At 60.0% G+C, this 57,671-nt stretch carries 43 protein-coding genes; 10 read left to right on the forward strand and 33 right to left on the reverse strand.

Going from position 1 to position 57,671, the window contains the following annotated elements; translation table 11 throughout:
- Positions 1 to 198: hypothetical protein (locus B3C1_RS20595; RefSeq protein ID WP_237750976.1), on the forward strand; the 198-nt coding region annotated here is incomplete at its 5' end.
- Between the two features lie 162 nt (positions 199 to 360).
- Here B3C1_RS20595 and B3C1_RS06060 read toward each other — a convergent pair.
- The 22 genes from B3C1_RS06060 to tagH all read right to left on the reverse strand — a co-directional run bounded on the left by B3C1_RS06060 (position 361) and on the right by tagH (position 29,537).
- A complete protein-coding gene (locus B3C1_RS06060; protein ID WP_008483597.1) occupies positions 361 to 693 on the reverse strand; it encodes an Imm3 family immunity protein in 333 nt (110 codons plus the stop codon).
- A 2-nt stretch (positions 694 to 695) separates the two neighbouring features.
- Positions 696 to 4,877 (reverse strand): deaminase domain-containing protein, encoded by a 4,182-nt coding sequence (locus B3C1_RS06065; RefSeq protein WP_008483598.1) that lies wholly within the window; start codon positions 4,875 to 4,877, stop codon positions 696 to 698.
- A gap of 1 nt (position 4,878) precedes the next feature.
- On the reverse strand, positions 4,879 to 5,562 hold the full coding sequence (locus tag B3C1_RS06070) for a hypothetical protein (protein WP_008483599.1): 684 nt from the start codon (positions 5,560 to 5,562) through the stop codon (positions 4,879 to 4,881).
- Complete coding sequence (locus B3C1_RS06075) at positions 5,547 to 6,416, reverse strand: hypothetical protein (RefSeq protein WP_008483600.1); 870 nt, start codon at positions 6,414 to 6,416, stop codon at positions 5,547 to 5,549. The genes B3C1_RS06070 and B3C1_RS06075 overlap by 16 nt, the downstream gene beginning before the upstream one ends.
- Positions 6,416 to 8,221 (reverse strand): type VI secretion system Vgr family protein, encoded by a 1,806-nt coding sequence (locus B3C1_RS06080; RefSeq protein WP_008483601.1) that lies wholly within the window; start codon positions 8,219 to 8,221, stop codon positions 6,416 to 6,418. The genes B3C1_RS06075 and B3C1_RS06080 overlap by 1 nt, the downstream gene beginning before the upstream one ends.
- 84 nt (positions 8,222 to 8,305) lie before the next feature.
- Complete coding sequence (locus B3C1_RS06085) at positions 8,306 to 8,785, reverse strand: Hcp family type VI secretion system effector (RefSeq protein WP_008483602.1); 480 nt, start codon at positions 8,783 to 8,785, stop codon at positions 8,306 to 8,308.
- A gap of 82 nt (positions 8,786 to 8,867) precedes the next feature.
- The gene (gene tssH, locus B3C1_RS06090; protein WP_035481306.1) at positions 8,868 to 11,462 is read right to left on the reverse strand and encodes a type VI secretion system ATPase TssH; all 2,595 of its coding nucleotides are present in this window, start codon (positions 11,460 to 11,462) and stop codon (positions 8,868 to 8,870) included.
- A 4-nt stretch (positions 11,463 to 11,466) separates the two neighbouring features.
- Positions 11,467 to 12,444, reverse strand: coding sequence for a type VI secretion system baseplate subunit TssG (gene tssG, locus B3C1_RS06095; RefSeq protein ID WP_008483604.1), 978 nt, complete (start codon positions 12,442 to 12,444; stop codon positions 11,467 to 11,469).
- Complete coding sequence (tssF, locus tag B3C1_RS06100; RefSeq protein WP_008483605.1) at positions 12,441 to 14,252, reverse strand: type VI secretion system baseplate subunit TssF; 1,812 nt, start codon at positions 14,250 to 14,252, stop codon at positions 12,441 to 12,443. The genes tssG and tssF overlap by 4 nt, the downstream gene beginning before the upstream one ends.
- Positions 14,249 to 14,710, reverse strand: a complete 462-nt coding sequence (tssE, locus tag B3C1_RS06105) for a type VI secretion system baseplate subunit TssE (protein WP_008483606.1) — start codon at positions 14,708 to 14,710, stop codon at positions 14,249 to 14,251. Before tssE ends, tssF begins: the two co-directional genes overlap by 4 nt.
- The gene (locus B3C1_RS06110) at positions 14,700 to 15,479 is read right to left on the reverse strand and encodes a type VI secretion system accessory protein TagJ (protein ID WP_008483608.1); all 780 of its coding nucleotides are present in this window, start codon (positions 15,477 to 15,479) and stop codon (positions 14,700 to 14,702) included. Before B3C1_RS06110 ends, tssE begins: the two co-directional genes overlap by 11 nt.
- An 11-nt stretch (positions 15,480 to 15,490) precedes the next feature.
- Positions 15,491 to 17,005, reverse strand: a complete 1,515-nt coding sequence (gene tssC, locus B3C1_RS06115; RefSeq protein ID WP_008483611.1) for a type VI secretion system contractile sheath large subunit — start codon at positions 17,003 to 17,005, stop codon at positions 15,491 to 15,493.
- Positions 17,006 to 17,044: 39 nt separating this feature from the next.
- Positions 17,045 to 18,538: a type VI secretion system contractile sheath large subunit gene (gene tssC / locus B3C1_RS06120; RefSeq protein ID WP_008483613.1), complete on the reverse strand. Its 1,494-nt coding sequence runs from the start codon at positions 18,536 to 18,538 to the stop codon at positions 17,045 to 17,047.
- A complete protein-coding gene (gene tssB / locus B3C1_RS06125; RefSeq protein ID WP_008483614.1) occupies positions 18,535 to 19,041 on the reverse strand; it encodes a type VI secretion system contractile sheath small subunit in 507 nt (168 codons plus the stop codon). The genes tssC (B3C1_RS06120) and tssB overlap by 4 nt, the downstream gene beginning before the upstream one ends.
- A gap of 40 nt (positions 19,042 to 19,081) precedes the next feature.
- Positions 19,082 to 20,215 carry a type VI secretion system protein TssA gene (gene tssA, locus B3C1_RS06130; RefSeq protein ID WP_008483615.1) on the reverse strand — a complete coding sequence of 378 codons (1,134 nt, stop codon included), beginning with the start codon at positions 20,213 to 20,215 and terminating at the stop codon, positions 19,082 to 19,084.
- A 29-nt stretch (positions 20,216 to 20,244) separates the two neighbouring features.
- Positions 20,245 to 21,027: a PP2C family protein-serine/threonine phosphatase gene (locus B3C1_RS06135; RefSeq protein ID WP_008483616.1), complete on the reverse strand. Its 783-nt coding sequence runs from the start codon at positions 21,025 to 21,027 to the stop codon at positions 20,245 to 20,247.
- A gap of 4 nt (positions 21,028 to 21,031) precedes the next feature.
- Positions 21,032 to 21,703, reverse strand: a complete 672-nt coding sequence (gene tagF, locus B3C1_RS06140) for a type VI secretion system-associated protein TagF (protein ID WP_008483617.1) — start codon at positions 21,701 to 21,703, stop codon at positions 21,032 to 21,034.
- A 9-nt stretch (positions 21,704 to 21,712) separates the two neighbouring features.
- Complete coding sequence (gene tssM, locus B3C1_RS06145; RefSeq protein ID WP_192813349.1) at positions 21,713 to 25,222, reverse strand: type VI secretion system membrane subunit TssM; 3,510 nt, start codon at positions 25,220 to 25,222, stop codon at positions 21,713 to 21,715.
- Between the two features lie 19 nt (positions 25,223 to 25,241).
- Positions 25,242 to 26,531, reverse strand: a complete 1,290-nt coding sequence (tssL, locus tag B3C1_RS06150) for a type VI secretion system protein TssL, long form (protein WP_008483619.1) — start codon at positions 26,529 to 26,531, stop codon at positions 25,242 to 25,244.
- Between the two features lie 24 nt (positions 26,532 to 26,555).
- Positions 26,556 to 27,878 (reverse strand): type VI secretion system baseplate subunit TssK, encoded by a 1,323-nt coding sequence (gene tssK / locus B3C1_RS06155; protein ID WP_008483620.1) that lies wholly within the window; start codon positions 27,876 to 27,878, stop codon positions 26,556 to 26,558.
- Positions 27,879 to 27,889: 11 nt separating this feature from the next.
- On the reverse strand, positions 27,890 to 28,354 hold the full coding sequence (gene tssJ / locus B3C1_RS06160) for a type VI secretion system lipoprotein TssJ (RefSeq protein WP_008483621.1): 465 nt from the start codon (positions 28,352 to 28,354) through the stop codon (positions 27,890 to 27,892).
- Between the two features lie 4 nt (positions 28,355 to 28,358).
- Positions 28,359 to 29,537: a type VI secretion system-associated FHA domain protein TagH gene (gene tagH, locus B3C1_RS06165; protein WP_008483622.1), complete on the reverse strand. Its 1,179-nt coding sequence runs from the start codon at positions 29,535 to 29,537 to the stop codon at positions 28,359 to 28,361.
- Positions 29,538 to 29,763: 226 nt separating this feature from the next.
- On the opposite strand from tagH, the gene B3C1_RS06170 reads away from it, so the two are divergent.
- Positions 29,764 to 31,707 (forward strand): serine/threonine-protein kinase, encoded by a 1,944-nt coding sequence (locus tag B3C1_RS06170; RefSeq protein ID WP_008483623.1) that lies wholly within the window; start codon positions 29,764 to 29,766, stop codon positions 31,705 to 31,707.
- 30 nt (positions 31,708 to 31,737) lie between these two features.
- Here the strand turns inward: B3C1_RS06170 and B3C1_RS06175 are convergent, their stop codons facing one another.
- Positions 31,738 to 33,057 carry an SO_0444 family Cu/Zn efflux transporter gene (locus tag B3C1_RS06175; RefSeq protein WP_008483626.1) on the reverse strand — a complete coding sequence of 440 codons (1,320 nt, stop codon included), beginning with the start codon at positions 33,055 to 33,057 and terminating at the stop codon, positions 31,738 to 31,740.
- A gap of 162 nt (positions 33,058 to 33,219) precedes the next feature.
- On the opposite strand from B3C1_RS06175, the gene purH reads away from it, so the two are divergent.
- On the forward strand, positions 33,220 to 34,782 hold the full coding sequence (gene purH / locus B3C1_RS06180; RefSeq protein ID WP_008483628.1) for a bifunctional phosphoribosylaminoimidazolecarboxamide formyltransferase/IMP cyclohydrolase: 1,563 nt from the start codon (positions 33,220 to 33,222) through the stop codon (positions 34,780 to 34,782).
- Positions 34,783 to 34,791: 9 nt separating this feature from the next.
- The gene (purD, locus tag B3C1_RS06185; protein WP_008483629.1) at positions 34,792 to 36,072 is read left to right on the forward strand and encodes a phosphoribosylamine--glycine ligase; all 1,281 of its coding nucleotides are present in this window, start codon (positions 34,792 to 34,794) and stop codon (positions 36,070 to 36,072) included.
- A gap of 40 nt (positions 36,073 to 36,112) precedes the next feature.
- On the opposite strand, the gene eutC is transcribed toward purD, so the two are convergent.
- From eutC to B3C1_RS06220, 7 genes are all read right to left on the reverse strand, one after another.
- Positions 36,113 to 36,856: an ethanolamine ammonia-lyase subunit EutC gene (eutC, locus tag B3C1_RS06190; protein WP_008483630.1), complete on the reverse strand. Its 744-nt coding sequence runs from the start codon at positions 36,854 to 36,856 to the stop codon at positions 36,113 to 36,115.
- Positions 36,849 to 38,243 carry an ethanolamine ammonia-lyase subunit EutB gene (locus B3C1_RS06195; RefSeq protein WP_008483631.1) on the reverse strand — a complete coding sequence of 465 codons (1,395 nt, stop codon included), beginning with the start codon at positions 38,241 to 38,243 and terminating at the stop codon, positions 36,849 to 36,851. The genes eutC and B3C1_RS06195 overlap by 8 nt, the downstream gene beginning before the upstream one ends.
- 111 nt (positions 38,244 to 38,354) lie before the next feature.
- Complete coding sequence (locus B3C1_RS06200; protein WP_008483632.1) at positions 38,355 to 39,332, reverse strand: quinone oxidoreductase family protein; 978 nt, start codon at positions 39,330 to 39,332, stop codon at positions 38,355 to 38,357.
- A 292-nt stretch (positions 39,333 to 39,624) separates the two neighbouring features.
- Positions 39,625 to 40,479 carry a lipase secretion chaperone gene (locus B3C1_RS06205; RefSeq protein WP_156804474.1) on the reverse strand — a complete coding sequence of 285 codons (855 nt, stop codon included), beginning with the start codon at positions 40,477 to 40,479 and terminating at the stop codon, positions 39,625 to 39,627.
- On the reverse strand, positions 40,480 to 41,418 hold the full coding sequence (locus B3C1_RS06210; RefSeq protein ID WP_008483634.1) for an esterase/lipase family protein: 939 nt from the start codon (positions 41,416 to 41,418) through the stop codon (positions 40,480 to 40,482).
- A gap of 169 nt (positions 41,419 to 41,587) precedes the next feature.
- Positions 41,588 to 42,004, reverse strand: a complete 417-nt coding sequence (locus B3C1_RS06215) for a hypothetical protein (protein ID WP_008483635.1) — start codon at positions 42,002 to 42,004, stop codon at positions 41,588 to 41,590.
- Between the two features lie 81 nt (positions 42,005 to 42,085).
- Complete coding sequence (locus B3C1_RS06220) at positions 42,086 to 42,493, reverse strand: lipoprotein (RefSeq protein WP_008483637.1); 408 nt, start codon at positions 42,491 to 42,493, stop codon at positions 42,086 to 42,088.
- Positions 42,494 to 42,657: 164 nt separating this feature from the next.
- Between B3C1_RS06220 and recC the strand changes: the two genes are divergently transcribed.
- The 5 genes from recC (at position 42,658) to B3C1_RS06240 (ending at position 54,566) form a co-directional block, all read left to right on the forward strand.
- Positions 42,658 to 45,921 (forward strand): exodeoxyribonuclease V subunit gamma, encoded by a 3,264-nt coding sequence (gene recC / locus B3C1_RS06225; RefSeq protein ID WP_008483638.1) that lies wholly within the window; start codon positions 42,658 to 42,660, stop codon positions 45,919 to 45,921.
- Positions 45,918 to 49,436, forward strand: coding sequence for an exodeoxyribonuclease V subunit beta (gene recB, locus B3C1_RS06230; protein ID WP_008483639.1), 3,519 nt, complete (start codon positions 45,918 to 45,920; stop codon positions 49,434 to 49,436). Before recC ends, recB begins: the two co-directional genes overlap by 4 nt.
- A complete protein-coding gene (recD, locus tag B3C1_RS06235; RefSeq protein WP_008483640.1) occupies positions 49,429 to 51,306 on the forward strand; it encodes an exodeoxyribonuclease V subunit alpha in 1,878 nt (625 codons plus the stop codon). The genes recB and recD overlap by 8 nt, the downstream gene beginning before the upstream one ends.
- A 719-nt stretch (positions 51,307 to 52,025) precedes the next feature.
- Positions 52,026 to 53,201, forward strand: a complete 1,176-nt coding sequence (locus B3C1_RS20120) for a HEPN/Toprim-associated domain-containing protein (protein ID WP_156804475.1) — start codon at positions 52,026 to 52,028, stop codon at positions 53,199 to 53,201.
- Between the two features lie 663 nt (positions 53,202 to 53,864).
- Positions 53,865 to 54,566: a hypothetical protein gene (locus tag B3C1_RS06240; protein WP_008483642.1), complete on the forward strand. Its 702-nt coding sequence runs from the start codon at positions 53,865 to 53,867 to the stop codon at positions 54,564 to 54,566.
- Positions 54,567 to 55,404: 838 nt separating this feature from the next.
- On the opposite strand, the gene B3C1_RS06250 is transcribed toward B3C1_RS06240, so the two are convergent.
- The gene (locus tag B3C1_RS06250) at positions 55,405 to 55,737 is read right to left on the reverse strand and encodes a hypothetical protein (RefSeq protein ID WP_008483646.1); all 333 of its coding nucleotides are present in this window, start codon (positions 55,735 to 55,737) and stop codon (positions 55,405 to 55,407) included.
- Positions 55,738 to 55,823: 86 nt separating this feature from the next.
- Between B3C1_RS06250 and B3C1_RS20125 the strand changes: the two genes are divergently transcribed.
- Complete coding sequence (locus B3C1_RS20125) at positions 55,824 to 56,222, forward strand: hypothetical protein (protein ID WP_156804476.1); 399 nt, start codon at positions 55,824 to 55,826, stop codon at positions 56,220 to 56,222.
- Positions 56,223 to 56,669: 447 nt separating this feature from the next.
- Here B3C1_RS20125 and B3C1_RS06255 read toward each other — a convergent pair whose 3' ends face one another.
- Positions 56,670 to 57,035: a hypothetical protein gene (locus B3C1_RS06255; protein WP_008483647.1), complete on the reverse strand. Its 366-nt coding sequence runs from the start codon at positions 57,033 to 57,035 to the stop codon at positions 56,670 to 56,672.
- A gap of 80 nt (positions 57,036 to 57,115) precedes the next feature.
- Entirely contained in the window at positions 57,116 to 57,571 is a 456-nt protein-coding gene (locus tag B3C1_RS06260; RefSeq protein ID WP_008483648.1) for a hypothetical protein, read from the reverse strand.
- Positions 57,572 to 57,671 lie beyond the last annotated feature (100 nt).

Genomic DNA, 57,671 nt, shown 5'->3' on the forward strand with positions numbered 1-57,671 from the left:
CATATACCCTCAGCAGTCGCTGATAATCACGCTCGCCTTGGATTTGCGTTTTTAACGACAAAACGCGACATCAGAGCGAAAGGAGCACCCTCAAGGCTGATTAATACCGCACTGTCGATGCAATGCGAAAACTGGACTTTGGTTACTCAGAAGATGGATGTCCTTTTTACTATTTCTCTTCTGGCTTACTATTTATGATTACTCAGAAGATGGATGTTTCAGAAGATGGATGTTCACTTTTTTACTCTTTTTTACTCTCCACTTTTTTACTCTTTTTGTAAAGGTGTCTGGGAATTGAGGGCCTGCATTTGGCTACATCTTATAGTTTGGAACAACAAACCCGCCATTGGCGGGGTAACTTTATGCCAGCAGAGATGATGTACGGTTCATATCATCTCTTAACTTAAGCCGTTCCTCATCACTAAGTTGTGGATCACAATACCCAAGATCGATCCGCCGCAACAATTCCTGGGTTTGCTCTTTGATATCGTCCCTGAGAAAACCATGCTTCACACCTTCTTCACATAAAACCATATAGATAATTAGCTTTTCTAGCTCACTATCCTCAATTGACTTCGCATACTCAACCTGCACACGTGAAGACGCCTGCCGAATATCGAGCCCATCCCCCATAAACTCTTCAATATCCTCATGGATAAATTCTTGAAGTTCTTCGTACGACCATTTATCCACGATTATTCTCCCGCAAATACGTTCAGCTGAATATTTGGGTATCGATCTTTAAAGTCGAAAATAACGTCTGTACAACTGGTGCAAGTCAACCTTTCTGTAAACAGGTTTATAGAGCCTGTTGCATTTCGATTACTTCCAAGTCTTAAAGCCACATCATTCAAAATCTTGAACTCAGTATCCCATTGCCTTGTATATGCATCTGGTGTACCCACCCTAACATTGTCGGGGTCGACCGCCTTCGGTTTAAAAATCCAATCAGATTCGTCAGCCAAATGCACGAACCCATCAGCACCTTTATCTGTAGGATAATTAATACGGCTATGAGCCTTCAACTCAGTTGGCAATCCTGGTATATCAAGCTGAGCAACTCCCACGTTGCCGCTACCTCGAAGTTTCTTAGGTAGCTCCACACGAATATCATCAACTCGGGTTTGTAGCGTTTGCTGAATCTCTAGCCTTTCAGCTTTGGTCAACACTTTCGTGTTTGGAACAACCTTCTTCTCAGCCTTGGCGAGCTTCCCTAGCTTACCAGCTTTGCCCCCGGGCACAACGTCGAGGACACTGGTTGGTGCCAGGGCCGCTACGGCGGCAGATGTTGCCCCTAGGAGTGGGATTTTCCAATCCTGGCCCTTAGCAACGGCTTCTGCACCCATGTCATCCAGTTTGGCCTGCGCGTCGCTTTGCAGCTGCGCCAAAGGTGCCAAGGTTGTCTTTTCATCGACCCAGGCTAGGGCTTCTAGAGCGCCGTCTTTCGCCTCGCCCATGGCATCGAGCAGCGGGGATTCGTCACAAAGCCCCAGGGGATCGATATAGTCCACGGGGTTTGGGGTATAGCGGTAGCTATTAAGGCCGCCTTTTAAACCCAGGGGATCGGGGGTGAGGTAGCGGCCGGTTTTGGGGTCGTAATCGCGAAAGCGGTTGAAATAAAGGCCGGTGAGTTCGTCTTCAAACTGGCCGGGCAGGCGCAGGGGTTGGTGGATATCCCCTTGGCACTGGTAGTTACCCCAGGCATCGCTTTGGGCTTTCCAGGCGCACTGGCCCTGGCTGTCCCAGAGGCGGATGGGGGCTTTGCGCCAGTCCAGCTCGTAAAAATACACCTCGCCGTTATGGATGGTCAGCAGCGGCTCTTGGGTTTGCGGGTCGCGGATAAACCACTGCCAGCGGCCATCGCGCTGTTCGCCAAGGAGGTTGTCACCCTGCCAGAGGTAACTCACGGTGCCGTCCGGCCCTTTGCGCCAGGCCCGGCGGTTAAGGGCGTCGTAGCCGTAGCGAAGCTGCAAGCCGTCACGGTTAAAGGCGATAAGGCCACCTTCGGCGTCAAAGTAGCGGGATTCGTCCCGCTCGCCGCGCAGCTCCACCTCGGCGCCCAGGGCGTCATAGCGGCGCCAGGCATTTTCGGTGCGCAATAACCTGTCTTTACCTAGCTGATCCTGTTCGCTGCGGCGGTTACCCCCTTCGTCGTAGCGAAAGCGGATATCGCCGTCGCTGATCAACTGGCCGACGCTGTCACGCTCGAAGCGGGTTTCCCCGGTGTCGGAGTCTTCCAGCTCTTCGAGGCGAGACTCTGCGTCCCAGCTGTAGCGGCGCAGATGGCTTTGCTGGCCCTGCCAGCGACGATTGATCAACCGGTCATGACGGTCAAATACCTGGCTTTGCTGGTTGCTACCGGCCTGGCGATTTTGCTCGCGACCACTGTCGTCAAAGCTGCGAGTCAGCACCGTCTCGCCGTTGACCTGCACCTGGCACCAACGCTCCCCTTCAAAGGCAAAGGCGATTTGGGTGCCGTCCGGCAGGCTAAGGCGTTGCAACTGGTTACCATGGCCATAACCGAAGCCGACGCTGTGGCCGTCTTGGTCATGGCGCACCATGCACCCCTGGCTGTCGTAGCGCCAGGCCAGGCGCCGCCCTTCACAGGCAGCGGTGACCATACGGCCCAGGTGGTCGTAGCGAAATTGCTTGGCTACCGGTTGGCGGCCTTTGCCCTGGGAATTTTGGCGGGTGACCCGGCCACCGGCATCCCGTTTTAAGTGCTGGACCCAGTCGCCACTTTGCTCCCGGTGCACTATCTGGCCATTGGCGTCGTAGCGGAAGCGAATGTCTCGGCCATCCGGTGCGGCAACCCGGTCAACCTGGCCAAGGGCGTCGTAGCCCAGCTGCCAGCGGCCGCCGTCGGGGCGCACCAGGTCCACCAGGCGGCGGGCCTTGTCGTAGCTGTAGTGGACGGTTTTTCCGTCGGGGCGGATATAGCGCAGCGGCCGTTCGCGGCCGTCGTACTCGAAGCGGTGCACTTCACCCAGGGCGTTTTCAAAGCGGCTTAAGCGCCCGGCGCTGTCGTAGCCGAAATGCCGGCTTTGTTGCTGGGTAGGGGCGTTCTCTGGGAACTGGTGGCTGGCCACCAGTTTGTCGCCGTCGTACTGATACTGGGTGACCAAGTCATGCACCAGTTGGCCAGCAGGGCGACCCAGAGCGTCGTAGGCGAAGCGGCGCAGGTGGCGGTCTTTCTCTACCGCCAGGGGCTGGCCTTTGGCATCCAAACCGTAGCGTTCAACCCGGCCATCGTCACACTGGGCCTGTTGCAGCCAGCCTGCGTCGTTGTAGTGATACTGCCATTGGCTACCGTCAGGGCGGCGCTCGCTTAAAAGGCGCCCTATGCCGTCGACTTTGCGCTCCACAAAACGGCCATCCGGCAGGGTTTCGGCGATGCAAATGCCAAGGCCGTTAAAGACCCGGCGGTGGCGGCGGCCGTCAGGCTGCCAATCACAAACCGGCAGGCCACGGCGGTCAAACTCATAACGCCAGGCCCGGCCGTCCGCCAAGCGGTAACGGCGCAGCCGCCCCTGGGTGTCGTAAGTCCATTGATGTTCACCACCGTCCGGGCCACGGCGGGCGGTGATGCGCCCGGCGTTGTCATAGCGGTACAGCCACTGGTGGCCAAAGGCGTCGGTGACGGTGGTCTGGCGGTTAAGGGTGTCGTACTCGAAAGAATAATCGTCGGAGCCATCTTCACCTCGGGTTCGCACGCAGCGGGCGCCGGCCCCTATGCCCTGCCAGTCCAACAGGAAACGGTAGCCGGATGCCAGGTGCCGCTCGCACAGCAGGTGGCCGAGATAACGATAGTCTTCATTGCCTTTCTGGCACTGTGCCGCCAGCAGGTTGCCGTTGTCGTCATGCTGATAACGGGCCAGGGGCAGCACTTTCTTGCCCTGCTTAAGGCCCATGCTACTGAGCCACTGGCCCTGCCAGCTCACCACCAAACGGCGTTCGGGGGCCAGGTCGACGGCGCTGAGGCGGCCTTTTTTGTCGTAGTAGAAGAGCCAGCGATGCCCAAGATTGTTGTGGAGGGCGTCGGGCCGCCATTGGTCCTTGCCGTGGGGCAGGAAAACCCAGACCAAGCCGCTGGGCTCACTGAGCACCATGCGCCCGTCCGCCTTATGTTCCAGACGGTGGCCCGTCGCGGCCTGCCAGCCCACTTCCTTGCGGCCCAGTAGTGGAAAACGCAACAAGCGGCCTTCATGGTCCAGGGTGTAGCTGTGCTCATCATCCTGCCACAGGGGGCGCAACAGGTCGCAATACCAGCCATGGCCAAGGCCCACGTCACGCTCGCAAAGGCCGGAGCGGTACCAACGTTTCAGTACCAGTGGCATGGGGCCTTGGATCTCAAAATCCACCAATTGCAGCAACTCTTCGCCGCTGGCTGGGGCTACTGGATCGCCCAGCAATTCGGAATTGGCGGCGTCGGGGGGTACGCTGTCAGCAGTGGCACCTTTGGATTGGGCGTCGCCACCGCCATTGCCGCTACCAGCGCTTTGGTTAGAACCGCTGTTAGCGCGGGAATTATCAGCAGCGCCATCGCCACTATCAGCCCCGGCGGGAAATATGGGGGCATTTGGGACCGGTAGACGCCAGGCTTCCATATCCCCTTGTGCCAGGGCTTCGGCGAATAGCGAATAGGCATGGGACGGTGACGGGGCATTTTTACCCAGTTTCAACATATCCATGACCTTCGAGAACCCATCCACGTGCAGATCGGCTGAGAGCATAAAAATGCCACTCAACCAATCTGTCCAGGCCAGGACATCATCGCCCGGCGAGGTCACCTGCTGGCCCACGCCCCCTGCGCCCGGCAGGGCCAGCAACAGGACACTGCCTTGTGTCTGGAATTCGACGGAACTGATCGTACTCATGCTATCCTTCGCTACCTTGCCACTGCACCAGGGCCAACCCCATCATGGGGCTGTCATCCAACTCCACGACAACGGCTTTCCCTTGCCATTGTCCCCACGCCAGACCCTGGGCCATCCAGGCCCAACCATAAAGGGCGCCGGCGGTGTCCAGCGTCATACCCGCCTCGGCGAACTGCCAGTTCACTTCCGGGCCAGTCCAGCCGGCCATTTCTCCAAAGAACGGCATCAACCGCTCAAGGCGGTCATCAGCCCCCGAGCCCGGCATCATTACGGCAGCCGGTTGCGGGCAGTTTTGCCTGGCTCGCCGCAACAGCGGCGCCAGATCGGGATTGGCGTCCCAGCGCCCATCCATCATCAAGTCGATAAAGGCCAGGCCCTGAGCAGCCGGTGTGAGATCCAGGGCCAACACCCCCTTGGCATGGGGGGCGATAACCCGGGCTGCCTGCTTGGATTTCTCCAACTGGCTCATCAGCAGCATCAATCCTGCCCTACCCCTGGCTTCACCGACGCCTGCCGGCACTGTCCGCTCGTCGCCATAAGCCAACAGACACCAGTTGGGCCTGTCCTCGGCCAGCCAAGGAGCCAGGGCGTCATCATCGGCCTGTTCTCCCGGCAGGGCACCGGCCAACAGGGCCTTGGCGTCCTGGCCGCCAAGTTGGCCATTCAAGGTCAATTGCCAAGGCATATACGGCCTCCAAACAAAGACCAGGGCGCACCCCGGCTTTCCTTATTGGCCAGGCCCCAAAGCCTGTCCCTGAACTTCAATGCCAACTGTACCGGCGCCAACTTAAGCCAGTCGCCGCTGAGCTGCTGGCCCCAACATTGGCGACCTTCCAGGCGCCGGGGATGGCCGCCGGTGAGGTAGAGCTGGTTTTCAGCCACCACTTCGGCCAACTCCGGTTGGCGCAAGGTGCCCAGCCAAGGCAAAAAACGCCCCAGGTGGCTGTGGCCCATCAAGCTGACCAGGGTCTGTTCGTCTACCCTGGGAGCCAGGCTGTTGATGCTGGCCACCACCTGGCCTTCTTCGGCCTGCTGCCAAAGAGGGGTCAGCCAATACTGCCAGTCGGCCCCCTGGCTTTGCTCCCAAAGGGCCAGGGTGGCAGCGGCCAGTTCCTGGCCCGACTTGGCCTTGTGCCATAGCTCCCAGGGGCCCTGAGGGCCTTTGCCTCTCAGCCAACAGGCCCTGGCTTGCTGCCAGCCCCCTTCGCCTTGGGGCAATGCCAGGGCCGGGTAACAAGCCGCCAACCACCAGGCAAGGGGCCTGCCAAGGGCGCTTTGGGCCAACTCCTGGTGCAAACGCACCAGTTCTCCAGGCCAGAGACATTCCCGAGCTTCTATCAGCACCATGGCGTCCTGGGGGTCGGGTACCCGGCTCAGCAGCACCTCGGCCGCCATGGTCCTGTTACTCAGCTCCCCCAGTTGCCCCTGGGCCAAGTCGCCAATCAGGCGCCTGTCATGTTGTTTAAGCACGCCCAGATCGGCTTCATGGCTGGCCAGCATAGCCTGGCGCTGGGCGAAATAGCGTGCAACGGCATCCATCAGTTGAGCTTGATCGGGGTGCCTTTGATGGTGACGACAGAGCCCTTGATGCTGATCTCACCAGAACTCTTCATCTCTATCTTGGCGCCGCCACACTTGAGGGTGATGGAGGTGCCGGCATCCAGGGTGATGGTCTTGCCGACTGTCACTTTCTGGTCTCCGTCAATTTTCACCGTCTGGTCTTTGGTGACGGTGAGCTTGTCGTTGTTCAGGACCTTGCCGGTACGGTCATGCTTGATCTCGAACTCCTGATCGTTCTTGATCAGCAGCTTCATGTCCTTTTCGGCCTGCAGGTTGACCAGCTCTTTGCCTTTGGTGTCGTCAAACTGCAACTCGTTGAAATTGGCCGCTCCACCCTTGACGCTGTGGGTTTTGATACCGGAACGGTTCTTACCGTCACCGTCGGTGCTGTAGGGCAGGTTGTGGGTGCCGTTGTAGACGGACCCGGTCACCAGGGGCTGGTCGGGGTCGCCATTAAGGAAGGCCACCACCACTTCGTCACCGACCCGGGGAATAAACTGCACCCCAAAACCGGTGCCGGCCCAGGGGTGGGCCACCCGCACATAGCAGGAGCTTTCATCGTTGTTCTTGCCTTCCCTGTCCCAGTGGAACAGCACCTTGATGCGCCCGTCCTTGTCCACGTGGATCTCTTCACCGCTCTTACCGGTGACGGTGGCGGTTTGAATGCCCGGGATCACCGGCTTGGGATAACGCTTGGGCAGGATATCCAAGTCGTCAGGCAGGCACTGGAAGGCATTGGCAAACTGGAAGGAACCGGCGTCACTGGCGCCGTCGGCATTGAGGGGCACCCTGGCCGACAATGTCATTTCGACGATATTGAACTGATTGGGAGAGGGGATCTTGTCCTCGTGCTCCTTGAAGCCAAAGCTCATGCCGACACTGAAAGAGCGCAGGTCCGAACGCCCTTCCACCAGGCCGGTGCTGTTGATCAACGCTTCCAGGTGTTGCTTGGAGCGGTTCTTGCTGGCCAGGGCACGGTTTTCTTCACCGTGGTAATAGAAGGCTTCTTGCAGGCCGAACTTGTCCCCGGCCGGTTTGCCAGCCGTTTTCTCGTCCACCCTGTCGTTGGGAGCCGAATAGTTGTAGGACCTGTCCACCCATTTGGCGGTGGCGGCCTGGCTGCTGACCAGCCAGCGGCTGATATGGGCCTCGCCCTTGGCTTTGGAGCGATAGATCACTTCCTTCTCGGCCGCCGGCTCGAAGGCCTTGGCGGAACTGGCGATCACCAGTTTGTGGCTGCCCTTTGCGTGCTTGAAGAAGAAAAACAGGCCGTCGTTAGCCAGAATGCGGCACACAAAGTCCCAGTCCGATTCCTGATACTGCACGCAGTACGGCAGGCTGTAGGGAGTGAAGGATTTCAATGACTCTTCGATGGCCTGGCTGTGTTCACCCAGGATCTTCTTGGCGATCTCCACCGACGTCATGTTTTGGAACACCCGGCTGTTGATACGGCGGGTGGCGGACCAGGCACGGGGTACCACTATGGCCTGGTAGCGCTGACCTTCTTTGCTGTGCTGGGCCTTGCCCAGTTCACTGATGCTGAGGATATGGCCGTTGAAGAAGCGCTCTTTGGCGCTGGCCTTATCGCCCAGGCCCAAGCTGATGGAGACGTTCTCCCCGACCAACTTGTCCAAATCTTTGATACGTTCGTTAGCGAAAAAGCACACCTGGATGTTGAATTGCCGTGAGACACCTTCACTGACGTCAAGACGTTCCAGCACGAGGGCATCCTGCCCAAGGGGGGTGTGGATTTTAAGAAAGTGATGTTGCAGTTCCTTGCCCATGTCTCTCTACACCATCCAAGCGAATAGAAAACCAAGATGGGGAGGGCGACCGCCCTCCCCAGGGGGACATCAAACCAGCAAGCCTTACAGCTTCTGACCTTTGACGCCGCTGTAGCCGTAGACCAGAGGGGCCTGGGCGTTGTTTTTGTCGTCGGTGGGGGTAACGGTCATCATCATCTCGGTGTAGGAGATGGTGACGGTTTCAACCGGACGGTCACCGGCAACAGACAGGGAGTAGTTGGAGATCATGGCGTCGGTCAGTTCGATCTTCATGATCTCTTCGATCTTCTCACCCTGCTTGGTGATGTGGAAAACCGCTTTTTTACCTTTACCGATGGTGGCTTCTTTGAAGAAGTCAGGGGAGGCCTTGTCCTGCAGCTTGGTGATAGTGATATCGCCCAGGCGGGTAGCAGAGGCTTCACGGTCCATGGCGGTACCGGTGTAAGCGGAGATCTCACGGTGTACGTTGAAGTCCATAGACAGCACAGTCACCAGCTCCTTGTACTGGTCTGCAGTGGCTTCACCTTTGATACCTTCGTAGTTCAGGTAAGTATTGGCTTGCATGGTATTGCTCCTTTCGATTGCGAGTTACGTCCTGTAACGAGGACAAGTTTTCCCAGCCCGGCCCTTGCCGGGCTGGGATGGGTCACACTGCGACGCCCTCGACGTCCACTGTCAGTTCGCCATCGGCAACAGACAGCCTGATGCCAGACACGGGGGTCTCGGCAGCCAGGCAGCGCAGTATTTGTTCCGACATCTGCGGCAGCACCTGCCGCTGAAGTATCTGTTGGATGTTGCGGGCACCAGAGCTGGCCTCGGTGCACCTATCCACTATGTTGTCCACCACCTCGTCGCTGTAGCTAAAGGGCACCTTGTGATGGCGGCCGATACGGTCGCTGACGCGGCTGAGCTGCAGGCGGGTGATCTCCGCCAGTTGAGGCGCGCCCAGCGGTTTGTATGGCAACACGCTGCAACGGCCCAGGAAGGCGGGTTTGAAGATTTTCAGGAGGTCGTCCCAGATGGCTTCCTTGACCTTGTCCATGTTGTCTGGAGCGGTCAGTTCGTCGGCGTACAGATCGGTGATGCTGTCGGTCGCCGCATTGGAGGTCATCAGGATGACGGTATTTTTGAAGTCAACGTCGCGGCCTTCGCCGTCACGCAGCATGCCTTTGTCAAAGACCTGATAGAAGATGTCCTGGACACCGGGATGGGCTTTTTCCATCTCGTCCAGAAGAATGACGCTGTAGGGTTTGCGGCGCACGGCTTCGGTCAAAACACCGCCTTCGCCATACCCCACGTAACCCGGGGGGGAACCCAAAAGCTGAGACACTTTATGTTCTTCCTTGAACTCTGACATGTTGATCACTGTCACGTTGGCTTCACTGCCATAGACCTGCTCCGCCAGGGTAAGGGCGGTTTCGGTCTTGCCCACCCCGCTGGGCCCAACCAGCAGGAAGACCCCCAGGGGTTTCTTCTCGTCGGCCAGGTTGGCCCGCGCGATGCGCACGGTCCGGGCAATGTCGTCCAGGGCGTGGTCCTGCCCCTTCACCCGCGCTTTGAGCCTGTCATCCAGTGCCAGGATGCCTTGAACCTCGTCGGCCTGCATCCGGCCCAGGGGGATACCGGTCCAGTCGGACAGCACTTCGGCCACCAACTGGTCATCCACCTGCCAGTGCACCAGGGGTTCGACCCGGGCGCCCAACTGGCTGCGAAGGGCATTGAGCTGCTCAAGCAGCGCGGCATCGTCACTGTCGCTTAATTGCTCACCCAGGGACAGAGCATTGGCCACCAGTTCCTGCTCGTTTTGCCAAGTGCTACTTAACTGTTCAACGGTTTCCTGAAGTATGGCGACCTCGGTGGCCAGTTCGTCCCGGCGCTTGCCGTGGTCAAAGCCTTTGCGTTGTTCCTTGTCGAGGATGGCCGCTTCGGTTTCCAGGGCGGTCAGCCGTGCCTGGGCCCGCTCCAGGGCCGCCGGCAGGCTGGCCTGGCTCATGGCCACTCGGGCACAGGCGGTGTCCAGCAGCGCCACGGATTTATCGGGCTGCTGGCGGCCAGCCAGGTAACGGCTGGACAACACCACGGCGCTGCGGGCGGCGGAGTCGGTGATATGCACCCCATGGTGCTTTTCCAGGATGGGAATAAGGCCACGGAGGATCTGGATAGCCACTTCCTCGCTGGGCTCTTCCACTTTGACGACCTGGAAGCGGCGGGCCAGGGCAGCGTCTTTTTCGAAGAACTTCTTGTATTCGGCCCAGGTGGTGGCGGCTATGGTACGCAGCTCGCCACGGGCCAGAGCCGGTTTCAGCAGGTTGGCGGCATCGCCCTGCCCGGCCTGGCCGCCGGCGCCAATCATGTTGTGGGCTTCGTCGATAAAGATCAGCACAGGCTCGGGCGAGGCTTTGACCTCGGCGATCACCTGCTTGAGGCGATTCTCAAATTCCCCTTTAACCCCGGCGCCGGCTTGCAGCAGGGCCAGGTCCAGGGTCAACAGCCGGCAACGCTTGAGGGCGTCCGGCACGGTGCCTTCGGCAATGCGTTGGGCCAGGCCTTCCACTACCGCCGTTTTACCCACCCCGGCTTCGCCGGTAAGGATGGGGTTGTTCTGACGGCGGCGGGTAAGGATGTCAATCATCTGACGAATTTCGTCGTCCCGACCCAGCACCGGGTCCACCTTGCCGGCCCTGGCCTGGGCGGTGAGATCGATACAGTACTGGCCCAGGGCCTCTTCCTTCATGGGCCCCTTGCGGGCAGGGTTGGGCTGGCTGCTGCCCAGCGTTTCACGCAGGCTGGGCCAGTCCGCCAGCAGCCGGGCCGGATCCAACTGGTCCAGTTCCTTGGCATGACGGGTGCCGATGGCGGCCATGGCGGCATCGTTAAGCAGGCTATAGAGCAAGGTGGCGCCACGGATCTGCGGTTCGCCGAACTCGATGGAACTGTCCATCCAGCACTGGCGCAGCAGTTCCACCAGGCGCGGCGACAGGGCCGGAGTGGCGCCGTTGCCGGTTTTGAAGCTTTCCATCGCCTGGTTGAGCTCGGCAGACAGCCTGTCCAGGCTCAGGCCATAGTGGCTGAAGATGGCCTGCAGATCGCCATCGCCCTCATCCAGCAACGCCTTGAACAGGTGCTCCACTTCCACGCTGTGGTGGGTTCGTTGATAACAGAGGCCCACGGCCTTCTCCAGGGCCTGGCGGCAACCGGGTTCCATGCGCTCGACCAGCGCTTTGAGGGTCATCGAAGACATCGCTTCATCCTTTCCTTGGCGTAAAGCCCACAGTCACTGTTCTGTCGGGCTGGGTAACGGCTTGTAAGAAACTGTCGGCGCCCAGGCAACCCTGGACCCCCAGGCGGGTACCGGGCAGGTAGCCGGCCTTGGTCTGCATCTGGCATTGCACCCGCACCCGGCTGCCTGCAAAGCTGCGGCTAAGCTGGGTGATGGTCTTGCTGTAGCGGCCATCGGGCAGCAGATCCATGGCCTGCTGCTTGGACTGGGGGGCAAAGGACAGCACCATGGCCTTGTCCGCAACCCAGGTCTTGCTACCCAGCACCGCTTCCCCCAAGCAGGCAAAACGCCCCATGGGATTGGCCTTGGTGGGCAGGCTACTTTGTTCGTCGGGAGCGATGGGCGCCCAGCCTCCTTGCAGAGGCCTATGTTGCACCTTGACCCCGGTCAGATCCGACAACACCTGGCACAGTACCGAGCCGCTCTTAGGGCCGCGCATCATGGCGGCGCCGTAATAGAGCTGGCTGTCGTCGCTGACCCCGGTCAGGGCCTGCATGATGGCGCTGAAGGGATCCTGGCCGCTCTGCTCCTGGGCTACCGCCGGCTGGGTACGGGCCCAACTGCGGTAGAAAAGGGACAGCAGCCTGTGGTTGAACAGATCCAAAAAGTCCTGCAAGGCCGGCGACTTGGCCTTGAGCTGCTGGAGCACCAACTCGCTGTAGTGGGCCGGCAGCACGCCACGGGCCCCGGTCAGGCTCATAAAGTCCACATCCAACACGGCGCGGGTCTTGCCGTCACTGGTGCGGTCATGGCGGGCCCGCACCACGTCCTGGCCGGCAAAGCCCTGGTGCTGGCGAGCACGGAACTTCACCAGTTCCTTATCGGGCCAGCCGTCTTCCCCAACCCTGTGCCAGGGGCCTTTGTCGTTTTTGATCTGCCGCTCGATGCGCCAGATCTCCCGATACAGGGCGCCGTTGTCCACAGGATCGCGATGGCCGGTCATAGCAGCTCCCGCTCCCCGACCCGGGTCGGCCAGACGTGGTAGTCCTGGTTATGCCCGCTGAGCTTGATGCGCAGCCGGGTAAAGGTGTTGAGCTGGGCAAACTGGGCAAAAAACCGGTCCAGTACCGCCGAGAACAGATAAACGCTGGCACCGGCGTAACGGGGCTTGGAAAAGCGGATGCTGATGTCGTTACCCTGGCACAAACCCTTGCGCACGCCGCTGCCCACCCGAGCCACCGCCGGCTTGATGCTCACCTCTTCGATACCTTCGATAAGGGCCCGTGACTCCGGGGTCTGCTTGAAGTCGTGCAGGTGCAGCACAGCCTTGAGCCTGTCCAGAGCGTCAGGCCCGGCGAAATGCTCCAGGGAGAGGTGGCGGATAAACTGCCAGCGGCTGGCGTCCCCCAGTTCCGGCCTTACCGTCGGGGTCGGCGCCAACAGCACCTTGGTCTCATGGATGTAGGCGTCTTCCGAACGCATCTTCGGCTGGCCACCGCCAAAGGGCAGTTGGGCCGGGGCGTTGCGGTTGCAGGCCAGCACCTTGACCCGCAAGAACCTGTCCCTGGGCAGCTCGTCTTCGTCCTGGTGCTCGAACTCCTGGTTGACCATGGACAGGTAGGTCTCGGTGCCGGGTTCATACTGGCCACCGGCCCAATCGTTGTAACGGCGCCGGGCATGCCAGTAGAGGCTGACGCTGTCCTGCCAGCGGGGATGGTGCAGGCCGTAATAGGGGGCCAGGGGCAACACTTCGTCGGACTTGACCAGCTCCACCCCCAATATCCGCACCACTTCGCCGGAGTCGGCATTGCGGTAGTTGGGCACCAGCCGGTATTCCAGGGCCTCTTCCTCGAAACGCAAGGTCTCGCTCAGGGTCTCGAAGGTATTGACCATGGGCACACAGCCCAAGCGCATATGGTCGGGAACCAGGCTTTTTTCCTGCTCTACCGAGCCTTCGGCCAGGTAGATGTACAGGTCCAGTTCCTTATCGTCCGGCCAATTAGGGTCCAGGCCGGTCAGGTCGGCAAAGAGAAATTTCTCGGCAAAGAGGAAGTGCTCCACCAGCAGTCGGTAACCGTCAAAGCTGCGCTGGCTGTAGGGCACCACGGCTTCCTCGGCGGCAAAGCCGGCCGCCTTGATGTGTTCCTTGCCGTAAAACCGCAGTTGGCGGCTGTCCCCGGCCGGGGCCAGGGCAAAGCCCAGAGCGCAGCGATGAATAAGTTCGTAAAGCTCATGGCTCTGGTGGGTCTGGCCATGGAGATAAAAGCGCAGGTAAGGCAGCTTGAGCTCGGAAAAATTGAGCGGCGCCGACAGCCGCAACTTGATCACCGCTTGGGCACCGTTGGAACCGGCCGGGCGCGGCGCATCAAAAGGCGCGTTCTCGAAGTTGGCGCTGTCCACAGCGACGTTGGCCAGCACATGGTCGCCCACCGAGCTGAAATAGCATTCCGGCATGTTCTCCACCAGGGTGGTGAAACTCAGGCCAGTCTTAACCTCCATATGGGAAGAAAGAGCCGGTGCCGGCTTGAGCTGGGCTACCGTCATCGACGGTATCGGTGCCTGGTAGTCCGGATAGAGGCTGCCCAGCAGTACATCGGCCAGTTCGGGGAAATGGCCGTCCAGGCGCTGGCGGATCTGTGCCGTCATAAAGGCCACCCCTTCGAGGAGGCGCGACACATGGGGATCTTCCACCGCCTCTTCGCTGATGCGAAGGCGCCCCGCCACCTTGGGATATTGCTTGGCAAACTCGGCCCCCTGACGGCGCAGGTAGGCCAGTTCCCTGTTGTAATACTTCAGCAGCGCTTCGCTCATCGCATACTTTCCTGCAAGGTCACAGACAGATTGATGGGCTCCATCTCCGAATCGAAGGCCACCGGCAGCGGCACCGGATCGGCCAACAGCACGGCGTCGATACGCAGCCTAAGCACCCTGTCTTCAGGGGTATCCTTGTCCCGCAGGCTGACCTCAACCTGGGTCAGCCGGGGCTCAAAACGGTTGATGGTCTTCTTCACTTCCTCACAGAGCCACAGCCGGCTCTCTTCGGTGGACAGCTCCATCACCGTAAAGTCGGGCAGGCCGAAGCCCAGCACCGAGGTGTCCAGCTCAGGGTGATGCTCATCCCAGGGCAGCCAACTGCGCCTGGCATTCATCAACCACTCCAGATCCCGGCGCACCGATTGGCGCAACTGGCTGACGGAAAAGCGCTGGGGCTCACCGTCATCCAACAGCCGGTCCAGGATGCTGAGCTGGGCCAGGATGTCAGCCGGCATGGCTGGCCTCGGTGACGTCACTGTTGGCCAGTTCCAGCAGGGTCAGGCCCTCGTCACCCACCAGGAACAGCTTCAGCCCAAGGCCGGTCACCACTTCACCCTGCTGCTGCCAGTCGGTTTCACGGCCCAGTTTTTGGCGGCTGTCGCTGCTGGCGGCATAGGTCAGGGGGATAAAGACTTCACCTTCACGTTCGTCGTTGAGGATCACCTGGGCACGGCGCCAGATAGTCTCGATGGGAGAGGTGGGGGCATGGAACTGGATCTGGGCGATCTCGTCGAAGCGCCACAGGTAGAACTTGCCGTCGGTACCCAGGCACTCCAGGTAAGGACCCAGGCTGTCGTCACAGTCGCGGACCTCCGCCAGAGGGCCTTGGCCGCCACGGCTGGCTTCCAGGCGGGTCGCCGCTTCGCCAGCGCCGTCAAGGTCGCCCGCAAAGAGCTTGGCCTTGAGATCAATTAGGGCCTCAAGGGCAGGACCCTGGGCCGCCACCACGTCGTCGGCCAATTGGCCTTGGTGGAAGGCCACTCGGGCTTGTTGGGCACGGAGCAGCTGGCGCAGGTTGGCGGCTCCCCCCAGCCATTCGGGCTGGCGTTTAACCAGGCTGGCCAGGGAATCGTCGGCCCGTTCCAGTTGACCGTCCAGGCACAGTAGTTCAATCAGCTTGGCCCGCAGGTCCAGGTTGGCCGGGTCGTCTTTGACCGCGTCCTGGGCTGCCTGGATGGCGTCTTCAAGTTGGCCGGTGGCCAGTGCGTCGATGATCCCTTTCATAAAAGCGTCCTTCAGGCCCCGGCAACCGGGGTCAGTTCTGTGATCAGCTTGACCCCGGTGACCAGCTGGTCGAGCTGGAAGTGGGGTTGCAGCCGGATAATGGAGTAATAACGCCCGGGTTCGCCGGGGCGCTCCCGAACCGTGACCTTGGCTTCACGCAACGGGAAGCGGGCCCGCATCTCGTCCGAGGCCCCTTCCGAGGCCATGGTGTAACCGTGCAGCCAGCGCTGCAGCTGGTTCTCGCACTCCTCAGGGGTACGGTAGCCACCGACCCGGTCACGGCCCATCACCTTGAGGAAGTGGGCAAAACGGGACACACAGAGGGTGTAATGGAGCATGCTCGACAAGCGGGCGCTCAGTTGGGCGGTGCTGTTGTCGTAGTGGCGCGGCGCCTGAACCGAAGCGGCCGAATGCAGCACCAGCATCTCGGTATTGATAAGGGGCAGCAGCGGCAAAAAGCCTTCTTCTGCCAGCAACCGTTCCAGGCGGTCCGACACCTGCCAGTCCACCGGAGTGCGGGTCTGGTAGACGGCGCCACTGGCAGTGAGCTTCTGGATAGCCGGCAGGTTGTCGATGGCGCCGAAGGTCACCCTGCCCCGCTGGTAACCGCGAATATTGGCGAACCAGCCGGACTCGCAAAAGGCACGGATGATGACGGTGCCCACCGCAAAGGAGGCCGGCCCCCATAAAAAATCCTGCTGCGGGTTGGCCCTGGACTCGATAAAACGAAAGGCCTCCGGCCCCTGGCCTTCGCCCCGGTAAGGAGGGCGCATCATCACCCTGGGCAGGGCCAGGGCCAGAAAGCGCGAGTCGTCCATGTCACGCAAAGCCCGCCACTTGGCCAGCTCCGGCGACTCGAAATGGCTGCCAAGCTCCCGCACCCCGGTCAGGTCGGCAAAGTCGTCGACCCCGAAGAAACTGGGCTCGGCGTTGAGGATCACCGGGGCAAAAGCGGCGGCGGCCACCCGGCTCAGTTCCTTGAGGATGTCGAGGTTGCTCTGGCCACCGATGCTGCGGTGGCTGAGGCTGTAGGCACCAATGAGTACGCCGAAAGGTTCGCCCCCCGGCATGCCGAACTCATTGGAATAAATTTTGTTGAACAACCGGGACTGGTCGAATTCGATAGCCCGGGTCAAATCTTTGGCCAGCTCGGCCCAGTTAAGATCCAAGGCACGGATCTTGACCAGGCCTTCGCTGTCGTCGTGGGCGGCCTGCTCGGTGAGCAGCCAGATCCCACGCCAATTGGCCTCGAGCTGTTGCAGCTCGGGGTGGTGCAAGATGGCATTGAGCTGGGCATTGATCAGCTCGTCCAGCATCACCAGCGTCTTGGCCAGCAGGGCTTTGACGCTGTTGTCTGTCCAGTTTTTGGCGGGATTGACCCGCCCAAGCCACATCAGCAGCGCCTTAAGCTCGTCCGGCTCGGCCGCCACCCTGGCCATGAAACCCATGGGCAGGATGGGGCTGGCCGTCTTGGCCTTAGGCTGCTCCAGATAGTCCTTGGCGACGAACTGCAATGCCATGTTCATATGCATCCTTGCGGGGCGGCCAGGCCGCCCCCGGCATTATCAGCCGCCGATCTCGGGGATCTTGGCCACCAGGCGCAGGGAGGAGGTCAGTTCCTCCATCTGCAACCAGGGGCGCAGCCAGGCCACGGCGTTATAGGAACCTGGACGGCCTGGGATCTCCTTGACCTGCACCTTGGCGTCGGCCAGGGGGTACTTGGCACGGATCTCCTGGCCACCACCCTCGGAGGCGTTGACGAAGGTGAGGATCCAGCGGTTCAGCCAGGACTCCACGTCTTCCGCTTCCATGAAGGAGCCAATCTTGTCCCGGGCCATGACCTTGAGGTAATGGGCAAAACGGGAGGTGGCCATCATGTAGGGCAGGCGCGCCGAAATGGCGGCGTTGGCGGTGGCGTCGTGGTTGTCGTAGACCTTGGGCTTCTGACAGGTCTGGGCACCGAAGAACACGGCATAGTCGGTGTTCTTGTAGTGGCACAGGGGCAGGAAGCCCAGCTTGGACAGCTCCGCCTCACGGCGATCGGTAATGCCGATCTCGGTGGGGCACTTCAGATCCGGGTCACCGTCGTCACTGGTGAAGACGTGGGTGGGCAGGCCTTCGACCTTACCGCCGCCTTCGGCACCACGGATAGCGGTACAGAAACCGTACTGGGCAAAGGCATTGGTCATGCGCGACGCCAGCACGTAAGAGGCGTTCATCCAGCAATACTTGTCGTGATCTGTGGTGTTGGAGCGGCCGGTCTTGGCATCCACGTCGAACTCTTCGTAACCGAATTCTTCGATGGGCTTGGTGGAAGCGCCGTAGGGCAGACGCGCCAGTACACGAGGCATGGAAAGGGATACGAAGCGGGAGTCTTCCGAGTCACGGAAAGAGCGCCACTTGGTGTATTCCAGGGACTCGAACACCTTCTCCAGGTCACGGGGCTTGGACAGTTCGGTCCACTCGTCGAAGCCGAACAGAGCCGGAGACGCCGCCGACAGGAAGGGGCAGAAGCCCGCCGCCGACACGTTGGACATCAGGCTCAGGGTTTCGATGTCGTTGGGATGGTTAGTGAACTCGTAGTCGCCGACGATGGCACCATAAGGCTCACCACCCGGGGTGCCGAATTCGGACTCGTAGATCTTCTTGAAGACCTGAGACTGATCGAATTCCACCGCCTTGGACAGATCCTTATGCAGCTCCTTCTTCGGCAGGTTCAGCACCCGCAGTTTCATGGTGGCGCTGGTTTCGGAGTTCATCACCAAGTGGTGTAGGCCACGCCAGGTGCCTTCCAGCTGCTGGAACTCATCGGCGTGCATCACGGCCGCCAGTTGGGTGGAGATCAGCTGATCCAGGGCGGTGATGGCCTGATTGAAGGTGACCGTCAAGTTCTTGTTCCAGGTGACGGTGCCCTTCATGGCCTCTTCGGTCAGGGTTCGGATCAGCTCTTCGGCGCGGCTGGTTTCAGTCTGCTTGGTGGCGCCAATGGCCTGTTCAAGCAGGGAAAGGGATACTTCTTCCTCGGCCGCGACGGCAGCGCTCTGTTGTTCGGCACTCATTCCTTGTCCTCCCCGTTACCCAGTTCCGTGGCCAGCTTTTGCAGGTCGTCGGAATTGTTCAGGACCCGCTCCAGCAGCACTTCCAGCTCTTCGGAACGGTCCACCTTGGTCATCAGATCCCGCAGCTTGTTACGGGTATCCATCAGTTGGCGCAGCGGCTCCACCTGGTTCACCACGGCGGCAGGTTCGAAGTCGGCCATGGAGTTGAAGGCCAGCTCCACACTCATCTGCGAGCCGTCGTCGCTGAGTTTGTTGTCCACCTTCATCTTGATTTTCGGGCTCATGCGACGCATCACGTCGTCGAAGTTGTCCCGGTCAATCTGGATGAAACGACGGTCCTTGAGGGGCTTGATTTCGGTATTGTTGTTACCGGAAAAATCGCCCATAACGCCGACCACGAAGGGCAGTTCCTTCTTGACCATGGCGCCTTCGGTTTCGACGTCGTAGGTGATGTGAACCCGGGGTTTGCGGACCCGGTCGATTTTCTTGTGAACGCTATCCATGTCATGGTCTCCTGTGGCAATTCACTGATATTGGCCAGCCCTATTCCTGGTCGCCCGCCCCGGGAACCCCAGTCAACCGGCAGAAGCCGGTGCGGGCACCCTCATCGCTGATGAGTTCCTGCATCAGCTCGGGCAGGGTCAGCTTGCTCCAGCGGATGGCTTGCTCAATGGCATAGGACACGGGGGAATGGGGTTCGGTCTGGCGGAAAAAGTCGGCCAGGCGGCCCAATTGCTTGACCGCCTGCTCGCGGCCCTTGATGGCCACCTCTATGGGATCGGCACCGGCCGGCAAGCCGCTGCCAGGCTCGGCGCCCGCTTCGGCGGCGACCTGGCTGTCTTCGGGCTCCACAGCCTGGGCTTGTTCCCGGGCCTTTTCGATGATCTCCCCGGCATGGAACCAGAGCACGTCACGGCAGCGCCTGAGGGCCTTGGTGATCTGACTGGTGGGCTGGGGTTCCTGGCTGGCGCTGTCCATGGCGTCGGACAGGCCCTGGAAGCTTTGCTGGGCAAACTCTATCTGGTCGGCAAGGGCCACCAGCTCGCTGGCGGGCATCTCCCTGACGGTTTGGGCTATTTGCTCGAAAGACGCGGCGCCCCCTCTGATCTTCTGCTCGGCCTTGTCTTTATCCAGGCGGTTGATTTCCGCTGCCTGCTCGCAATGCCAGGTGGCAAAGGGACCATAGGTTTGGCCCATAAACAGGGGAATAGACAACATGGGTTGCAGCAGGGTGCCTTCGGCATCCAGGCCGTTAAGGCCCACCAGAGGCGCCAGCCGGGTAGCCGCACCGTCTTCGTCGGGCAGGGGATAGAGCTGGTCCCAATGGGATTCGATAAGGCGTGTGGCAAGGACAAAGCCTTCCCCCAGGCCCAAGAAGCCGTATTCGCGGCACCAGGCTTCGATAAGCCAGGCCACCAGCTCAAGATCCTTGGAGCTGGTCTGCAGGATCTCCGGCAAGGCGCGGGACAGCTCCCGCCACTGGCTGGGGGGCTGGTAATCATCGTCCAGCACCGCCTGGCGTTCCAAGGCTCGGGCCTGGCTGCGCACGTCTTTAAAGGTGAAATAAGGGGAAGCCGGAGACACATCCTCACGGGTATCGAGACCGCAAGGATTGTCATCGGAAATGGGCGCCAGAACGGCGTCAAGATCAAAGAGAGAAACGACTATTTCGCTCACAAGCTATCCCTAGCATTTAAATCCAACGGCTAGCGAGAATAAATGGGGATGGTTACATCATCACCGTTCTCACCAGAAAATCCAGCATAGCAATCCAGCTCTGCCTTCACAAGAATACAGGTTATATTATCTTTTGATTTTTTAACCAAAGCTGAATGCATTATGGCGCGACCAGCGTCTTCCAATTCACCGACAGACAAAAAGGCATTTAGCTCTTCCTGATTAAATTCCTTGCTAATTCCGTCACTGCAAATCAGAAATATATCCCCTTCCTTCACCTCGCCACTCAGGTAGTCCGGGCGCAGTTCGTCGTCAACACCAACAGCCCTGGTGATCACGTGAGACAAGGGATGGGACTCGGCCTCGGCCTCATCAAGCAGACCTTGCTCAACCATTTCAGCCACTTGCGAATGGTCTTTGGACAATTGCCGAATACGGCCCTCCCTCGCTAAATAGCAGCGGCTGTCCCCCACCCAAAAAAGGTGAAATTGCCGGCCCTGCATCATTAACGCAACCACCGTCGAACCAACTGTTTGATCATCAAGGAAACGGATGCCGTAATCGCGGATTTTTTGATTTGAAAGCAACAAGGCACTTTCTAAATCATTTACAGAAAATTTGCCTGAATCCTTTTTTCTTATTTCACTGTCAACAGTGTCACAAATTAACTGACTGGCCACGTCACCGGCTTGGTATCCCCCCATGCCGTCTGCCACCACCCAAATTCCCCTGTCCCCTACATCCAGGTAGGCATCTTCGTTATGGTTCCGGGTGCCGCCCCTGTGGGTAAAGCCGGAAGAAAGGTATCGCATCGGGTTATTGCTCCATCAAAGTTGCGGTTTGCCATCCTTGTTCCTGCCACTGCCCGGCCAGCAGGGCTGCGAACTGCCCAACCTGGGGCAGGCCCCGGGTGGATAACCAGCAGGGCTCCACAAAAGCCGAGCCCTGGGTCCACCACAGGGTGCGCTCCTCTTCCCGGTTCAACAGGGCCGCCAGCAGGTGTTTTTCCTGGGCACCAGCCGGTATGACCAGGTTGCCTTCTTCGGCGGGCAGGCGCAGCCGCCCCGGGGCCGGGGCTGGCGGCTTGATCTCGGCCAGGCCCTGTTGCCAGGCCGCCTCGTCCCAATGGTCGTCCAATACCGCCAGTACTTTCTCTTCCATCAGGCTGGCCCACTGGGGGTCACGCCAGGCGTCCAGGGCGCGGCCCTGGTACTGGCCTATCACCATAAAGGGGAAGTGGCGCCCTACCCTGTCCACCGACGGGATCAGGGTGCCCACCAACCCCGTCTCGGACAGGGTGTCGGGGCTGGCGGCAAAGTGCCAGATGGGCGCCGTCAGGTAGGCGTCCAGCCAGTTGTCACCCAACTGCTCGCGGCTGACCGCCAGGCCCGCCTGGCACCATTCGAAGAACAGATCCCGAATGGCCGGCGCCAATTGGTGGCAGATGAAATCCCCTCTATTGGGCACCTTGCCGAAATATCCCCACATCAGTACGTCCTACAAGGTTCTGGGCAGCTGGAAACCTTCCAGCATGCTGGTGTTGAAGGGGTGCTTGACCGAGTTGGTCACCAGTTCCAACTTGGCCTGGTACTCCCCGAGGCTGATCTCCACCAATTCGTGTCTGTCCTGGGTGGACAGGCGCGCCGACTCCTGCAACAGCCGGAAGATGGCCCAGGGCCCCTGGTAGCTCACCGCCAGGGGTGAGGACTTACCGGTGGGGGTGAACACCACCCGGGTCATCTGGGCACCGGTGCGCTCCGGCCAATTGAAGCTGATAAAGCGCGGCGGATCGTGGCGGTAGATCAGATCCTGGCCGTCGATCTCCAGCATGAACTGGCTGACCCTTGAGTCCAGGAACACCGGCTTGAGGCTAAAGCCAAGGCGCGGCTGGGCAGAACCCCGTTCGAAGAACACTTCGCGGATCTGCTGGGCGTTCTCGAACAGCTTGAGGCTGCTCTGGCTGATACCGATGTCCTTGGTCAGGGTCCAGGGGCTGCGCTGGGTATCCACATAGGGCTTGAGCTGCTCGTTAAAGAAGCTGTCCAGGGTGCCGCCGTAGCCGAAGAAGGAGGCAAAGTCCTGCAGGGCCACTTCCGAGTCGGCCTGGCGTCTGAAGGGATACTTGCCGGCGATGGCACTGCGGTAATCCCGGTAAACGCTGGAGCGCCAAATTTCGTTCAAGGACCGGCTGACCGACTGGCGCACCACCTTGCGGGCGTCGACGATAAAGTCGCCCATCAGGCTGTCGAGCTGCTCGGTCTCGGAGTCGGCCAGGGCCGAATAGAAGTCCTTGAGGGCGTCGTCGAACTGGCCACGGTTGACGGTGGCAATGGCGTGGGGCCGGGACAGGCCGCCCTGCTCCTCGAAGTAGCGGGCCGCCACTTTGATGTCCCCCTGCATCCGCGCCACCATCTCGTCGTTGACGGCGTTCAGGCGCTTGAAGGCCAGCTCTACAGGGGTTTCCTGGGGCGCTTCTTCGGCGAGGGTAGAGGCCACCAGGCCGGACAGTTGGCGCTTACGCTCGGACAGGCGGGCATTGGCCAGGGTTTTGGCCTGGTCCGCTACCTCGTCGAGCTTGCCGGGCTCCTTGGGTTCGGTCAGGGCAGTGTTCTTCTTCACTGCGTCCAGCAACCTGGCTACCGGGGCTTCGGGGCCGGAGATCAGGTTGGCGATACGGGCACCGTCCCTGGCGTTGTCGAAGGGTTTGATACGCAGATCGTTGAGGAACTCTTCCCAAACGTAGACGTAGTCGCGGAAGTAACGGTCTGCTACCCCGGCCTTGATGGCGCCCTCGTCCAGGTTCCTAAAGTCGTTGTCCTCTTCGCCGTAGACCCAGGAGTCTTCCACCAGGCGTTTGACGATCTTGTCCTTCTCGGGCAGGAACACGCCGGTGTAGCCGTTGCGGGTATAGAGGCCGGGAATACCCAGGCCAAGTTCGGTGCCGGAGCGGCGTTCAAAGACGCCGTCGGCCACCGAGCCCAATATCAGCGGCAGGCGGAAGTCCGGCAGGCGCGACGCCTGGGCGTCGAGCTTCATGCGGTGATAGGCCCGCTCGGCAAGGGGCATGGCGGTCAGTTCCGCCTGGGCGTTGGCAATCAGCTCCATGTCCACCGGCAGCGCCTGGCCCAGGGCCAGCAGGCGGCCCAGGTGGCGGTTCAGGGATTGGCGGCTGGGGCCGTTGACCTCGCCGGGCAGCTGGCGCTCGAGCATCAGTTCAAACCAGGCCTGTACCTGGTCTACGTCCAGGTGCTTGCGGTCGTGGAGCATCAGGTAGGTCTTGAGGGTCTCGTAGAGGTACTCGAGGTTATCCAGGTTGGACCCTATCTCACTCTCGAGACTGCTGGTCAGGGCCTTACCCAGGCGTGCCTGCAGCAGGCGGCCATAGGCCCCTTCGGCAGCCTGGCCCAGCATGTCCCCTTGGAACAGGCCCAGTTGCTGGGGGCCACCGTCTGGCATGGGGCGCCCTTCCACCCCCGGCATGGAGGACACGGCGGTCAGCAGTTCATTCAGGCGCACCCAGTCCAGTTCCTGCTCTTCCAAGGTCGGTTGCAGGTCGGTGAGGGTGCCTTGATAGCGGGTCACCAGGTCGCTGTTCCATTGGTAGGACAGGTACCAGCTGACCCCCAGGGCCAGGGTACAGACCGCAGCCGCCGCCAGGGCAGCCCGGCGCAGCCAGACGAAGCGTTTCTCGTGGGCCAGATCGGTGCTAGCCAGATTGTGCTCGGAGAAGATGATGTCTTCAAAGAGTCGGTGCAGGAAGAAGCCGTCCCGGGTCTTGGCCGAGGCCGGCGCCGCCTGGGCCTTGACCTTGAACTGGCTGTCCACCAGTTGCGACACCTTGTCCTTGGCCTGGCCGCCCTGCTCGGAGGACACCAGGTAAATGCCCCGCAGCAGCGGCACCTCTTCATAGGCAGAGGGGAAGAACACTTCCTTGAGCATGTCCCACAGGGGCGCCTGCAACAACGCCAGCTGCTTGGAGAACTGGTAGATGCGGCGCTGGGCGTTGGGGTTGCGCTCCTGCTGGAGCCGGTGCAGGGCAAATTGGTCGACCCGGGTCAACAGGGCACTGAACTCTTCCTCAAAAACCCCGGGCAGGCTTTTGGGGTCCCGCACCGAAGGCAGGGAGAAGGTCATGCCGAACACCTCTTCCCGCTCCTTTTCCGACAGCTGTGCGAAGATGTCGTTAAAGCCTTCCAGCAGGTCGAACTTGGTCAGCAACAGGTAGACCGGGAACACCAGGCCCAGGCGGTTTTTCAGCTCCTGCACCCGTTGCTTGAGGGCACGGGCATGGAGCAGCCGCTCGGTGGGGGTCTGTTCCAGCAGGTCGGCCACGCTCACCGACAACAGCACGCCGTTAATGGGGCGGCGCGGCCGGTTTTTCTTTAAAAGACCCAAGAAGGAGTTCCAGCCCCGGGCATCGCGCTTGTCGGCGCTGTCCTGGGTGGTGTAGCGGCCAGCGGTGTCGATAAGCACCGCCTTGTTGGTGAACCACCAGTCGCAGTGGCGGGTGCCCCCCACCCCTTTGACGGCGTCTATGCCCATCTGCTCCTTGAGGGGGAACTCCAGGCCGGACGACAACAAGGCGGTGGACTTACCGCAACCCGGGGCACCGATGATCATGTACCAGGGCAGCTCGTAGACGGAACGGAAACGCCCCGGCTTCCACTTTTTCACCAGGGCCAGGGCCTCGCGCATCCGCTCGCGCAGGGTTTCCACCTCTTCCTTGAGCAGATCGTCGTCGGTATTGGCGCTGGTCAGCATTTCGTTGACCACCTGCTCGTTGGCTCGCTTCTCGCGCTTGATACGCAGCAGGTAGATGCCGGCCCAAAGCAGGGCCAGCACCAGCAGGAAGATGACCCTGGCCGCTACCGAGGCCAGGGGTTCCCAGCCGGCAATGGCCAGCAGGGGGCCGCCAAACCAGATCAACAGGGCAAGGGCCAAGGCCCCCAGCACCATAACGGTGTAGCGGGAACTGAGTATCGCTCCAAGGCGACGCATCCATGTCATGCCTTTCATCCTCTTAGCCTCAGGGGATCAAATCGATTTCTACCCGGCGGTTGCGGGCGCGGTTGTCGGCGCTGTCGTTGGGGAACAGGGGTTCGGCCTCGCCCCGGCCTTCAGGCCAGAGCCGCCCACCCAGCTTGCCGCCCGCCGCCAGCACATTGGCCACGGCATTGGCTCGGGCCAAAGACAGGTGCCAGTTAGACGGGTACTTGGTGGTGAAAATAGGTTGGTCGTCGGTATGGCCGGTAATGAGAATGCGGCCGTTGGTGGACTCCAGGGCCCGGGCAATCTTGCTCAGCACCGGTGACATGTCTTCGCGCACTGTGGCCGAGCCGGACGCAAACAGCGCCTCGTTGCCGATACGCAGGCGGATACGGTCACTGAGGTAGACCATCTCCAGCAGACCCTTGTCGATTTCGGTCTGCAGGATCTGGCGCAAGTAACGGGCGTCGGCCGAATCGCTGAGATCCCCCTCCCCTTCCACCGGCGGCGGTGCCACCGCCACCCGGGCCAGATCCAAAAACACCGGCTGGGCCCTTTGGTTGAGGTTGTAGGCCAGGGTCATGTAGCCCAGCAGCAACACCACACCACAAAGGGCAAAGACCACCCACAGGGGAAAGCGCTGGGTCAGTTCGTCGCCAGGCACCAGCTTTTGCTGCCAGTCTCGCTCGAAGGGCGTGGCATAGCGGCCCTTGTCGGCGCAGACCTGCTGATAGATACGGTCTTTGAGGCCATCCAAGGCTTCCTGCCCCAGGTTCTCGACCCGGTATTTGCCTTTGAAGCCCAGGCTCAGGCAAAGGAACTGCAGGGTCAGCAGCGCCACGTCGTTGGTACGCTGAGCCTTTTCCACCAGTTCAAAAAAGTGCACCCCGGCCAGGGTCTCGGAGTGGAACTCCGACAACAAGGAGCTGGCCGCCCATTGGCCGGAGCCGCCCCAGGGACTATTGAGTACCAGTTCGTCCAGCAGGGCGCACAGGCAGTAAGACGCCATATTGATGCTGTCCTGGGGGATCTGGTGGCCTTGCAGGGCGCGCTGGTAATCCCGTACCAGGTCCATGCACTGGCGCTTGAGGGTACTGATGTCGTCGACGGCACTGGCCTGGCCCAGACGATCGGCCAGGGACAGCAACTTGGAGGCCTCGTCACTCAACACATCCAGATGGGTGCCGGGCAGCCGGAAGCGGCCACGCTGGAAGTCGTCGTTGACTACCGCAAATGCTGTCTTGTCGTCATTGCCCGCCGGCGGCGTGGCCGGGCGGGGCTGTGCCTGCCTGGCCCCGGGGCGGGGTTTGATGATAGTGCTGTCTTTCATACTCACGTCCCTGTGGGTGTTGGTTTACTGCCTGATGGCCCAAAGCTCCAAGGCCAGGCTGGGGAAGTTACCCGACACATGCAGCGCCAGGCCCCCGCTCTGCTTGAGCTGTGCCCAGCGTTCGGACTGGCTGTCGAGCAGGAAGTAATGGTAACCGGCGTGATAGGGGATCTGCCGTGGTGCCACCGGCAGGGCGCTGACGCCGATACCGGGCAGGTGGTTGTTGACCAGATCCCGGATGTGCTCCACCGGCCCCAGCTTGATCTGGGTGGGCAGGCGGCGGCGGATATCTTCGGTGGTGAGATCGGCCTTGACCGCCAGTACCAGCTGAGCGCTGCTGAGCATGGACTTGTCGGTAAGCGGCGCCACCTTGATGCCGAACTGGGCTTCTTCCAGTTTCAGCGCCACGGCAGTCTGCTCCAGCACGGTGGACAGAGACTGGCTCAGCACCGCCATCAGGTCGCCGAAGGTCTCGGTGAGGCGGTCATGCTGGTAGCCAGGCAGGGCAGGCGGGCGCTTCTCGGCACGGGTAAAGGTGGCCATTTCCCCAGCCAGGGTCACCAGCAGGCTGTAGAGGCGCTCAGGATGGACCTGGGGGCTGTCCTTGAGGTGCTCAAGGTTGGGTTGCCAGCGGTTTAGGGCTTGCAACATCAGCACGTCCAACATGGTGGTGGCCTGCTCGGCCCCACGCTGCATCCGCACCGCCAGGGCCTGGGCCCGCTGCTTGACCATGGCCAGCACTTCCCTGAGCAGGGAGGCAAGCGGGGTGATGGTGTTGATATCCAGGCAAGGAGCCATGTAGCTGCGGTCCAGCTTCACTTCCTTTTCGTTGATCACTTCGACGATGCGCGCCACCGGCAAGGTGGCAAAGCCGGCCATATCTTCCCGCTCCAGCTTGAGACTGGGATTGAGGTAGGCAAGACTCAGGGCTTCTTCGTCGCCGTCGTCCAAGGACTCGTCCAGCACGTTGGTATCGCGCATCACGAAGCGGCCGATATGGTGGGAGTCGGAAGCGACGATATTGGCACCGGCCAGTTTTTCCAGGGGAATGGCCAGGTAGACCAGCTCGTCACGGGCATCGGCCGGCACCTCCAGCAGCAGATCGTCCTGCTGGTCGAACTCGAAAGGCAGGCCGTCCGGGAACAGGCCAGCCCCCTTGACCACGCTGACCTGCCCCAAGGGCAGGGCTTGTTCGTCCAGGCTCAGCAGGTTAAAGCCGTAGCCAAAGGGGTGCAGCCTGCTATGACGCAGCCTGGCGGCGTGGTAGTGAAATCTGTCCTGCTGCTGAAAATGCTGAGGCCGGAGCAGCATACCCTCCGACCAGGCGACTTTTGCCAAACGTTCCATGTTGCCTCTCGTTAGCCTTTTGAACTGACGGCCAAAGCGTCCAGCTTCAGGTCGATGTCTTTATAGCCGGTGGGGTCGGCGTCCAGCACCAGCCGCCACTGGGCGTTTTCGATGTCCCGGTAGGCCACCACCACGCCGATATAGCGGGTCTGGCCGTGCAGGCGCAGCTTGATCTCACGCTTTTCACCGGGCTGGAGTTCATAGTCCTCCACCTTGACCAGTTCCTGGCCCAGGGTGCCGGCGGCGTCGCCGTAGAGGTTGAAGAAGTCGCTGGCATCAAAGGCGCTGCGGCCGTTGAGCTCGAATACCTTCACCACCACCGGTGAAGGCCGGCCTGTGTAGTCGGGATTAAGGTTGCTGACCGCCGTGATGTCGAGGTCGGTGCTGGGCTCGTAAACGGCATTGGCCACCACGCACCCGGACAAGGCCAGGATCAGGGCAGAGACAAAAATGGGACGCAGCCACTTGGCGTACATCGGATTACTCCTGTTTCAACGTGCGAATCGCGTTTTCGTAGGCATCCACGAACAGGTCTGAACGCATCATGCGCTCGGCATCACCGAATTCGTGCTTGAGGTGGTCTTGCTGGCGCTGCCAACGCTCGAAGGCGCGGGCCTTGCCGATGACCGGCATCCGGTCCAGGGCACTGTCTTCCACCACCGCTTCGGTTTCCAAGAGCGACACCACCACTTTCTCCACGGCCACCAGTAGGGCCTGCTCGTGGTGGCGGATATCGGCAAAGGCTTCTTCAACCGCTTCCTGGGGACCCAGGAAGGAGTTGTGGCGGCGGATAATCAGGGATTCCAGGGCATCCTGAGCGGTGGCCGAGAATTTCAGCGGGTTGTTTTCCTGGCGGCGGAAGGTGGTCTGCTGAACCCGCAGTTTCTGCTTCTGCTCGGCCCGCATGTGCAGCAGATCCAACAGCCTTTCCAGCATGATCCGGGTCAGGTTGCCCAGTTCCTTCATCAGCGCCGCATCCGGCGCCTTGTCGGCAAACTGCTTGGTCATGCCGAGGCCTTCGAGCAGGGCGCTGACCAGTTCAGGCTTGGCGGCCGGTTGAGGCGCTTCTTCCTTGGCCTCGGCGCTCCCCCAGTTCCACTCGGTGGGGATACCACTGCTGGAACGGGGCATATCTACGTGGCTGTCGGTGCCGCCGGGCTCTCCCAGGGACGAAGCCAGGCTACCGAAACCCAAAGCCGGCTCGGGGGCAGAGGCAGGCTCAGCCACGGCTTCAGGCACCGGTGCCACCGCTTTGGTCGCAGGAGGAATGATCTCGGGGGTAGAAATTGAATTAGCAGAAGATGAAGAAGCGATTTCTTTATTACCAACTTCTTCTTTTTCTATCACCTTCACGGCAATCTCATAGTCGCCAATACGAAGGGTGTCGCCATGATTTAACTTGGATTCATTTTCACGCCCCAAGGGTTGGGCCGCATTATTAAGAAAAACCCCATTGGTAGAGATATCCCTGAGCCAATAGGCATTTTCTTTTTTAATTATTTCCGCGTGCTTAGACGAGATGACCCTATCGGGATCAGGCAGTTGCCATTGGCACTCATTGGAGCGGCCAAGGTACTGATTCCCATTGGAAAAACGGATTACAGACTGAATGGAGGGAGACAGCCTGTGGTAGCTTGTAATTTCAAGCTCCAGTTCCATGGCACTTTACCTTTCCTTGAGATTAAACTTGCCTAATTGCCTTTATCCGAGAAAGACAACGGCCAAAGATTACGGAGTCACTAATGGACTGTCAACGCGATCCATTTCATGTTTCTCTTATCTTTATCGAAAATACAAATGCCGTTATAGTAAAGTTCAGATTGAAAGTTCAGGACGCGAACTCGCTGTCTAAACCGCTAACGATTGAAACAAAGGATGTTTCTGCATGGAAGCCAGTGCCCAGACCCATACCACTGTGTCCGGCCAGTTGGAGAGCCTGGATCAGGCCCCTACCACCAGTTGGACAGACAGAACCCTCAAGCAACGCTATCGCATCGAATCCCTGATCGGCTCGGGGGGTATGAGCGACGTCTACAAGGCCACAGATCTGCATCTGGAAGAGGCCGGTGCCCGTGACGCCCAGGTAGCGGTAAAGATACTGCGCGCCGAGCTGACCAAAGACAGCTCAGCCCTGAGCCTGCTGGCCAGGGAAGCGGCCAAATCCAAGCGCCTGTCCCACCCCAATATCATCCGGGTTTACGATCTGGACCATGACGGCGACACCTGGTTTATGGTGATGGAGCTGCTGGAAGGGGAACCGCTGTCCAAGGTTATCCAGCGGGCCAAGCCTCAAGGGCTCAAATGGAAAGGCGCCGCCGCCGTGCTGGACCAGATCTTCTCGGCCCTGGCCTATTCCCACACCCAGGGCATAGTCCATGCCGATCTCAAACCGTCCAACATCTTTGTGACCAGTCAGGGCAGCATCAAACTGCTCGATTACGGGGTGGCCCAGGCCCTCAAACCCCATCAGCACGAAGACTTCCTGAGCGAGCAGCAGAGCGACGAAACCACCGTCTACGGTTACACCCCGGCCTATGCGTCCACGTCCCTTATCGCCGGCAAAGAACCCACCGTCTGCGACGACCTCTACGCCCTGGCCTGTGTCGCCTTCGAGCTGCTCAGCTCCCGCCATCCTTTCGATCGCAAGAAGCTGACCGAGCAGGAACGGCGCCAGTACAAGCTGGTCAAGCCAGCCCATATGCCGGGCCGCCTCTGGCAGCCGGTACGTAAGCTGCTCAAGGAAGAAAGACCCCAGCCCACCCTGCGCCGCCTGCAACAGGTGATCAAGCCGGTGCGCCCGGGCAGTATCCTCTACCCTGTGGCCCTGGCCGCCTCCGTGATCGTTGCCTTTACGCTCTGGAGCCAAGGCAAGGACCAGGTGGCCCAGCTGCAGGCCCAGCTTGACGGCCTGACCGGCCACCAACGCAATGTGGAAGCCATCAGCGCCATGCCGGTGGAAGAGCTGCTGGCCCAGAGCGCCACCCTGGCACCCCAGGAAAGGGCCGGGATCCTCAGGGTCAACCGGGATCGCATCCTCGATCATTACGAGGAGCGCATCGATAGCGCCCTCAAGGAAGCCGACCGGCCGGATCTACCCAACTTCCCCGCTGCCGCCAAGGTATTGCAGGAACTGCTGAACATCTTCCCCAACGACGATGCGGTGCGTGGTCTGGATCTGCGCCTGGATCAACGCCGCCAGTCTTTGCTGAGCGCCTTAGGCGAGGAATATAAGGCACGACTGGATCAGGCTGCCTACAACGACGATGCCGCCATCCGCGAGCTCGATGCCCTCAAGGCCGATCTGCTGTTCCTTGACCCGCATCCTGTCACCCCCTCCGAACAGGCCCAACAGAAACTGGCCGAGAACCTGGAAGCGGCCATGGCCGCCGAAGACGCTCCGGCCATCAGCCGCCTGACCGACGTGGCTGGCCGTTTCTTCCCGTCCTCGGACATTCTGGCCGGCCCCTTGGCCAAGGCTGGCAGGCTCGAGGACGCCATCGCCTCTTTAGCCACCTACCAGGCCCAGGTGGACCAAGGCGCCACGCCCCAGTATCCGGTGGACGCGGCCGAAGCCTTCTATCAGGATAAGCTCAGGGACTGGCAGGACCGCATCACCCAAGCCGACAGCCCCCAGGCCCTGGACAAGATCTACGACGAGCTCAACGGCTTTGGTCAGTCCCTGCCGGTACCCCTGCCCTCGGTCAAGGCCCTGCGCAAGCAGATCGCCAACGCCTACCTGGTGCAGGCCAACAAACTGCTGGCCCAGCGCCGGGTGGTCGCCGCCCAACCGCTGATGGAAAGGGCCAACCAGTTGATGTCGGAAAACTAAGACGTAAAAGGCGGCCACTGGCCGCCTTTTTTAATGGACGTGAGCCCGGGTGCCGGGCCACCAGCGCCGATAGAAGCTGGCCAGCATCAAGGCCGCCAACACCAGGGCCGACCCTAGGCTCAGCCAGGTAGGCAGCAGGTCATGATCCCCACCTTGGCCGCTGACCCCGGCCGGCCAGAGTCCGGCCAGGTAGTTGGTAAGGTAACCAAAGGCGATGGCGGGCAGGGTGACCCCCGCCAGGTAGGCCAGCAGCGCCCTGTTGCCCAGCTCCTGGCGTACCAATCCTATGGCGGCGGCGTTGGTAGCAGGGCCCGCCAGCAAAAACACCAGCACGGCGCCGGGAGACACGCCCCCCAACAGCAGCCCCGCCGCTATGGGGGTGCTGGCGGTGGCGCAGATATACATGGGAATGCCCACCAGGATCATCACCACCATGGCGCTCAAGCCGCCCCCCCATTGGCTGAGAAAGGACGTCGGCACATAGGTCACCACCAGGGCCGCAAACACCAGGCCTATCAGCAGCCATTTGGCCGAGTCATCCACCAGGTCGCGGGTGGCAAAGCGCCAACCCTGGCGCCACTTGCTGCTGTTGCTGGCAACAGGTGCGCAGCAGCTGTCTACCTTGGCTTGGTCCGCCTCCCCGGCGCAGCAACCGCTTTGGCTGGAGGCTTTGGCTAGCGGCGCGCAGCAACTGGCAGGTTCTGCCTGCTTGGCCTCGCTTTCGCAGCAGCCGCTTTGGGTAGACGCCGCAACGGCTGAACTATCACCGCTGACGGCGGTAAAGGTCACTGCCGTTTCGCCGCAGCAGCCACTCTTGGCTGGGGCTTGCGTTTCACCGCCGCTGGCGTTCGTATCTTCGCCGCAGCAAGCGCTTTTGATAGGGGCGTCAACCTTGGGGCCACAGCAACTTGCCGGCCCAGACGCCGCTGGCGCTGTTACCGGGCGGGCAAGGTCTTGCTGGCGCCCGGCCAAGAGCCCGGCGGTAAGGGCCGAGGCCACGGCAGCGATGGGCCGCACTATGGCAAGCAGCGGCCCCAGCAGGCCATAGGACACCGCCACCGAGTCCACCCCGGTTTCCGGGGTGGACACCAAGAAAGAGACGGTGGCGCCCTTGGAAGCCCCAGCCCGGCGCAACCCCATGGCCGCCGGCAGCACCCCGCAGGAACAAAGGGGCAAGGGCGCGCCGAAGAGGGCGGCCTTGGTCACCGGCTTGATGCCTTCGCCACCCAGGTGCTTGCCCAGCCAGTCGGCCGGCAACCAGACCTTGATCAAGGCCGCCGTCAGGTACCCCAACAGCAGCCAGGGGGCCGCGTCCATAAAGAGATCGAAGAAATGACTGATAAGGCTCATGCCCATACTCCGCCGTGGATCTGATCACAGGCTAACCCTAGAGCCCGCTCCAGGGTCAAGTACCGGAGGAAATTCCGGTGCCGGCTCCCCCATCGGAAACGTTTTCGTGTAGAATACCGCCCGCTTTTTCCTATTACTTCCGCCAGCCATAGAGATCAACTGATGCAAGACGCCCGCCCCATCCGTCGCGCCCTTATCAGCGTATCTGACAAAACCGGTATCACCGACTTCGCCAAGGCCCTCACCGATCGCGGTGTGGAGCTGCTGTCCACCGGCGGCACCTACCGTCTGCTCAAAGACAACGGCATTCCGGTGACCGAAGTGTCCGACTACACCGGCTTCCCGGAAATGATGGACGGCCGGGTGAAAACCCTGCATCCCAAGGTTCATGGCGGCATCCTCGGCCGGCGTGGCACCGACGACGGCATCATGGGCGAGCATGGCATCAACCCCATCGATCTGGTGGTCGTCAACCTCTACCCCTTCGCCGCCACCGTCGCCAAACCCGACTGCAAATTTGAAGACGCCGTCGAGAACATCGACATCGGCGGCCCCACCATGGTGCGCTCCGCCGCCAAAAACCACAAAGACGTGGCCATAGTGGTTAACACCGGCGACTACGGCCGCGTTATCGCCGAGATGGACCAAAACGGCGCCAGCCTCTGTTTTGAGACCCGCTTCGATCTGGCTATCCGTGCCTTTGAGCACACTGCCGCCTACGACGGCATGATCGCCAATCATTTCGGCGCCATGTTTAGCGAAAGCAAGTTCCCCCGCACCTTCAATAGCCAGTTTGTGAAGAAGCAGGATCTGCGTTACGGCGAAAACAGCCACCAGCAGTCCGCCTTCTACGTGGAAGCCGAGCCCAAGGAAGCCTCCATTGCCACGGCCGTGCAGCTGCAAGGCAAGGAACTGTCTTACAACAACATCGCCGACACCGATGCGGCGCTGGAGTGCGTCAAGGAATTCGTGGAGCCGGCCTGCGTTATCGTCAAGCACGCCAACCCCTGTGGTGTGGCAGTGGGCGCCAGCATCCTCGAAGCTTACGACCGTGCCTTCAAGACCGACCCCACCAGCGCCTTTGGCGGCATCATCGCCTTTAACCAGGAGCTGGACGGCGACACCGCCAAGGCCATCATCGAGCGCCAGTTCGTGGAAGTGATCATCGCCCCCAGCGTGTCCCAAGGGGCCCGCGAAGTGTGCGCGGCCAAGGCCAATGTGCGCCTGCTGGAATGCGGTGAGTGGGCCGAGCGCCCGGCGGCCCTCGATTACAAGCGCGTTAACGGCGGCCTGCTGGTCCAAGACAAGGACCAGGGCATGGTGGCCCAGGGTGACCTGAAAGTGGTGACCCAGCGCGCCCCCAGCGCGGAAGAAATGAAAGATCTGCTGTTCGCCTGGAAGGTGGCCAAGTTCGTTAAATCCAACGCCATCGTCTACGTCAAAAACGAGATGACCATAGGCGTGGGCGCCGGCCAGATGAGCCGCGTCTATTCCGCCAAAATTGCCGGTATCAAGGCCGAAGATGAAGGCCTGGAAGTGCCCGGTTCGGTGATGGCCTCCGACGCCTTCTTCCCGTTCCGCGACGGCATCGACGCTGCCGCCAAGGCCGGCATCACCGCCGTTATCCAGCCGGGCGGCTCCATCCGTGACGATGAAGTCATCAAGGCGGCCGACGAAGCCGGTATCGCCATGGTGTTCACCAATATGCGCCACTTCCGCCACTAAGGAGTCAGCATGAAGGTTCTGGTTATCGGCGGCGGCGGCCGCGAACATGCCCTGGCCTGGAAAGCGGCCCAAAGCCCCCAGGTTGAGCTGGTTTACGTTGCCCCAGGCAACGCCGGCACCGCCCTTGAGCCCAAGCTTAAAAACGTCGCTGTGGCCGGCAACGCCGCCCTGGTGCAGTTTGCCAAGGACAACGACGTGGCCCTGACCATAGTGGGCCCGGAAGCGCCCCTGGTGGAAGGGGTCGTCGATGCCTTCCGTGCCGAGGGCCTGGCCATTTTCGGCCCCACCGCCAAAGCGGCCCAGCTGGAAGGCTCCAAGGCCTTCTCTAAGGACTTCCTGGCCCGCCACGCCATTCCTACCGCCCAGTACCGCACCTTTACCGAGGTGGCCCCGGCCCTGGCTTACCTTGAAGAGCGCGGCGCCCCCATAGTGGTCAAGGCCGACGGCCTGGCTGCCGGCAAGGGCGTGATCGTCGCCATGACCCTGGCCGAGGCCAAGGATGCGGTGAACGACATGCTGTCTGGCAACGCCTTTGGCGACGCCGGCGCCCGGGTGGTGATTGAAGACTTCCTGGACGGCGAAGAGGCCAGCTTTATCGTCATGGTGGACGGCAACAACGTCACCCCCATGGCCACCAGCCAGGATCACAAGCGGGTCGGCGACGGTGACACTGGCCCCAACACCGGCGGCATGGGCGCCTACAGCCCGGCCCCCGTGGTCACCCCGGCGGTGTACCAGCGGGTTATGGACGAGGTGATCTACCCCACGGTCGAAGGCATGAAGGCGGACGGCGTCCCCTACACCGGCTTCCTCTACGCCGGGCTGATGATCGACCAGAGCGGCGCCCCCAAGGTCATCGAGTTCAACTGCCGTTTCGGTGACCCCGAAACCCAGCCGATCATGATGCGCCTGAAATCCGACCTGGTAGCCCTGTGCCTGGCCGCCACCAGAGGCGAGCTGGACCAGTATCCCCAAGCCCAGTGGGAAGAGCGCCCCGCCGTTGGCGTGGTGATGGCTGCTGCCAACTACCCCGGCACCCCGCAAAAAGGCGACGCCATCAGCGGCTTTGACGCCGTGCCCCAAGGAGTCAAGGTGTTCCATGCCGGTACCAAGGAAGACAACGGCCAGGTGCTCACCAGCGGCGGCCGCGTGCTCTGTGTCACCGCCCTTGGCGACACCGTCTCCCAGGCCCAGGCCGCCGCCTACCAGGGGGTTAAGGCCATCCACTGGGACGGCGCCTTCTACCGCAGCGATATCGCCTACCGCGCCATCGCCCGCGAAGAACAATAAGGCCCTCTCGCAACAAAAAGCCGCCCCCAGGGCGGCTTTTTTATGGCAGCAAGAAGTTGCCGGGCCCGGCCAGGGCCATGGGGCTTTCGTCCTTTAACTCGACACCGCTTAGCCCCCGCCGCCAGGCCTCTTGGAGCAGGTACAGCTGGCGCCGGGCCGCCTCCGGGTAGCTGAGCCCGGCCGGGCGCACATTGGAGATGCAGTTGCGCCGCTCGTCGGTGCAGCCAACCCTGGGGCCATAGGTAAAGTAGAGACCCAGGCTGTCGGTGGCGCTTAGGCCGGGGCGCTCGCCAATCAATACCAGCACCATGCGCGCCCCCAGCAGCGTTGCCACTTCGTCCCCTATGGCCACCCGCCCCTGCTTGACCAGGCACAGGGGCGCCAATGACCAATCCCGCAGCTGCGGCAGCAGGGCTTGCAGAAAGGGGCCGGCGTTTTCCTCGACGGCCAGGGCCGACAGGCCGTCGGCGATCACCAGGGCCAAATCAAAATCCCCCTGCTGCTGGCGCAAGGCCTCGGCCGAGGCCTCATCCAGGCGCCGCCCCCAGTCGGGCCTTTGCAGGTACTGGGCCCTGTCCTTGGCCTGGCTGGCCAGTAGCAGTGGCGCCGTGGGCAGCTGGGCCTTGAGCTTTTCAAGATCCAGGGCCCGGTGCACGGCGTCCCTGGCCCGGGCGTGGTCCAGTTGAAAGCGCAAGTGCTCCTGGGTGGGCAGGCTGACCCCGGCCTTGCCCTGGGCGATGCGGGCAGCGGTAAAGTGGCGCAGCTGGCGCCAAGGGTCACTCATGGTGGGCCTCCAGGCGCTTTAGGGCAGGGGCAAAGGACGGCGGCAAGCTGCTGGCCAGGCGCATGTCCTTGTCGAGGATCGCCATGGCCTGTAGCCAGGCTTCAAACTCCGGGGCCGGGCGCAGCCCCAGCAGGCGGCGCAGGTAAAGGGCGTCATGAAAAGAGGTGCTCTGGTAACCGAGCATGATGTCGTCCGAGCCCGGCACCCCCATGATGTAGTTGCAACCGGCGGCCCCCAGCAGGGTCAGCAGGTTGTCCATGTCGTTCTGGTCCGCTTCGCAGTGGTTGGTGTAGCAGACATCTACCCCCATGGGCAGCCCCAATAACTTGCCGCAAAAATGATCCTCGAGCCCGGCGCGGGTGATCTGCTTGCCGTCAAAGAGGTACTCGGGGCCGATAAAGCCCACCACGCTGTTCACCAGCAGCGGGTCAAAGGCCCGGGCCACGGCATAGGCGCGGGCCTCCAGGGTCTGCTGGTCCACCCCATGGTGGCCATTGGCGGACAGGGCGCTGCCCTGCCCTGTCTCGAAATACATGACGTTCTGGCCCAGGGTGCCGCGCTTAAGGCTAAGGGCTGCGCTCTGGGCCTCGGCCAGCAGGTCCAGGGTTACCCCAAAGCTCTGGTTGGCTTCCTGGGTGCCGGCAATGGACTGGAACACCAGGTCCAGGGGCGCGCCCAGGTCCATGGCTCTGAGGCTGGTGGTGACATGGGTCAGCACGCAGCCTTGGGTGGGGATCTGGTATTGCTGGATAACCCCGTCCAGCAGTTCCAGCAGCCCACATACCTGTTGCAGATTGTCGGTGGCGGGGTTGATGCCGATCACCGCGTCGCCGCTGGCATAGAGCAGGCCGTCGAGGATACTGGCGGCAATGCCGGTGGCGTCATCTGTGGGGTGGTTGGGCTGTAGGCGGGTGGCCAGGCGCCCCGGCAGGCCCAGGCGATTGCGAAAGGCGGTTTCAACCCGGCATTTTTTGGCCACCAGGATCAGGTCCTGGTTACGCATCACCTTGCTGACCGCCGCAGCCATCTCCGGGGTGATGCCGGGGGCGACGGCCGCCAAACGCTGGCTATCTGCTTCGTCGCTTAGCAGCCAGTTGCGAAAATCCCCTACCGTCAGGTGGCTGATGGCGGCAAAGGCGCCGGCGTCATGGCTGTCGATGATCAGGCGGCTGACATCGTCCTCGTCATAGGGCACCACCAAATCTTGCAAAAACGCCTTTAAAGGCACCTCGCTCAGCGCCAGTTGCGCCAGGGCCCGCTCTTCATCAGAGGCGCCGGCTACCCCCGCCAGCTGGTCCCCTGAGCGCAGTGGCGTGGCCTTGGCCAGCAGGGTTTTCAAGTCGGGGAACTGCAGCTGCCTGTGCCCCAGCCGGTAACGGTATGCCATAGTCCTGCCCTGTCACTGACCAAGCTTTAACCATCCAGCCCCCAGGGGCCGCCGTCAAGGCCGGCAATAAAAAAGGCCGCCCATTGGCGGCCTCTTTGCCAGGTGGCGCGCTTAGGGCACCAGCACGGTGGAACCGGTGGTTTGGCGGCCGGCCAGGGCGATATGGGCCTTGGCGGCGTCTTCCAGGGGGAAGCGCTGGCCAATATGGATTTGTACCTGGCCGCTTTGCACCACGTCGAACAGGTCCTTGGCCATGGCCTGCAGGCGCTCGGGGGTGTCGGCGTAGCCGTTGAGGCTGGGGCGGGTCACAAACAAGGAGCCTTTCTGGTTCAGAATGGCCAGGTTGACCCCTTCCACCGGGCCGGAGGAGTTACCGAAACTCACCATCAGGCCACGGGGCTTGAGGCAGTCCAGGGAGGTCAGCCAGGTGTCCTTACCCACCGAGTCGTAGACCACGTCACACATGGCGCCGCCGGTCAGTTCCTTGACCCGCTCCACCACGTTTTCAGTGCTGTAGTTGATGACTTCCCAGGCGCCGTTGGCCTTGGCCAGGGCCGCCTTTTCGGCGGTGCTGACGGTACCGATAAGTTTAACCCCCAGGGCCTTGGCCCATTGGCAGGCAAAGGTGCCCACGCCACCGGCGGCGGCATGGAACAGCACCACGTCACCGGCCTTGAGGGGAGCGGTTTGGCGCAGCAGGTATTGGCAGGTCAGGCCCTTGAGCATCATGGCGGCGGCGCTGTCAAAATCGATCTGCTCGGGCAGCGACACCAGCTTGTTGGCAGGCAGCACATGGTATTGGCTGTAGGCACCCAGGGGGCCCTGGGCGTAGGCGACCCGGTCACCCACCTTAAAGCCCGTTACCCCTTCACCTATGGCGTCCACCACGCCGGCCCCTTCGGTGCCCAGGCTGGTGGGCATGGCCGGGGCCTTGTAGAGGCCGTCACGAAAATAGATGTCGATAAAATTCACGCCCACGGCGTGGTTTTTCACCCGAACTTCACCGGCTTTGGGTTCGGCCAGGGCCACCTCTGCCCATTGCAGGACCTCCGGGCCGCCGTTTTGTTCTATTTGAATACGCTTTGCCATTGCTGACTCCTTCTGTGGCGTTGCCCCTGTGATACCACTAGGCCCCTTGGCGATCTACTCCACTTTAGCCGGGTGGTCGCCTGTTCGCCTTGAGCTGCCGCCCCTGCAGGGTCAAGCCGCCACGCCCGCAGACGACGGCCCAAACGAAACAGCGGATGGGCATACAATGACAAGCCAACCTGGACCACAGCGCCCTGGCAAAGGTAGCGGCCTGGCTGGAAAGCCACATGAAGGTAACGCCCGCTAGGGCCATGGCGCCCTGGTTAGCAAAAAGCCGCCCAAGGGCGGCTTCTTATTGCAGTTGGTGCCTTAGCCAAACGTCCAAGCGCCGCTGCTCTGCCTGGGTAAAATGCTGGTCGCCATAATGGGCCAGGGCCTCCTGGCGCTCGGCCTGTGGCAGGCCTTGCAGGCGTTCGGCTTCGGCCCGGTAGGCCGCCACCCTTTGCTGCCAGTCCTGGCGCGCCGCTTTCACCTGTTCCAGGCGGTCTGCCACCTGGTCGCCAAATTCGGCGGCCAGTTGGTCACGGCTGGCGCCCTCCATGGTGCCAAGGCGGCTCAGCCGCTGGCTGGGGCCAAGGGCGCGCTGCACCTCAGGAGGCGCCTTGGCCAGTTCGTCATCCAGCCAGTCTTGGCGGGCCTGGGGGTCCAGATCCAAAGCCTGGATCTCAAGGCGCCTTAAGGTCAGTTCTTCCAGGCCTTTATCCGCCCCCCACAGCGCCGCGATTTCCTCAGCGCTGAAAAACTGCCCCCGCAGGGCGTCCCGCTCGGCCCAAGCGGCTTGCAACTCGCCGGCGCTGGCCCGGCTTGGCATCGCAAGACTCCCCATGGCCTTAAGGTACTGCTGGTAACGGGCGAAGGCCGCCAAGGCCTGGCCGATATCCGCCTCGCTCCAGCCGGCTTCCCGAAGGGACTGGGCCAAGCGCTCCGGCAAGGCCGCCAAGCCCAGCTCCCCAAGGGTGCTGAGCCAATAATCAAATCGGTCTTTTAGGGCCCCATCCAACACAAAGCCCGGGCCAAGGGCACCGTCGGTTTGGGTACCGGCCAGGCTGGCCACTGGGGCGCTGGGCCCTTTGGGGCTTTGGATAAGGGACCAAAAAAGGGTGCCGGCCCCCGTCAGGGCCAGCACCAATAGATGCCACGTCTTCACCTAGAGTCCCAGGTTTTTCAGACGGTTGGCTTGGGTTCTAAAGAGTGTTTTGGGGTTGGTTTCAAAGAGATTGACCAGGCCGAAGGTCTGGTTCACCTCGTCCAGGTGGTTCATGCCGTAGTTGTCCCGGATCACCTTGCCAAGGTGGCTGGAACAGCTGGACACCAAGCCGTCGCCGGGCTCGGAGAACACCAGGGAGGTGGCCAGCAGGCCGGCGTCGCTGATATCCAGCACATTGGTGACAGTACTGGCACCGCTCCAGGAGTAGTAATACACGCCGTTGCCGGCCTGCTCGTCCCCTTGGCCGCAGTACTGGCTGGGCATACCTTCCGGATAACGGGCGTTAAAGGCCAGGGTGCCGGCCGTGGTCAGGGACTCCAGGGCCGCAACGGCGTCCTGGGGGTCGGCCGGGGTGCCGGACAGGAACTCGATAATGCCGGCAAAGGCGTTGAAAGCCCCGGCGATAATGTCTTCTGACAGGCTGTCCTGGGGTATGGCGCCGCGCACCGCGTCGGCAAAGCTCGACCCCCAGTTTACGCCGCCCACAGAAGTGACCGACGCCACCTTGTCCGGGCTCATCGACGCCGCATAACGGGCCGTCGGACCGCCGTGGGAATGGCCAATAAGGTTGACCTTGTCGGCCCCGGTCAGGGCCAGGATGTTATCTATCTGCGCCAGCAACTGCTCGCCCCGTACCTCGGTGCTGTTGGCGGCCGACACATTCACCACATAGACCTTGGCCCCGTCCTTGCTGAGCGCCGAAGGTATGCCGTACCAGTAATCGACCCCCGCCAGGGAATCGAAACCGAACAGGCCATGGACCAGGACTATGGGATAGTGGGTTTGGGTATAACCGCTGCTGCTGTGCCAGAAGGCGGCTTGGCTGGCGGGCGCGGCGCACAACAGCGCCAGCCCCAATGCCAGAGGCTTGAGTGACATAACTCCCCCTTGTTGGTGGTGGTTTCCGTTCTGGGTCGGCCTTTTTTTATGTGCTGCTTGCTGACAGGTCCGCCCAGTTAACAAAAATTACACATCAGACCAGATAGGGCAACAGCATTGCCGCCCCTGCCTGTTGGCTATTTGCCAACCACTTGGAAACAATGGGAATTTAGCTGTCGCCGGGCACCAGCACTTCGGGCTGCTGATAACGACGCCGCACCCAGTTCACCGCTTTTAGCACCGAACTTTGCCGGATCACCGCTTTTTCCAGGGCAAACTTACCGGGAAAGTCCGACACCACCAGGGCGATAAGGATGGTCAACAGCCCCTGGCCGGGTAGGAACAGCATCAGGAAACCAGCCAGGAACAACACCAGGGCCAACAGATTGCGCATCAGCCACCAGGCCAGGGTCAGGGCCGTCCAATGGCGGGGGCGCTTTTCACGGACGAAGTAATTGGCCGGCATCTTCACGATGAGGTAGGGGATCACCACCATGGACGCCAGCACCATCAGCAGGCCCACTATGCCGATGGCGGGCAGGTAGGGGCTGATGATGTCGATAAGGGTTTCCAACCACTGGGGCATACTGCCTCCTTGCCACAAGTTGCCGCACTATCTTAGCCCCAGTGGGGGCAGACAAAAAAGCCGGCCCAGGGCCGGCTCTTGTCAGCGGGTTGCTACCAGCTTCCAACCCTCTTCGCTGCGGCGCAGCACCAGGGTTTGCTTCTGTTCCACTTCATCGCCGTCTTTGAAGTCGCCGAACTGCATCTTCAGGGCCATCAGGCCCAGGCCGGCGCCCAGGTCTCCAAGGCCGGAGCCCTTGCTCTCTTTCCTGAGATCCTCAGCCACCTCTTTGAGATCCTTGGTAAAGACCAGGGTGTACTGCACGTCCACCAGGTAGGTGTCTTCGCCCTTGGTCAAGGCGTCCAGCTTCTCGAAGTCGTCTATTTCAAAGAGCTCGTAACCGTCATTGAGCTTGGCGGTCAGCATGTCTTCCAGGTCACCCTCGCTGGGTTTGTCGGAACAACCGGCCAACAGGGCGGCGGCGGCCAACGCCAGGATCCATTTTTTCATTCTCGCTTCCTCATCTTGGGCCCGTCATTGGCGAACGGGGGCCCGATATTATGGCACAAGCCCCTAATCCATAAGATTTTTTTGAAGTATGCCAAGCCCGCTATTGGCGGTGCCCGCCTCTTGGCCGTTAAGATAGGGAAAACCGCCAAGCCAAGAACAGCCCCATGCACACCGGCCTTTCCATTATCCAGGGTAATAAGCTCGACGATCTGCGGGATCTGTTGGTGGCCTTCCTGGCCCAAAGCCCCCTTGCTCCCCTGGAAAATGAAACCTTCCTGGTGCAATCCAACGGCATGGCCCAGTGGCTGAAATTGGGCCTGGCCGAGAGCGCCGGCATTTGCGCAGCCGTAGACATGCAGATGCCGGTGCGTTTTCTCTGGCAGGCCTACCGCGCCGTGCTGGGGGCCCATAACGTGCCCCGCCACAGCCCCTTTGACAAACCCCGGCTGCGCTGGCGGCTGCTGCGGCTGTTGCCGACGCTAAGCGGCGAGGTTTACGCCCCCCTTAGACGCTTTTTGGAAGGGGACAGCGACCAGCGCAAGGCCTGGCAACTGGCCCAGAAAATCGCCGACATCTTCGACCAATACCAGATGTACCGGGCCGACTGGCTGGCGGACTGGGAAGCGGGCTTTGACCGGGTGCAAAGCCCCCGCGGCAAGGTTGAAGAGCTAGGCAGCGAGCACCGCTGGCAACCGGCCCTGTGGCGGGCCCTGATGGCCGACATGCAAAGCGAGCAAACCGGTATTTCCCGTTCGGCGCTGCACCAGCGCTTCCTGGCCGCCGCCAAGGCCTTGGACAGCCGCCCGGCGGGCCTACCCAAACGGTTGATTGTGTTTGGTATTTCTTCCCTGCCAAGCCAAGTGCTGGAAGCCCTGGACGCCATCAGCCGGCACTGCCAGGTATTGTTATTTGTGGCCAACCCTTGCCAGCATTTTTGGGGCGATATCGTCGATGGCCGCGATTTGCTGCGCCTTGAGCAAAAGCGCCAGCAGCGAAAACCCGGCCTGCCGCTTGAGCCCAGCGACGACGAGCTGCACGCCAGCGCCAACCCGCTGCTGGCCTCCTGGGGCAAACAAGGGCGCGACTACATCGGGCTTTTATCCCGCTACGACGAGCCGGACCACTACCGCGCCGATTTCCAGCAAATTGACTTGTTCAGCGGCTACGGCGACTCGGTGCTGGGGCAAATCCAGCAAGACATCCTCGACCTCAACCCGCTGCCAGAAGAAAAACGCGCCACGGCGGACGACTCTATTCGCCTAGTATCGGCCCACAGCCGCCAGCGGGAAGTGGAAGTGCTGCAAGACTTTCTGCTCACCCAGATGGAAAAGGGCCTAAAACCCCGGGACATCATCGTCATGACCCCGGACATTCAGGCCTACGCGCCCCATATCGAGGCGGTGTTCGGCCAGTTGGATTGGCGCGACCCGCGCTTTATTCCCTTTACCCTGTCTGACCGCACCGAGCGCGACGTCAAGCCGCTGCTGGTGGCCTTGGATAAACTGCTGACCCTGCCCCAGTGGCGCTTTGCGGTCAGTGACCTGTCCGACCTTCTGGACTTGGCGGCGGTGCGGGCCCGCTTTGGCCTTAGCGAAGCGGACCTGCCGCAACTGAAAGACTGGATAGGGGGCGCCGGTATTCGCTGGGGCCTAAACGGCCAGCAACGCGCCGCCCTTGGGGTGCCGGCCTTGGAGCAAAACAGCTGGCAGTTTGGCCTTAAGCGCTGGCTGCTGGGCTATGCCCAGGGCAATGCCGGCCCCTTTGCCGGTATCGAACCCTATGACGAAGTGGCGGGCCTCGCCGCCGGTGCCGCCGGTAGCTTGGCCGACTTGATTGCGCTGCTGGAAAGCTACTGGCAAGCCTTTCGCCAGCCCCAAAGCCCAGAGGATTGGGCAGCGCTGCTGCGCCAGTTGCTGAGCGACCTTTTTATTGCCCAGGACAGCGACGAACGGCTGACCCTAGAGCAGCTCAGCCTGGCCCTGGACGCCTGGCTAGAGCACTGTGCTGAGGCCCATTTTGACAGCGCCATAGAGCTGCACCTGGTACGGGACGCCTGGCTTGGCATGCTGGACGACGGCGGCCTGGCCCAGCGCTTTTTGGCAGGCTCGGTCAACTTCGCCACCCTGATGCCCATGCGCGCCATCCCCTTTAGGCTGGTGTGCATTTTGGGCCTCAATGACGGCGACTACCCCCGGTCGGTGGCGCCGGTGGATTTTGATCTGATGAGCCTGCCCGGCCAGTACCGGCCCGGGGACCGCTCCCGCCGCGAAGACGACCGCTACCTCTTTTTAGAAGCGCTGCTGTCGGCCCGGGATTGCCTGTATCTGTCCTGGGTGGGGCGCAGCGTACAAGACAACACCGAGCGGCCACCGTCGGTGCTGCTCGGGCAATTATTGGATTATTTAGAAGGGGGCTGGCAACAGCCACCGGCCATTATCCAGCACCCCTTGCAGCCCTTTAGCCGCCGCTATTTTGAAGGGGGTGAGTTCACCAGCTTTGCCCGGGAATGGCGCCAGGTGCTGGACAAGCCCGATGAAGAGGCCCCCCACAGCCTGCCGCCCCTGGGGGCTACCCCCACGGCAGACCTGGCGCTGCTGGCCAAGCTGCTGCGCTCCCCCTGCCAGCTGTTTTTCAACGAACGGCTGAAGATTTATTTGGGCAACGAGCAAGAAGTGCTGGCCGAAGACGAGCCCTTTACCCTCAACGCCCTGGAGCAATACCTGCTGACCGACCAGCTGCTGGCCGCCAGCCTGGACGGCACCCTGAACCGGGAACTGGAACGCCTGCACGGCAGCGGCGCCCTGCCCCTGGCCGGTTTTGCCGAACCCGCCATAGGCGGCGTGGTGGACGCCGCCACCGAGCTGGCCGCCAAGGCCCAGGGGCTGCTGGCCAGCTACCACCCGGCCAAGGCCCTGGAACTGGCCACAGAAGGCTTTGCCGACTGGCTGGAAGTAAGGCAGAGCAACAGCGGCGACAAGCTGCAATTACAATTGCGCCCCACCAGCGTCATGGCCGGTAAAAAAGTGAAATACCATGCCCTGCTGCGGCTCTGGGCCGGGCATCTGCTGGCAAACGGCACCGGCCACCTTGTGGACAGTAAACTCTTGGCGCCCGACGCCGAAGTGCACCTGGCCCGTGGGCCCTTGAACGCCGCCCCCATTTTGGCGGCCTTTAAAGCCGCCCTCGATGGCCCGCTGCCGGTGACCCCCAAGACTGCCTTTGCCTATCTGGCGGCCCAGGATAAAGGCGAAGAGGCGGCCATCGCCGCCGCCCAAAAAGCCTATGACGGCGACGATTTCAGCCCCGGCGAGCGTCTGCAAGACCTTTACTGCGCCCGCGCTTACCCCAGCTTTGCCGATATGGATGTAGACCACTTCCAGGCCCTGGCCCAAAGCCTTTACGCGCCACTGATGGAGGCCGTGCAATGAGCCAGCACCTTAACCCCCTGACCTTTCCCCTGCACGGCACCCGGCTCATTGAAGCCAGCGCCGGCACCGGCAAAACCTTTACTATCGCCGCCCTTTACCTGCGGCTGGTGCTGCAAGGGCTGACCCCGCCGCAAATTCTGGTGGTGACCTTCACCGACGCCGCCACCAAAGAACTCAAAGACCGTATTCGCGCCCGACTGGTGGAAGCAACCAAGGTGTTTCGCGGCGCCTTAGCGGGCGACCCACTGGTAGCGGCCCTTAAAAGCCAATATCCCGAAGACCAGTGGCCGGGCTGCGCCCGCCGCCTGGAGCTGGCCGCCCAGTGGATGGACGAAGCCGCCGTCTACACCATTCACGGCTGGTGCAACCGCATGCTGGCCACCCACGCCTTTGCCGCCGACAGCCTCTTTGAACTGACCCTGGAAACCGACCAGCGCCACCTCTTCGAGCAGGTGCTGGCGGACTACTGGCGCAGCCAGTACTACCCCCTGGCCGATGTGTCGGTGGTGGCAGAGCTGTGGAACAGCCCTGCCAAGCTGCACGCCGCCATTCGCCCCTGGCTGCCCTGGGCCGAGCCGCCGGTGGTGAACGCCAGCGAGGTATTGGCAGAGCTGGCCGAGCGCCAGCAGGCCTTGCTGGCGCCGGTGAAAGAGCAATGGCGCACCTTGCTGGATGACTTTAGCGCCGCCATGCTGGCCGCCCACGGCAATAAGGATTTCAACGGCAACAAGGTGCGCATCGCCACCCTCGAAGGCTGGCTTGAGGCATTAAAAGCCTGGGTAGACTCCGACGCCCTGCTGCCCGAGATCTCCGACAAGCACTGGGAGCGCTTTAGCCCGGCGGGGCTGGAAGACGCCGCCAAGGCCAATGTGGCCATCATGAACCACCCCGGCATCGACGCCCTGGGGGCCATCCTGGCCGCCCGCGCCAAGCTGCCCAAGGCCGATATCGATCTGGCGAAACACGCCGCCGGCTGGATAAAGGCCAGGCTGGAACAAGAAAAGCACCAGCGCGCCACTCTGGGTTTTGACGATCTCCTTACCCGCCTGGACCAAGCCCTGCACAAGGGTCCGGAGCTGGCGGACGTTATTCGCCGCCAATACCCCATCGCCCTTATCGATGAATTCCAGGACACGGACCCGACCCAGCTTAGGATCTTCGCCAAGATCTATGATCTTGAATCCAATCAAGAAGAGACAGGTCTCTTCTTGATTGGGGATCCTAAGCAAGCTATCTACGGCTTCCGGGGGGCCGACATCTTTACCTACTTAAAAGCCCGCCGTGCCACCACCGGCCGCCACTACCACCTGGACACCAACTACCGCTCAACCCAGGGCCTGGTCAGCGCCGTCAATCAGGTGTTTGGCCACCAGCCCAACAGTTTTTTGTTTGACGAAATTCCCTTTGAGGCGGTCAAGGCCAATGGCCGCAAAGAACAGCTGGTGATAAACGGCGCGCCGGTGCCGGCCATGACCGGCTGGCACCTGGCGCTGGATAGCGCCGTGTCGGGCAGCCAGTACCGCAAGCTGATGGCCGAGCGCTGCGCCAGCCAGATGGTGGCCATGCTTAACGGCGACGGCGCCTTTCAAGGCCCAGATGGCCAAACCCCGCTGCGCCCAGCCGACATGGCGGTGCTGGTGCGGGGCCGGGGCGAAGCCGACGCCATTCGCGCCGCCCTCTTTGCCCGTGGCGTAGCGTCTGTGTACCTGTCGGACAAAGAATCGGTATTTGCCTCCAGCGAAGCGCGGGATTTACTGGCGCTGCTGGCCGCTTGCGCCGAGCCCGAAGATGGCCGCTTGCTGCGCGCCGCCCTGGCGGCGCCAGTGCTGGAGCTGAGCCTGGGTTGGCTCGATACCCTCAACCAGGACGAGCTGCTTTTTGAGCAGCAAGTAGAGCGCTTTAAAGGTTACCAACTGCGCTGGCACCAGCGTGGGGTGCTGCCGATGCTGCGCCAGCTGCTGAGCGACTTTTCGATCCCGGCGCGGCTCCTGGCAAGCCCTGGGGGTGAGCGGTCCCTTACCAACCTGTTGCACCTGGCAGAATTGCTGCAAGGGGCGGCGGCCAAGCTCGACGGTGAGCAGGCCCTTATTCGTTATCTAAGTGAGGCGGTGGCCGACCCGGCTGCCGGCGATGAAGAAATTCTGCGCCTGGAATCGGACGCTGACCTGGTGAAGGTCATCACCATCCACAAGTCCAAGGGCCTGGAATACCCGCTGGTGTTCCTGCCCTTTGTGATGGGCTACCGCGAAGAAGACCGCCAGGGCCCTTACATCCGCTACCACGACGACAGCGGCAAGGCGGTGCTGGATATCGAAAAAACCGACGGCGCCTACGCCAAGGCTGAAAAAGAGCGGCTGGCCGAAGACATGCGCCTCTTGTACGTGGCGCTCACCCGCCCCCGCCACGCCTGCTTTTTGGGGCTGGCGCCGGTGAAAATGCAGCGCAGCGGCAAAAAGGGCGAGAACGACCTGCACCGGGGCGCATTCGGATATCTGCTGACCGGCGGTACTCCCATCGACAACGGCGCCCTGGGCGAGGCTTTTGCCAGGCTCGCCGCCGGTTGCAGCGACATAGTGCTGAGTGAGGCGCCCGACGTTACCGATGCCCAGTACCAGCCGAAAACCCAGCCGCTACCCCTGGTGGCAGCCCGCCCCTTTAAGGCGCCGCCGGCCGAGCGCTGGTATATCGCCTCCTACTCGGCGCTGCGCACCCAGGACTGGCAAAGCGATATCGCCACCCCCTTGGCCGAGAACATCAATAACCCCGACGAAGAACAAGAGGCCCAAAGCAAGGCCCTATCCGATTCCATCCACCAGTTCCCCCGTGGCCCTGGCCCCGGCACCTTCCTCCACGGCCTCTTTGAATGGGCCGCCCTGGAAGGTTTTGGCAAGGTCACCGAGCCCCAGGCACAAAAGCTGCTGGCCGCCCGCCTGACCCGGCGCGGCTGGGAGCAATGGCTAACGCCCCTGACTAGCTGGTTTGTGGAACTCCTTAATAAGCCCCTGGCGCTACCAGGGGGCGAAGCGGTGGCCCTGGGGGCCCTTAATAGCTACCAGGCGGAAATGGAGTTCTGGTTCTCGGCCCAGCAGGTGGATTTGCAGCAAATGGACATGCTGGTACATCGCCATACCCTGGGCGGCCACGGCCGGCCCATGCTCAGCCCAGGCGAACTGAACGGCATGCTCAAGGGCTTTATCGACCTGGTGTTCGAGCACAATGGCCGCTATTACGTGCTGGATTACAAATCCAACCACTTAGGGGACGGCGACAGCGCCTACAGCCAGCAAGCCATGGCGGACGCCATTCGCGAAAAACGCTATGACCTTCAGTACGTGATTTATCTGTTAGCCCTGCACCGCCTGCTGAAATCCCGTATCCCCGATTACGACTACGACCGCCATATGGGCGGCGCCGTTTATCTGTTCCTGCGCGGTGGCCACTGCTACCTGGACCGCCCCCAGCGCGAACTCATTGAGGGCTTAGACGCCATGTTCGAGGGTAAAGCCCATGCTTGAGTTACTGGACGCCTGGGTAGAACGGGGCTGGCTGCGCCGCATCGACCGCGCCCTGGTGCGCTGGCTTAAAGAGCTGGAGCCCAGCACCCCAGAGCCGCTGCTGCTGGCCGCCGCCCTTTGCTCCCACCAATATGGCCGTGGCCATATCTGCCTGGATTTAAGCGCCACCTTGTTGGATGCCGACGCTACCCTGTCCTTGCCGCCGGAAGGGGACCTGGGGGAAGAGATGCCCACCAAGCCGTCACAATGGCTGGAGGGCACCCAACTTGAGGGCTGGCTGGCGGCCATCAAGGGCTCGCCCCTGGTCAATACAGAGGCCAGCCCCCTAGTATTGGTGGAAAACCGCCTTTACCTGCGCCGCAACCACGGCTTCGAACAAGCGGTGGCTGGCCATATCACAGACCGCCTTGCCCCCATGGAGGTGAGCCCCGAGCTTAAACCCCAGCTGGACGCCCTGTTCGGCCCCGGCCTTAACTGGCAAAAGCTCGCCTGTGGCCTGGCCTTTCGCATGCCCTTTACCATCATCACCGGCGGCCCCGGCACCGGTAAAACCACCACTGTGGTGCGCCTGTTGGGCCTTAAGCAGCAACTGGCCCTGGCCAGCGGCCAAAAGCTGCGTATTGGTCTTGCCGCCCCCACCGGCAAGGCAGCGGCCAGGCTGACCGAGTCCATTCGCGGCGCCGTAGAAAAGCTGGCGCTGCCGGATGCGGTAAAAGCGGCCATCCCGGTGGAAGTCACTACCCTGCATAAACTGCTGGGGGTGATTCCCCAAAGCCGCCACTTTCGCCACCACCACCAAAACCCCCTGCATCTGGACTTACTGGTGGTGGACGAAGCCTCCATGGTGGACTTGGAGATGATGAGCGCCCTGTTGGACGCCCTGCCCGCCTCAGCCCAGCTGATTTTGCTGGGGGACAAAGATCAGCTGGCCTCGGTAGAAGCTGGCTCTGTACTGGGGGATCTGTGCCAAGGGGCAGACTTGGGCGGTTACGACGCGGACACCCAGCACTTTCTAGAGGGCCTTTGCGGCGAAAGCCTGGCGGCCTTTACCCAAGGGCAAAGTGCCCTGGCCCAGTGCCGGGCCATGCTCAGGGTCAGTCACCGCTTTGGTAGCGATTCCGGCATAGGCCAACTGGCGCGGGCGGTGAACCTGGGGCAAAGCGAGGCGGCGTTAAAGCTTCTGCGTGAAAACCGTGACGACTTAAAACTGCTGCCCATCAAAGACGACGGCGTGGCCCTGTCTCGCCTTGCCATCGAGGGTTACCGGGGTTATTTGCAGGTGCTCAATGCCGAGCGTAGTAGCGAGCGCGACGCCTGGGCCGCCAAGGTGCTGGCCGCCTTTGGCCGTTTTCAAATGCTCTGCGCCCTGAGAAAAGGCCCCTTTGGGGTGGAAGGACTAAACCAGCAAATTGCCGAGGCCTTAAAAGCCAACGGCCAGTTGGAAAACGACCACGGCTGGTACGAGGGCCGCCCGGTGCTGGTGACCCGCAATAACTACACCTTGGAACTGATGAACGGTGATGTAGGCATTTGCCTGCGGGTAGTGGAAGCCGACGGCAGCCAGCGGCTGCGCGTCGCCTTCCCGGTGGTGGGCGGCATCAAATGGGTACTGCCCTCGCGCCTTTCTGATGTGGAAACCGTCTTTGCCATGACGGTGCATAAATCCCAAGGCTCGGAGTTCGACCACACCGTGCTGGTGCTACCTGACACCCTAAGCCCGGTACTGACCCGCGAGCTGGTTTATACCGGCATTACCCGTGCTAAGTCCTGTTTTACCCTGGCAGCGCCGAAGTTGGGGTTATTGGCGGCGGCTGTGGAGAGGAAGGTTGAGAGGGCGTCAGGCTTGAGGGAGGCCTTTGCTGGGTTGTAAGTATTGGCTTCGGTTTCTTCCGCTTAGTCCAGCCATAACATGACGTTGTTTTAAATGCAGGGGGGCGCCCCTGCACGCGCCCTACTTTTGGGGTCAAAAGTAGGCAAAAACCTCGCCCATGTTACGCTTCTTCTTCGCCTCTGGTCGTTCCCGGTCCACCGGTTCATACGCGCTCCCGGCACGTACTCACCAGCACCTAGGCGGCCCCCTCACATCCCTGTCACGGCTGCCCCTTCACGTCAATTCGCGGACAAGCCGCTCTCGCTCCCTAGCGAAAGTCAGTCCACCGGACTGATTTCTTAACGCGCTCGCCCCAACGGCTCAGCGCTGCACTTAACGGGCGGGAGAGCCGCACCAAGCAGTCCCGAGGTTGCTATTCGTTAGCGGCCTTCGTTGTAACACTTTGACTTTATGAGAGATTCAAAGTGGGTGTCCTGTATAACTCTTCGCCAGAGCCTAATAGAGGACCAGAGCCTTAGAAGCCGAGTGGGTGTAAAGGCGGCGGAATTCGGAACACATTAAGGCGCAGTACCAACCCTGGCGCTATAACGACGCCGGGTATATGTCCGCAAACCGCTTTTCATCGACAGTTGCAAAATACGGGGCGTCCATATATGTCCTCTATAGATTTTGAAAATAAAACTAAGCATCACCTCGCAACATTTAAACATTAACGGTATAAGAATATAAATCATATTAAGTAATACGGAGAGCTAACCATGTCTACTTTCGCTGGGATAGAAATTGGTGACTACAACATCACTGAATGGCAGAACACTTACCATCAATGGCTCTTTGTTGACACTGATCGCGTAAGAGATGTTGATGGAGAAAATATTTTCATTGGTTTCCGCGCTGATGCAGGAAAAATAAAACGTAGGTTAGAGTTAATTGGAATCAATAAAGATTCCGTTAGGTTAGAACTAGAAGAATTGAAATCCACTTGGATTAAAGATATAAAATCTCTGATAAACCTTTTCAATGAAAATGAGGAAATTAGCTCCCAATATTGTAATTATTTAAATGGTCTAGAAACAAGCTCAATCGAAAGTTGGTTGAAAATTATTCCTATTGTTAAAGATCGAGATTGCTACAAAAATGAAGGATATATTCACTTAAGTGATGATGAAAAAAACCTTTTTGAGTTTATCAATTCTGACTATGATGAATATCCCAACTACACTTCAGGAGGATACCGATTTCCCTGTTTTTCAATTGAAAGCTACGCTTGGTTAATTCTACAATTAACTGAAGATAACACACTTTGTGAGCTTGATATCTCAGCACTAATAGATAGTGGTTGGGTAGATGACTTTGATGATATTAAAGAGTTTCAAGCTGGGAGTACTATATTCTTTGACCAAGCTAAAAAAGAGATTGAAGAAATAGTTAATTTAGTCTCATCAGATCAGAATGCCACTATTTTAAAAAGGCTAGTATATGGCGGATTAATTGGAGTGCTGGAGGCATACTTAGCCGATGTTGCTAAACGCCAGACTTTAAATAAAAAGGCTATAAAAAGAAGATTTGTCGAGAGGTTTACTCTATTTAATGAAAACAAGAAAAAAATTTCCGTTTCAGAGATTTATAAAACAATCGAGGGTATAGACAGATCGATAATTGAATGCATTGACAGTCTATCTTTCCATAACATTAAAACAATAAAGTCTTTTTATTCTTCAGTTCTTCTTATCGATTTTCATGATGCTGTTATTAATCAATTAAGTAATGCAGTATCAACTCGCCATGATGTTGTTCATAGAGCAGGAAAAACGCCAGAAGGAGAAGCCATTGAAATAACTAACCAAGCAATAAATGAACTATCAAAATTAATACTGTCAATCATGGAGTTTGTAGACAAAAAAATAATCGATGGGTTACTTGATAGCGAATAGATGGTTAGGAAGTAGAATAATAGATGTAGATTTAACTCATTAATACTTCAGGTCTTAGCCGTGTTAGGTACTTCTCATATACTTTGAAATTATTAAGCACTGTGCTTAGTTAACGGGAAAATACTAAGTGGTACTGCTGTTTAGGAACTTGGCCATGGCATCTCTCGGATACAGGCCAGGGATAAGGAGGGAAGACACCCTTTGCATCTGCCTGTCCCTGGCAAACAATACTAGGCACTAGTATCGGCCCACGTTTAGCGAAAACGCAAGTAAGTCCATGCCTGTTAGGGACTTAAAACCTAGGCACACTACTAAACCGGAACGAAGCTACCCGCTTTATCGCCCGTTAAGTGCAGCGCTGAGCCGCCGGGGTGAACGCGTTAAGAAAGGGGGCCAGTTGCCCCTTTTTAGCTGGCGAACGCGAGCAGCTTGCCTGCGAGCTGATGATGGTTTTTGCGCGTGCGTACAAGGGGCCCCCCCCTGCGTATAAATGAACTCGCCAATAACATTTATCCGGCTAATACACCGACGCCACATTACCCGCCCGCCGGTGCGGGAACCGGCAAATATAACTCACTCAGAGGGGACTGAGTTTCCCGGCTTATAGCCAGACGCCAAGCTCTCAGGGTAACCTGAACGCTAAACCGACAAGGACGTGTTCCCATGCTGAAAAAATGCCTGCTACTCACCGCCACACTCAGCGCGCCTCTTCTGGCAGCACCTTTTGAGCCCATCGATTGTGCCGACGATCAAAACCTGCAAATGGAGCCAGAGAAGCGGTATCAGCAGCAAAAAAACGCTCACCATATTGAACAAGGGGGAAAGGAAGCATTCCTCAAACAGTTCACGGATCCTGAGCAGGAACGGGTGGCATTCAAATCGCTGGATTTTTCCCGAGGCCAATATCAGAAAACGGAACAGGGGCCGCCATTTGCGGACGACCTTATCCAATTCGATATCACGCCTCACGTCACCTACAGAATCGGCAATGCCCTGCTGACCGGCAGCAACTTCGGTGAGTTTGGCGGCGAGTTGATGCTGTTGAAGGACAACGGCGAAACAAGGCGGTTGGCCCAGCTGAATGTCGAAGATATCTACCGCATGCCTTTTGGCATGGTGGTGACCTCAGGCCTGGCCCATATGAGTTCAAACGCAGGCCAGATCTACCTGATCAACCCGGATTTCACTCTGACCCTGCTCTACGCCCTGACCGGAATGCCCAGGTCCAGCTACCTGCTGCCAGAGGGCGACTTGCTGATCAACAGCTATGTCAGCGGCACCGATCAGAAGCTGAACCATCAGGTGCTGACCAAGGACGGCTTATTAAGGCGCGTGAGCTGTATAGACGAAGACACCCAGAAATAAACGAAGCTACCGGCTTTGGCTCTTTAGCCCGTTAAGCGCAGCGCCTCACTGGCGGGAGCGTGAGCTGACGCGAGACATGGATGCGAGGCGGCCAGCTTGGTCGAGCGGAGGACGTGTCGGGGCGAAGCTTGCACGGTGAAGCGCAGCTTCGCTGCTGCTGAGCGTGAGCACAGGACGTGCGAACCGGAATGAGCCGCCACGGAAGGCTAACAACACACTGACTATCTGAACTCATTGGCGGAACGTGGGCCGTGGTTTTGTCTGGGCAGCCCCGCTGACTTTTGCCGAAACAAAAGTAGGGCGCGTGCAGGGGCGCCCTCCTGCATTCAGAGCTTTGATCAGCTCTTCCAGAAAATAATTGGTGGCACTGGTATTGAGAAACTTGGCCATAGCGTCTTCCACTGACTTGGCCCGGGGCGGGTGGTTACTGCTGCCTGTCCCTGGCATCTGTTAACTAGGCATTAACTTGGCAAGGCAGGCGCAAAAAAGCAAGGAAAACGCACCAGTCCTGTTTTATTACCCGCTATTCCTCGACGCAGCCACTCCTACCACTGCCAATCTCAGGACCTGAAGGTTGGGCTCTTGCGGCCCCTTTAAGTGAAGCGCTGAGCGGGAGGGCACCTTGTCGAAGGACATCACTTTACCCTGCAGGTGACTAGGGCCGAAGAGCCTCTCCCCTATGCCTGCCCTGGCGAAATGAGCCGGCAAGAAGCTGGCCCACATATAAAGCCCCACTGCCCCAAAGGAGACCGAAGCTGGCCGGACTGTTGCCATGCATTCGTGCGGGTCCCCTTTCCCCGTCAAGACTTGATATCGGGCCTTTTTAATTAACTTTTTCTTACAGGGATGACATTAACTTTTCTGCATCCTTGGCCAATTTTTCGCAGCCCGATTTGGAAAGTAGCGGATCATCTTTGCTCTTTACTCCCCGCTCCTGATATTTTTCAATCGCTCTATCGAAGGAGCCATAGAAGTAATTTTTTAGGTTTGGATCTTTCATCACTTCATCCTTCATTCTCGACGCCAATAGCAAGTACTTTTCGGACATCTCGATATCCTTTCTCACATCGACTTCAATATTAACGCAAAGGTTCAAGCTGAGATAAGTCGAGGCATATCTATCATCAATACCCACACCAATGCCCAACGCTAAATAAATAAGAGCTAACATTTAATCAATCCTTGATCATCATTTGACATCAGACTTTATTTTTCCAGGTTACCATCTAACCTCACCTTAGCAACAAGGATAGTGCTATGAGTAATCTCAAAGAAGCTACCGATAGATACCTTACAACAGATTTTAAGAATAAACCCGTCCTAGCGCTAGTGGCCCTGATAGGGCTGGGCCCGTATAAGAAAACCATTTCATCATCTATAGACACTTATGGGCCTATACTTACTGGCATAGCCCTATATCGTCATCTACCTCACTTGGAAAGGTCTTCTGATAACAAAAGCATACTTGAACTGGAAGGAAGCCCGTTGCAATCTAGGCTGATGGGGTTACTTACTGATTTAAGTTTTCAACCTCATTGGCATTTGTGGAGTCTGTCTAATGACAAGCTTATGGAATTTTTTAGCTTCAACAGTAAAGTCGAATCGGCAACGGGACAGTTTAATCCACTTTCCTTTAATGCTTATCTGGCTGAGTAAACTCTCATGGATAAATTAATTTTATGCGCTTCTGCGCTGCTCCTTTCTGGATGCCTTTACCAAGGTGAAGGCATTGCTGTTTTCGGCGTAGAGAATGATACGTCTTTTCCAGCCAGCTATACCATTTCTTGGGATAACACTTCAACGCTTACACAAGGTCAACTTAACCATGGCGAGCATATAGAGTGGACCTCGGGAATGCGGTCACATAGCCAAAGCGACTCAATGGTAAAATCTGTCTCTTCCGTACAGATAGACTTCTCGAATGGCTGCACCGTTACGCTTGGCCAAGGAGAGATTTACCAAAGCACAATCCAAAGCCAATACACGTTTTTGTTTTCAGAGGCGTTGAAAAAGTGCCCGTAGCATTATCCAGCAAACCATGTGGCGAGTCGTCAAATCGGGTCAGTTGAAGAAACACCTCCTAGGGTCACTGGCCAGAACAAGCTATTGCGCCTTGCCAACACTCCAGATTTCACTGACCTGAGTCTTTCCATCCAATGGCGTAAATTCCTCCAACCGACCAAGATACTGAACGGTGTAGGAGAGCGGATAGCGGGGCTCATCCGGCCTCTTTATCAAGCCGCACTCATAGAGATTTGGAAGGCGCTTAGATTTCTGTGGCGTCTCGGAAAATCTCATATGATCTTCAACCAGCACCCGATGTTTGCTGGTATTTTCCAGCTCCAACCACCCTAGCAGTAACGCCGTTGTAGTATCAACACGCTTCGCCATGGCCTCTTGGGCATATCCCTCAGCCAACACCGGCAGGGAAAAAGCGACCGACAAAACGGCTATCAACAACCTATGCATTTCTTCCCCCAATCCTGTATCAACGTCCGGTCTATTGAAAAATAAGCCTATCTTTTGAAGGGAATAATGCCCTTCACCCCTCACTCCCTTTCATACTCCCCACAAACCCTATCCCTTTCGGCAACCAGCGTCTTGTCAGCCATGGCCTGCACCCTTAGGTCGCCACAGCGGCGCTTGAGTTCCGCCTGCCGGCTTTTACCGTAATCCTTTATCTGGGCGACCTGCGGCTGGTAACGGGCTGCGGCGTGGCAGTACATATTCTTGTGCTGCTTGTCTTTCATGGCTTGGCAAAGCTCGTTGAACAGGGCTTTGGCCTTTTGGGTGCAGAGGCTGTGGCGGCTGGCGTCCTGGGTGTTGTCAAAGCAGACCGAGCGGCTGTCGACCATCCAAAACTGATGGTTGAAACGCACCACTTCGTTTTGATAGCGATAGGCATGGCTTTCTACCTGGCTATTCATGCTGTCCAGCATCTGTTGAGCAATAAGGTCGGCCGGGATTTGCAGCAATGACGCCAGAACCAAGGGGGTTAAGAGCATGTGGGTTCATCCTTGAACGGGTATCGCTTAATTAATCAGCAGCCGGTGGCTGCCGTCAAGGTATCAAGAGCTAGCGGCCAGGACACAAGGCATTCAACCA

The sequence above is a fragment of the Gallaecimonas xiamenensis 3-C-1 genome (assembly GCF_000299915.1).
Classification (GTDB): Bacteria; Pseudomonadota; Gammaproteobacteria; order Enterobacterales; family Gallaecimonadaceae; genus Gallaecimonas; species Gallaecimonas xiamenensis.

Bases quoted from the DNA above. Each gene is read 5' to 3' on its own strand.
- B3C1_RS06065 (WP_008483598.1), bottom strand. From the start codon at position 4,877: ATGAGTACGATCAGTTCCGTCGAATTCCAGACACAAGGCAGTGTCCTG.
- B3C1_RS06070 (WP_008483599.1), bottom strand. From the start codon at position 5,562: ATGCCTTGGCAATTGACCTTGAATGGCCAACTTGGCGGCCAGGACGCC.
- B3C1_RS06075 (WP_008483600.1), bottom strand. From the start codon at position 6,416: ATGGATGCCGTTGCACGCTATTTCGCCCAGCGCCAGGCTATGCTGGCC.
- B3C1_RS06080 (WP_008483601.1), bottom strand. From the start codon at position 8,221: ATGGGCAAGGAACTGCAACATCACTTTCTTAAAATCCACACCCCCCTT.
- B3C1_RS06085 (WP_008483602.1), bottom strand. From the start codon at position 8,785: ATGCAAGCCAATACTTACCTGAACTACGAAGGTATCAAAGGTGAAGCC.
- tssH (WP_035481306.1), bottom strand. From the start codon at position 11,462: ATGTCTTCGATGACCCTCAAAGCGCTGGTCGAGCGCATGGAACCCGGT.
- tssG (WP_008483604.1), bottom strand. From the start codon at position 12,444: ATGACCGGCCATCGCGATCCTGTGGACAACGGCGCCCTGTATCGGGAG.
- tssF (WP_008483605.1), bottom strand. From the start codon at position 14,252: ATGAGCGAAGCGCTGCTGAAGTATTACAACAGGGAACTGGCCTACCTG.
- tssE (WP_008483606.1), bottom strand. From the start codon at position 14,710: ATGCCGGCTGACATCCTGGCCCAGCTCAGCATCCTGGACCGGCTGTTG.
- B3C1_RS06110 (WP_008483608.1), bottom strand. From the start codon at position 15,479: ATGAAAGGGATCATCGACGCACTGGCCACCGGCCAACTTGAAGACGCC.
- tssC (WP_008483611.1), bottom strand. From the start codon at position 17,005: ATGAACATGGCATTGCAGTTCGTCGCCAAGGACTATCTGGAGCAGCCT.
- tssC (WP_008483613.1), bottom strand. From the start codon at position 18,538: ATGAGTGCCGAACAACAGAGCGCTGCCGTCGCGGCCGAGGAAGAAGTA.
- tssB (WP_008483614.1), bottom strand. From the start codon at position 19,041: ATGGATAGCGTTCACAAGAAAATCGACCGGGTCCGCAAACCCCGGGTT.
- B3C1_RS06135 (WP_008483616.1), bottom strand. From the start codon at position 21,027: ATGCGATACCTTTCTTCCGGCTTTACCCACAGGGGCGGCACCCGGAAC.
- tagF (WP_008483617.1), bottom strand. From the start codon at position 21,703: ATGTGGGGATATTTCGGCAAGGTGCCCAATAGAGGGGATTTCATCTGC.
- tssM (WP_192813349.1), bottom strand. From the start codon at position 25,222: ATGACATGGATGCGTCGCCTTGGAGCGATACTCAGTTCCCGCTACACC.
- tssL (WP_008483619.1), bottom strand. From the start codon at position 26,531: ATGAAAGACAGCACTATCATCAAACCCCGCCCCGGGGCCAGGCAGGCA.
- tssK (WP_008483620.1), bottom strand. From the start codon at position 27,878: ATGGAACGTTTGGCAAAAGTCGCCTGGTCGGAGGGTATGCTGCTCCGG.
- tssJ (WP_008483621.1), bottom strand. From the start codon at position 28,354: ATGTACGCCAAGTGGCTGCGTCCCATTTTTGTCTCTGCCCTGATCCTG.
- tagH (WP_008483622.1), bottom strand. From the start codon at position 29,537: ATGGAACTGGAGCTTGAAATTACAAGCTACCACAGGCTGTCTCCCTCC.
- B3C1_RS06170 (WP_008483623.1), top strand. From the start codon at position 29,764: ATGGAAGCCAGTGCCCAGACCCATACCACTGTGTCCGGCCAGTTGGAG.
- B3C1_RS06175 (WP_008483626.1), bottom strand. From the start codon at position 33,057: ATGAGCCTTATCAGTCATTTCTTCGATCTCTTTATGGACGCGGCCCCC.
- purH (WP_008483628.1), top strand. From the start codon at position 33,220: ATGCAAGACGCCCGCCCCATCCGTCGCGCCCTTATCAGCGTATCTGAC.
- purD (WP_008483629.1), top strand. From the start codon at position 34,792: ATGAAGGTTCTGGTTATCGGCGGCGGCGGCCGCGAACATGCCCTGGCC.
- eutC (WP_008483630.1), bottom strand. From the start codon at position 36,856: ATGAGTGACCCTTGGCGCCAGCTGCGCCACTTTACCGCTGCCCGCATC.
- B3C1_RS06195 (WP_008483631.1), bottom strand. From the start codon at position 38,243: ATGGCATACCGTTACCGGCTGGGGCACAGGCAGCTGCAGTTCCCCGAC.
- B3C1_RS06200 (WP_008483632.1), bottom strand. From the start codon at position 39,332: ATGGCAAAGCGTATTCAAATAGAACAAAACGGCGGCCCGGAGGTCCTG.
- B3C1_RS06210 (WP_008483634.1), bottom strand. From the start codon at position 41,418: ATGTCACTCAAGCCTCTGGCATTGGGGCTGGCGCTGTTGTGCGCCGCG.
- B3C1_RS06215 (WP_008483635.1), bottom strand. From the start codon at position 42,004: ATGCCCCAGTGGTTGGAAACCCTTATCGACATCATCAGCCCCTACCTG.
- B3C1_RS06220 (WP_008483637.1), bottom strand. From the start codon at position 42,493: ATGAAAAAATGGATCCTGGCGTTGGCCGCCGCCGCCCTGTTGGCCGGT.
- recC (WP_008483638.1), top strand. From the start codon at position 42,658: ATGCACACCGGCCTTTCCATTATCCAGGGTAATAAGCTCGACGATCTG.
- recB (WP_008483639.1), top strand. From the start codon at position 45,918: ATGAGCCAGCACCTTAACCCCCTGACCTTTCCCCTGCACGGCACCCGG.
- recD (WP_008483640.1), top strand. From the start codon at position 49,429: ATGCTTGAGTTACTGGACGCCTGGGTAGAACGGGGCTGGCTGCGCCGC.
- B3C1_RS20120 (WP_156804475.1), top strand. From the start codon at position 52,026: ATGTCTACTTTCGCTGGGATAGAAATTGGTGACTACAACATCACTGAA.
- B3C1_RS06240 (WP_008483642.1), top strand. From the start codon at position 53,865: ATGCTGAAAAAATGCCTGCTACTCACCGCCACACTCAGCGCGCCTCTT.
- B3C1_RS06250 (WP_008483646.1), bottom strand. From the start codon at position 55,737: ATGTTAGCTCTTATTTATTTAGCGTTGGGCATTGGTGTGGGTATTGAT.
- B3C1_RS20125 (WP_156804476.1), top strand. From the start codon at position 55,824: ATGAGTAATCTCAAAGAAGCTACCGATAGATACCTTACAACAGATTTT.
- B3C1_RS06255 (WP_008483647.1), bottom strand. From the start codon at position 57,035: ATGCATAGGTTGTTGATAGCCGTTTTGTCGGTCGCTTTTTCCCTGCCG.
- B3C1_RS06260 (WP_008483648.1), bottom strand. From the start codon at position 57,571: ATGCTCTTAACCCCCTTGGTTCTGGCGTCATTGCTGCAAATCCCGGCC.